The organism is Rosenbergiella nectarea, from assembly GCF_900111105.1.
In the GTDB taxonomy this organism is placed as follows: Bacteria; Pseudomonadota; Gammaproteobacteria; order Enterobacterales; family Enterobacteriaceae; genus Rosenbergiella; species Rosenbergiella nectarea.
The window spans coordinates 473,562-531,232 of record NZ_FOGC01000001.1 but is presented as its reverse complement, the minus strand read 5'-3'; the positions used below and the strand labels follow the sequence as shown (position 1 = coordinate 531,232).

The following is a 57,671-nucleotide window of genomic DNA, read 5'->3' as shown; positions in this document are numbered from 1 at the left end:
TCTCCGACCTTAACCAAGATCTCGGTGACTTCAACTTCGTCTGAACCGATATCCGGAACTTTGATCTCAATTGACATCTACTATTACCTCTTACGCCAGACGTGGATTGACTTTGTCTGCGTCAATATTGAATTTCTTAATCGCATCAACAACCACTTGTTTGTCAACTTCACCCCGTTTTGCTAATTCACCCAGTGCCGCGACGACAACATAGGAGGCATCAACTTCGAAGTGATGACGTAAGTTTTCACGGCTATCCGAGCGACCAAAGCCATCGGTACCCAATACCCGATAATCACTGGCTGGCACGTAAGTGCGAACTTGTTCAGCAAAGAGTTTCATATAATCGGTTGACGCAACCGCTGGTACATCGCTCAGAATTTGAGAGATGTACGGTACACGAGGCTCTTCCGCTGGGTGTAACATGTTCCAACGCTCACAATCTTGACCGTCACGCGCCAACTCAGTGAAGGAGGTCACGCTATACACATCAGAACCGACGCCATAATCTTCAGACAAGATTTTGGCCGCTTCACGTACATGGCGAAGAATTGCCCCTGAACCCAGCAACTGAACTTTACCTTTATTACCTTCTAGCGTATCAAGCTTGTAGATTCCTTTACGGATACCTTCTTCAGCGCCTTCTGGCATGGCTGGCATATGGTAGTTTTCGTTCAGAGTCGTGATGTAGTAGTAAACGTTCTCTTGCGATTTACCGTACATACGCTCTAAGCCATCTTGCATAATGACAGCGACTTCGTAAGCATAAGCGGGATCATAAGAGATACAGTTAGGGATAGTCAGCGATTGGATGTGGCTATGACCATCTTCGTGCTGTAAACCTTCACCGTTCAAGGTCGTACGACCTGATGTCCCACCGATTAAGAAACCACGTGCTTGTTGATCACCTGCAGCCCAGCAAAGATCACCGATACGTTGGAATCCAAACATTGAGTAGTAGATATAGAACGGGATCATCGGCAAGTTGTTAGTGCTATAAGAGGTCGCTGCCGCTAACCACGATGCACCCGCACCCAACTCATTGATACCTTCTTGCAGGATCTGACCTTTCTCGTCTTCTTTGTAGTACGCGACTTGCTCACGGTCTTGCGGAGTATATTGCTGACCATTCGGGCTGTAGATACCGATCTGACGGAAGAGTCCTTCCATACCGAAAGTACGCGCTTCGTCGGCTAAAATCGGGACAAGACGTTCTTTGATCGATTTATTTTTCAACATCACATTTAACGCACGAACGAAGGCGATAGTGGTTGAAATCTCTTTATTCTGCTCTTCCAACAAGGATTGGAATTCGCTTAAGGCTGGCATTTCCAGCTCTTCAGTAAACTCTGCTTGCCGCGTAGGCAGATAACCGCCTAGGTTCTCACGCTGCTTATGCAGATATTTGTACTCTTCAGAGTCTTCGGAGAAGGTCACATAAGGAAGCTTTTCAAGATTCTCATCGGTGACAGGAACATTGAAGCGGTCACGGATGTAACGCACGCCTTCCATGTTCATTTTCTTCACTTGGTGAGCAATGTTTTTACCTTCAGCCGTTTCACCCATCCCATAACCTTTCACGGTATGAGCAAGGATCACGACAGGCTTATCCTTGGTATCTTGCGCTTTTTTAAATGCCGCATAGATTTTCTTCGGATCGTGTCCGCCACGGTTCAGTGACCAGATCGCTTCGTCCGACATATCCTTGACTAATGCAGCGGTTTCTGGATAGCGGCCAAAGAAGTGCTCACGCACATAAGCGCCATCACGAGATTTGAAGGTTTGGTAGTCACCATCAACGGTTTCGTTCATCAGCTGGATCAACTTACCGCTAGTATCTTTACGCAGCAGCTCATCCCAGCGACCGCCCCAGATCACTTTAATGACTTCCCAGCCAGCGCCGCCGAAGATCCCTTCTAACTCATTAATGATCTTACCATTACCTGTAACCGGGCCATCTAGGCGCTGTAAGTTACAGTTAATCACGAACACTAAGTTGTCTAATTTTTCGCGTGTCGCGATGGTGATTGCCCCTTTAGATTCAGGCTCATCCATCTCACCGTCACCTAAGAAAGCATAAACCGTTTGTGCTGACGTCTCTTTTAAGCCGCGATGCTCAAGATATTTTAAGAATTTAGCTTGATAGATAGCGCCCAGCGGTCCCAACCCCATTGATACGGTTGGGAACTGCCAAAAATCAGGCATCAATTTAGGATGCGGGTAAGAGGAAAGACCTTTACCGTCAACTTCTTGACGGAAATTATTCATTTGCTCTTCGGTCAGACGACCCTCGAGGAAGGCGCGAGCATAGACACCTGGAGAGATGTGGCCTTGGAAGTAAACTAAGTCACCGCCATCTTTTTCGGTACGCGCACGGAAGAAGTGGTTAAAGCAGACTTCATAAATGGTAGCGGAAGATTGGAAAGAGGCCATATGTCCACCCAGCTCCAAATCTTTTTTAGACGCGCGTAGTACGGTCATGATCGCATTCCAGCGGATAGCTGAACGGATACGACGTTCTAAACTCGTATTACCTGGATATGTAGGCTCTTCTTCCGTTGGGATAGTATTAATGTAGTCTTTGATCGCTGATCCAGATGCTACGTTCACACCACCATTGCGAGCCGCATGCAATACTTGATCAATTAAATATTGCGCGCGTTCAACACCTTCTTCACGGATGACCGATTCAATCGCCTGTAGCCAGTCGCGAGTTTCAATCGGATCCACGTCATTATGTAGACGGTCTGACATGGGGTATTCCTTATCTGTGTCTGTACATTGAAATTGATAACGTTGCTGAGTAAAGGCCATGACGTATCATCATGCCAATCTCCGCTCTTTAACCCTAGGTGACTCAATCTTTTCGTTGCTGTAAGCGACGTAATGAACGCTCACGGCGGGATTGCTCCCGGTTTCTCTCCAATAAAATTTCTTCAAGAAAAGCCAAGTGCGAGTTAGATTCTTCACGGGCTTTTTCTGGCTGCCGCGCAATAATCGCTTCATAAATTCTTGCACGGTGCCCACTCACTTTCGCCAGCATATCGCGGCGAGAGTAAAGTAATTCAAAATTTGAACGCACATTTTGCTTAAGTATTGGCCCCATTGCTCGGACCAAATGCAGCAATACCACATTGTGCGCCGCTTCAGTGACGGTGATTTGATAATCAATAACCGCATCCGCTTCTACGTCTAAATCACCGCTATCTTGTGCCTCTTGGATTGCCAAGTGATAGTGGTTGATACGTAATAGGTCATCTTCCGTCCCACGCAGTGCTGCATAATACGCTGCAATGCCTTCCAGTGCATGGCGCATTTCGAGTAAATCGAATTGTGATTCGCCGTGTTGCGCCAATAATCCAATTAAAGGGTCGCTTACACTCTGCCATAGGCTGTCTTGTACGTAGGTGCCACCACCATGTCGGCGATGCAATAATCCCTTTGCTTCCAAACGTAAAATAGCCTCCCGTACCGAAGGACGAGAGACATCAAATTGTCGAGCAAGTTCGCGTTCTGGTGGAAGCTTCTCACCAGGTCGAAGTGTCCCTTCCATAATGAGGGACTCTACCTGTTGCTCTATGACATCAGATAGCTTGGGCTGCCTGATTTTACTGTAAGCCATCATACTCGTAGTCATTGTTGCTCTTTTGAATTGGTCATACCAATTTCCCACAAGAGGCGCTAAGCTAACAAAACATTTACCTACTGTCTATATTGCGTTCACTAAAGTAGGCTCTAGATCAAAAAATTTATCTCGCCTTTAGACTATGTCTCATGCGTCACTCTCGGAACGAAAAAAGAGCTTTATGACCCGCAATCACTTCATTATCAAATAGCTTTAGAGCAAGCCTAGCTAAAACAACCCACCGTAATTAGCCGGATCGGCCCGATATTATCCATATTAAATGCTCAAAGAGAAGAATATTATAACCCTGAAAATCGCTCGTTTTTCGAGACTGCACGGCAAATATCTGATAATTCCTCACATTCGACGTAGTAATTCACTGCCATAAACCCGTAAAATAAATGACACAGTCTGTCACATTCTCCTTACAGCCTGAAATGAAGGTCGAGAACACTACGCAAGAGGAATTTATGAGCGAGCAACAAGCAGGTTCGTTGAAACGGGGGCTGAAAAATAGGCATATTCAGTTAATCGCCCTAGGAGGAGCCGTCGGGACTGGACTCTTTTTGGGGTTAGCACAAACCATCAAAATGGCGGGCCCTTCAGTACTGTTGGGATATGCCATCGGCGGTTTTATCGCCTTTATGATCATGCGCCAATTAGGTGAAATGATTGTTGAAGAACCCGTAGCCGGTTCTTTTAGCCATTTCGCTTACAAATATTGGGGCAGCTTCGCCGGCTTCGCATCGGGCTGGAACTATTGGGTACTCTATGTCTTGGTGGCGATGGCCGAGCTTTCTGCAGTGGGCCTCTACATTCAATACTGGTGGCCAGAAATCCCTACTTGGGTTTCTGCAGCGGTATTTTTTGTACTGATCAACGCCATCAATCTCGCCAACGTGAAAATTTACGGTGAACTGGAGTTCTGGTTTTCCATTATTAAAGTTGCTGCAGTAATAGGAATGATTGCCTTTGGCGCATGGTTGCTATTGAGTGGGCATGGTGGACCTCAAGCCTCCGTAACAAATATTTGGGCGCAGGGCGGCTTCTTCCCACATGGCGTTGGTGGGTTGATTACGGCGATGGTCATCATCATGTTTTCATTTGGGGGGCTAGAACTGGTCGGCATTACTGCCGCAGAAGCCGCAGATCCTCAACAAAGCATCCCTAAAGCGACCAATCAGGTCATCTATCGTATTTTGATCTTCTATATGGGTTCTCTTGCGATACTACTATCACTTTACCCTTGGACAAAAGTCATTGAAGGTACCAGCCCTTTCGTCCTTATTTTCCATGAACTGGGTGATAAGTTAGTCGCGAACACGCTGAATGTCGTCATCTTAACGGCCGCGTTATCCGTCTATAACAGCTGCGTGTATTCGAATAGCCGCATGTTATATGGTTTAGCGAAACAAGGTAATGGCCCTAAAGCGTTGCTTAATGTCGATAAGCGTGGCGTCCCCTATGTTGCGTTAGGCTTTTCAGCACTGGCGACTGCCTTGGTCGTTCTGCTCAACTACCTTATGCCAGGAGAGGCCTTTGGGTTATTGATGGCGTTAGTCGTTTCTGCACTGGTCATCAATTGGGCAATGATCAGCATGGCGCATATGCGTTTTCGTAAAGCGAAGATCAAACAAGGGGTAACCCCACGTTTCCCTGCTCTGTTTTATCCCCTTGGAAACTGGGTTTGCCTACTCTTTATGATCGCCATCTTGGGCATTATGCTCACCATTCCGGGCATGGCTATTTCAGTAGGGTTAATCCCTGTTTGGGTCGCTATTTTAGGTGTTGGTTATCTGATCAAAATTAAAACAACACGATAAAAATAAAGGGGGATCAATTTCCCCCTTTTTTTAAAGAATAACTCCTGTCAATGTCAAAACGGCGGTTATCAGTACGATAACTAAGGTAATACGTTTAGCAAGCGCCACTGCAATTCTGGGCATTTCAACCTTGTCTTTACAAGGGTCACGTTCCAATGAGAACTGCGCTAACACAGACAGCACATGATAAGGCTTATGCCGAAAATCTGTTATAAAGCGCCACCATGCCGGCAGTGCTTTCTCTCCATGCCCTAAGAAAGCGTAAGCTAACCCAACAATTCTGACGGGGATCCAATCAATCCAGAACAACAGAACATCGACCCCCGACTGTTCACGACGCTGACGACTTTGCTTAGCCAACCATCCCTGCCACGCTCGCAGAAAGGCATAACCAAGTAAGAAGACCGGACCATAGTTTGCTCCCACCACAAACCAGAACAAAGGTGCTAAGTAGAAACGATAATTAATCCATAGCAGTGCATTTTGTAGTTCGCGTAAATAGAGCTTGTCGCTGATCTGACTCGACATGGGGTGTATCACACTCAGCTCCTCCGCCATTGCTTGGTGGCCGGTCACGTCCTGTTGGTTGGCTGAATGCAAGTAGTCACGGTAATGTTGGCGACTTTGGCCTGCTCCAATGCAGAGCACCCCGACTAAAATCCATACCACCAGCGACACTACACCGAATAACACCCCTTCGATTGCGTGAAGGAGTAACGTAAAGACAAGCATCACCAGCACCATTAATCCTACCGTACGAATTAATGAAAAGTGTTGTTGCTTACGAAACAGTGGAACAAGTCGATGTTCAAGCTGCCAATGCTCTCCCCACTTAAATAACCGCTCGCAAATGAGAACGAGTAATAGCGTAAATAACGTCATGACTTAACTCTACTCCCTAGATGATCAGTGTGATGAATGAGTGAATGAAAATAGTCCCAATCAAAAGAGGGCCCAGGATCCGTTTTACGGCCTGGCGCGATATCACTATGCCCAGTAATATTTTCTTTCTCTAAAGCATAGGTTTCAATAAGAGACTGGGTAACGGCAGTCAAAGCCCGATATTGCTCCTCGGTGTAAGGTAATTCATCGGTACCTTCAAGCTCTATGCCTATAGAAAAATCATTACAGTTTTCGATGCCTTTGTAGATCGACTGGCCAGCATGCCAAGCTCGCTTATCGAAAGGAACATATTGCACTATCTCACCTTCTCGACGGATAAGACAATGCGCTGCAACACGCAAGTCAGCAATTTGTGCAAAATAGGGGTGCTCTTGCGCGCATAATGTTCCGGTAAACAGTTGATCAATATATGGCCCCCCAAATTTACCCAGAGGCAGACTAATATTATGAACCACCAGCAAACGTGGGGCCTCCCCCTCGGGACGTTCATTGTAATGCGTTGAGGGGACTTGGCGCGCAACGGTCAACCAATGATCTTTTATCATTAACATGTCAGTGTTATTTACCACTTATCTAAGCGGCCCTTTTGATTAAACGAGGGTGGCCAACAACAAGCCAGATTTTATTCAAGATTACCATAGGTCTTCCGCGATACCTCACAAGCTTTGTGCAACTGCTTGAGAAAAAATATTCACATTGTGCAGCTAAACCCTAGATTGATTATCCTCCCTTCCTAAACGCTCTCATCCTCTTTAAAAAAGTCATTTTAACCGCTTAGGAACAGCATCATGGAACAAGGATTTACGTTAATCGAATTGATGATCGTTATTGCGATCATTGCCATTTTAAGTTCGCTGGGTATCCCGGCTTACCAAGGTTATCTGCAAAAGGCTGCACTCACCGATTTACTCCAAGTCTTACAGCCCTATAAAACGGCGGTAGAACTGTGCGCCCTGGAAAAAGGACAGCTTAACACTTGCCATAGTGGTCAAGAAGGGATCCCCCTTCCGCGTACAACTCGCTATGTCACCGAATTAACCGTTAATAACGGCGTCATACATGCGCAAGGAGGCAATACCTTAACGGGTCTCAGTGCAGAACTTATTCCTACGCTTCAACCAGAACTTGGTGCATTGAGTTGGCAACGCCGTTGTACAGCCGTCAATCGGACCTTACAAGAAAACTGTGAACGTCAGCTTCGCTATGATGATGGGGAGAATAGGCCATGAGTGCAGAGACCACACCTCTTAAAGTATTCTGCGAAAATCATCCGGCGCGGATCACGTATGAAGATAACGAATCACTCTGTCTGCTAGTCATGTCTCCGCCCTCCTCAGAGGATATAAATCATCTCGCATTTACCTGCCAGAAAAAAATCACCATAAAATCGGTCTCTAAACAAGAATACTTTACCTACCAGCAACCTGCTCCGAATTCGCTCTCTTTACAAGCAGAATATAAAGGCGAAGACAACGCGACGACTATCGACTTTTGCCAAACCATTTTATGTCATGCGGTGCAACAAAAGGCCTCTGATATTCATATTGAACCCCATGCCCTAGGAGCAAAAATCCGCTTCAGAGTCGACGGTGTATTATATGTCTATGGTGAGTTGCCCCCCGTCGAAACCAATGCAATCAGCAGCCGATTTAAACTACTCGCAGGCGTCGATATTGCGGAAAACCGTCGCCCGCAAGATGGCCAACTTAGCTTAACTTACCAAGAGGCAAATTACTCATTCCGTCTGGCGACCCTACCCACTAAATTTGGTGAAAAAGTCGTTTTACGATTACTCGAGGCATTCAGAGGGGATCTACGGTTAGAGAATATTGGTATACCTCCTGCGCAGTTAGCCGTATTTAAGGCTGCATTAGCTGCTCCTCAGGGATTAATTATTGTCACTGGCCCCACCGGCAGTGGTAAAACTGTCACACTCTATAGCGCCCTAAACGCCCTCAATAGTGTGGAACGCAACCTCTGCAGCGTAGAAGATCCTATTGAATTAGTTATCCCGGGCATCAATCAAACACAAATTAATCTAAAGGCGGGACTGGATTTTCCAACGATCTTACGTGCCTTATTACGCCAAGATCCCGATATCTTAATGATTGGTGAAATTAGAGATAATCAAACGGCCGATATCGCGATTAAAGCGGCTCAAACCGGCCATTTAGTCCTCAGCACATTACATACCAACTCTACTGTCGATACATTAAGCCGATTAACACAAATGGGGGTTGTCGAATACCTCACTGCCAGCGCATTAAAACTCATTGTTGCTCAACGCCTCGTGAGACGTTTATGCCAGCGGTGTCGCCTCTCGTCCCCCGACCCCTTACCTGCTCACTTACCGTTGAAATCCTATGAACATTGGCTAGCGATAGGCTGCCAATTTTGTCTCTCCGGTTATAGTGGCCGCCACGCCCTGTTTGAATTGCTCCCTATCGATTCAGCGATAAAGCATGCCATTATTCAGCAGACCTCCCCACAAAAACTCCGTGTGCTCTTGCGTGAAAGAAGGCTAGACAATTTATTTGAGGCCGGACTGCATGCAGTGACGCAGGGGATCACCACTTATCAAGAACTGCTTCGTGTCGTTGGAATGGATAATGAAGCAGCTTAATCTCTATTCTTGGCAGGGAGTGTCACTCAACGGCGAATACTGCTCCGGCTATCAACTCTGCACTCACCGAGAGCAGGGTGAACAACAGTTGCTGGCGGAAGGGATCATTACTTACCATTTCAAACTGAAGCCCCATCGCATGATGAAGGTTTGGCAGCTCAAAACACTCATCGTCTTCTTTCAACAATTGGAATCTATGCTTAATGCAGGACTCACGTTATCAGCCAGCCTCAATTTATTGATGAGTAACCAGCCTTCGCTAGCTTGGCGAATCGTTATCGAGTTATTACTGAAAAAAATTTCCGCAGGGGAAAAGCTCTCGACAGCTCTCAGCCAGTGGCCTCAAATTTTTCCACCCACCCTACCGGCTTTGATCAGTGCCGGAGAGCTCACCGGCCACTTGCCAAATAGCTGCTTACAGGTGGTTAAGCTATTAGAGCAGCAACAGGCTATGAAAGAAGAACTCATTGCTGCATTACGCTATCCTTGTATCACCTTACTCTTTTTAGTCTGTACCACTACTGGACTACTTACCTTTGTGCTGCCAGAGTTTGCATTGATGTACCAATCCCTGAACGCCCCCTTGCCATACCTTACACAATTATTGATAAGCGCCCCCCAGTATCTTAACGTTTTATTGCCCCTACTCTGCATTATCACCGCACTAGTTCTGCCCATTCTCCACTACTGTGAGCATCGTTACCCAACCTGGAAACGGGTACGCCACCAACTGTTACTCTCAATACCGCTTCTGGGTGAAGTCTGGCGGAGCAGGCAGCTCTCACTACTCTTTTCTACCCTCTCCAGTACGCAACAATCGGGGCTCACTCTCCTTCATGGCTTACAACTTGTCGCGGGACTATTTACCTCACCTTTATGGAAAAAAGGGATTGAGGAGGTTTATCAACGGCTTCATCATGGGGAAAAACTCTCACAAGCCATGGCCTATAACGATCACTATCCCCCATTATCCCTACTCCTGATTCGATCAGCTGAAGAAACCGGGCAGCTCGATAACGCATTTTCCCAATTAGCCATTTGGTATTCGAATCAAGCCTCAACCCTTAGCCGGCGTCTCACTCAGCGAGTTGAACCTATTATGCTCGCTGTCAGCGGAGGGTTGGTAGGGGGTGTGGTCATCGCAATGTACTTACCGATATTCTATTTGGGAGAGGCGTTAAGTTAACTATTCATGAATTGGCAAGGTTTACACCCTTGCTTATCCGCTTCATACTTACCCCAATAACTGAGAATAGTGCGCAAAAGCGGTACTAAAAATTGAGGTTGGGTGAATACTATGGCTTATATCGTGGCGCTTACCGGTGGCATTGCGAGTGGTAAATCAACTGTTGCCGATCTCTTTGCTGCAAGGCAGATCGAGATTATCGATGCAGACCTGATCGCTCGGGAAGTCGTTGAACCTGGCCAACCAGCCTTAGCAACGATGAGAGACTATTTTGGTCGTCACATTCTGCTGGACAACGGGCAACTCGACCGAAAGCAATTGCGCGAGATTATTTTCTCCGACCCTAAGCATAAACAATGGCTGAACAACTTGTTACATCCATTGATCCAACAAAGAACCCAGCAAAAAATTACGCAATGCTCTGGTCAGTGGTGTCTCTGGGTAGTGCCACTTTTAGTCGAAAATCAGCTACAGCACCTTGCCCAACGCGTGATTGTGGTGGATAGCGAAGAAGAGAAGCAAATTGAGCGAGTCTATAAACGCGATAGCATCTCTCGTTCGCAAGCTTTAGCTATCATTCACTCTCAAGCCACACGACAACAAAGATTAGCCATCGCCGATGATATTATCGATAATAATTTATCGAAAAGCGCTTTAGCCGAGAAAGTCTCTCAGCTTATTTTGACCTACAACCAATTAGCATCAGAATATAAGGGGCGCAATCTATGACCCAGTCACCCATCATTTTCGAGTATCCCCTTAACGAGAAAATGCGCAGTTGGCTGCGCGTTGAATATTTGCTGCAGCAACTGACGGCCTCAAACAATGCTAGCTCGCCGGAGGCTTGCTTACTCTTTTTACGAACCCTAACAGAGTTACTCGATATTTTTGAACGGAGTGAATTGCGGGCAGACTTACTTAAAGAGTTAGAAAGGCAGCAAAGTAAGCTAAACCAATGGCTATCAGTGCCGGATATCGACGTGCAAGCCGTTAACCAATTGATGAGCGAACTTAGCGCGCATAGCCATAGTATTAATACTGCGCCGAAATTTGGGTCGACATTTAAAGAAGATCGTTTTATTGGCCAATTGCGTCAACGTCTCTCAATTCCCGGCGGCTATTGTAACTTTGATACGCCGACATTACATCTTTGGCTACATCTACCCTTAGAAAAACGTCAAGCTCAGCTTGATCAGTGGTACTCAGGATTAGAAGCATTACACCTCGGTTTACAGGCTATTCTTCATCTAATCAGACAGAGTGGACGGTTTAATGAGGCGCAGACCCACCAAGGTTTTTATCAACACTCGGCGGAAAATAAAGACCTCGTTCGGATCAAATTAACGAGCGAAGATGAGATTTACCCGCAAGTCTCCGGTCATAAAGCGCGTTTTTCAATTCGCTTTTTTCCATTAGAAAACGATGGTAGAGTCCCGGAAAATTTATTATTCCAACTCGCTTGCTGCTAAGAGGCCTTATGCAATCCGAAACCACCACTGTTAACTGCCCACAATGCCAAAAAGAGGTGATTTGGGACGAGTTAAGCGCTTGGCGCCCTTTCTGCTCTAAGCGTTGCCAAATGATCGATCTGGGTGAATGGGCGGCTGAAGAGAAATCTATTCCAGGTCAGCCAACGCATTTTGACCATGAGGCATGGAGCGAGAAAGACCCAGAGTAAATCTTACAGATTGGCGACTACAGTTCGCCTTTCACTAATCGTTCGACCATCACAATATTTGCTGGCGGGAACTCATCAGCCTGTAAGTCAGCTTGGGCTATCCAGCGTTGAGGCTGACCTTCTTTACCCCAAGGTTCGCCCTGCCACTGTTCTACTAAGTAAAAATGGAGGGTAACGCTAACCTCCTGATAAGTATGGCTAGCGGTACCAATAGGATGAGCCTCGGTAACAGTGATCCCCGTTTCTTCCATCAATTCGCGGGTAAGCCCTTCTAACGCCGTCTCACCGGCTTCGATTTTGCCACCTGGAAATTCCCACTTATTCGCCATATGTGAGGTCGATGCTCGTTGAGTAAGAAAGATTTCTTTCTTAGCATTACGAATGATCCCGACTGCAACCTGTAGATTTTTCATTACTTATGCCCCGCTAAACAATAAAAGGCCCATGTTTCCATGGACCTTCTCTGATGACTGCTACTTTACAGAATAAACTATGCTAAACGTCCATGGCACTGTTTGTATTTTTTACCAGAACCGCATGGACATAAGTCGTTACGACCGACTTTACGCTCTGCTGCTTGGTTGGCCATTTCATTTGCTGCGGCAGTTTCGTCGTCTAAGTGGCTAAGCTGTTGTTGCTCGGCTAAACGCTCAGCTTCGTCACGGAACTGCTGCTCCATGGCTTCAACCTCTTCAGGCATACGGACTTGGACTTTACTTAAGGTGCTGACAACTTCATATTTCAGTCCTTCAAGCATACTTGCGAACATCGCAAAAGATTCACGCTTGTACTCTTGCTTAGGATCTTTCTGAGCATAACCGCGTAAATGGATACCTTGACGTAAGTAGTCCATTGCCGCGAGGTGCTCTTTCCAAAGCGTATCCAGCGTCTGCAACATAATCCCTTTTTCAAAACTGCGCATGGTGTCTACACCCACCGCCGCTTCTTTATCGGCATATTGTTGCAGGGAGTGCTGCAGAATACGTTCACGTAAAACTTCTTCGTGTAATTCTGGCTCTTTATCTAACCACTCGGTAAGCGGAAGATGAAGCTCGAAATCTGTACGCAGGCGTTCTTCTAAACCTGACACATCCCACATCTCTTCAAGCGATTGCGGTGGAATGAATTGACTGATCGTTGAGCTCAAGACATCTTCACGAATACTGTTGATCGTTTCACTTACATCCGAAACGTCTAACAGTTCATTACGCTGCGAGTAGATGGCTTTACGTTGGTCGTTTGCCACATCATCGTATTCCAGTAATTGCTTACGAATATCGAAGTTACGGCTTTCAACTTTACGTTGTGCGTTCGCGATAGCTTTGGTGACCCATGGGTGCTCGATCGCTTCACCTGGCTTCATACCCAGTTTACGCATCATACCTGAAACACGGTCCGAGGCGAAAATACGCATCAACGCATCTTCCATTGAAAGATAGAAGCGTGATGAACCTTTGTCCCCTTGACGACCTGCACGGCCACGTAGCTGGTTGTCGATGCGGCGCGATTCATGACGCTCCGTACCGATAATGTGTAATCCGCCCGCGTCAAGTACCGCATCGTGACGCACTTGCCACGCTTCTTTAATTGCCGCGATCTCCGCGTCGGTTGGATCGGTCAACGCTTCAACTTCGGCGTGCCAGCTTCCGCCTAACATAATGTCGGTACCACGTCCGGCCATGTTAGTCGCGATGGTGACTGCCCCTGGCTGTCCAGCTTGTGCAATAATATCCGCTTCACTGGCGTGGAACTTAGCGTTCAATACGCTATGCTTGATTCCGGCGCGCGCTAAAGCCTCTGCAACAACTTCGGATTTTTCGATCGAGATAGTACCGACCAATACCGGCTGGCCGCGAGAAGTACAATCTTTAATATCTTCAATAATCGCGTCAATTTTTTCTTTCTCAGTCATGTAGACCAAGTCAGCATTGTCTTTACGCACCATTGGACGGTTGGTGGGAACCACAATAGTATCCAGCTTATAGATACTGCTAAATTCGAAAGCCTCGGTATCTGCAGTACCGGTCATCCCGGCGAGTTTTTCGTAGATACGGAAGTAGTTCTGGAAAGTAATGGAAGCCAGAGTTTGGTTCTCATTCTGGATGTCAACGCCTTCTTTTGCTTCAACCGCCTGGTGCAGACCCTCGGACCAGCGACGACCTTGCATGGTACGTCCGGTATGCTCATCGACGATGATAACTTCACCATCTTTAACGATGTAATCGACATCGCGCGTAAAGAGCGCATGCGCACGTAACGCTGCCGTGACATGGTGCATCAACATGATGTTAGTTGGCGAGTAGAGGGACTCGCCTTCTTCCATGATGTTCTGTGCCACGAGTAACTGCTCAATTTTCACTAGACCGCGTTCGGTTAAATGCACTTGACGCGCTTTCTCATCCACAGAGAAGTCACCTTCACCTTGGAAAGTATCGGAGTCTTCTTTATCTTGACGAACCAAATGCGGGATAATTTTGTTAACTTGAATATAAAGTTCAGAACTATCTTCTGCAGGGCCAGAAATGATCAACGGTGTACGCGCTTCGTCAATCAAGATGGAGTCAACTTCATCGACCAAAGCATAGTGCAGTTTACGCTGGACACGCTCTTCCGGGCTGAATGCCATGTTATCGCGTAAGTAATCGAAGCCATATTCGTTATTGGTACCGTAGGTAATGTCTGCTGCGTAAGCTTCACGTTTAGCAGGCGCTTGCATACCCGGTAAGTTGATACCAATTGTAAGGCCTAGAAACTCAAATAATGGGCGGTTATTTTCGGCATCACGCTGCGCAAGGTAGTCGTTCACTGTCACGACGTGAACACCTTTGCCACTCAATGCGTTAAGGTATGCCGGGAGTGTTGCCGTTAGGGTCTTACCTTCACCAGTACGCATTTCTGCGATGCAACGCTCGTTCAGGACCATACCGCCTAATAATTGCACATCGAAATGACGCATGTTGAAAACACGCTTACTGGCTTCACGGACGGTAGCAAAAGCTTCTGGAATGAGACTCTCCAAGCTTTCACCTTTTTCCAGACGCTGACGGAACTCACCGGTTTTCGACTTCAATTGCTCGTCGCTGAGGGCGACGAAGTCCGGTTCCATCTTATTAATTATATCAACCGCTTTGCGCATACGGCGTAAAGTACGGTCATTACTGCTACCAAAAATCTTTGTTAATAACTTCATTACCATGATTATAAATTCTCTATATTGACAACAATTTCACGAGTTGTGACTAAATGATTTTTAATTTTTATCGTGAAGTGGCCCGGCACGTATCCCTTGAACTTGGGCAACCCAGTGGCCGGTTGAAAACACAATAGGTATTCGAATCACAGGGCGCTGACGGATAAGACGGCTAACTTTTAATGCCGCTGCAGACGTCAATAAGGTAATTAAGGAATAAAGGGCAACCAGGCTTTTAACGGTAAGCTGTGAATAAGCAGGCTCGCGACTCTGGGTTCTCGGTAATGAAAAAGAGAGGTGGCGAATAACGGTGCGTAACGTTTGCTGATGCCAAAAATTTTGTACGTAGGTAGGACGTAATACGCGTTCATGTAAACGTATAATGTGGTAAATACGTGCTTGCGGAGAAATGGAAAGCTTATTGGATAATGCGGTATCGTTGGTATTGGTTAATAGGCCGCTAGTAAAAGGCAACCCCAGACCTGCCGCGACTATCCCTAATAAGAGATGCGGCCATAGATAGCGTCTGCCCAGTTGTCCCCAGCGCGAAATCAAACCAATCACAATTCATCCATTAATATTGAAAAATAGCGTCTATTATCGTTATAGAGGATAGGTGAAGTCTTTCCTGATTGTTCTGCCTACCGAATAACGTTGATAGTAGCATCAATCGCCCCATGCCACACTAATGATTACGTTGTGTAACTGAAAAAGCCATCAACCGCGTAGATTTTATACAAAAAAAAACGAGCCAGCTGAACGGAGAGTAATCAGCATGGCCCGTCTGATATTACGGCGTTAACCGTAATAATTATATTATGCGAGGACGAAGTTTTTCAGTTTAAACGCCTGCGGGATCTCAGCTTCACTTTCGAAGGTTGCCCACTCATAAGCTTCCTGATTTGCTAAGACCGCTTGCAGTAATTGATTGTTTAAACCATGGCCAGATTTGTATGCAGAGAATGCACCAATCATGTTGTGACCACACATAAACAAATCACCGATCGCATCTAACATTTTGTGACGAACGAACTCGTCATCGAAACGTAGACCTTCTTCGTTCAAGACACGGAAGTCGTCTAATCCGATCGCACAGTCAAGACTTCCGCCCAGGCACAGGCCACGAGACTGTAATTGTTCGATGTCACGCATAAACCCAAAGGTCCGTGCGCGGCTGATCTGACGAATAAACGCTTCTGTAGAGAAATTCAGACGATAGTTCTGAGAACTTGCGTCAATTGCGGGATGCTTAAAGTCGATAGTAAAGTCCAGAGAGAAACCGTTGTGAGGTTTCACTTCGGCCCACTTGTCGCCATCTTCGACACGCACAGCTTGCTTAACGCGTAAAAATTTCTTCGCACTATTTAGCTCTTCGACACCCGCATCTAACAGCAAGTAAACGAAGGGTGCTGCGCTGCCATCCATAATAGGAATCTCAGGCGCATCGACTTCGACAATAATATTATCAATTCCTAACCCAGCAAGGGCTGAGTTAAGATGTTCGACCGTAGAGATACGGATACCCTGGTCATTGATAAGGCAAGTACTAAGCATCGTGTCGCGCACAAATTTAGCATCAGCCGGGAAATCAACCGGTGGATTTAAGTCAGTGCGGCGATAGATGACCCCAGTATTTGCTGGCGCAGGCCGCAGGTTCAACGTCACTTTCTTGCCGGTATGTAAACCGACGCCAGTGGCCTGAACAATACGTTTTAATGTCCTTTGTTTGATCATCGTATCAATCTCGCAAAATTACTGTTTCCAGACGGGAATATACCCCATAAACGGACGTACACTTTAGCACAAAAAGCGATTGTCGCCAATTTTCAGTAATATCTTAATCTGCTTGCTTACGTAAGAACGCAGGAATATCGAGATAATCTGGCTCTTTATTCGGCTGTGAACTTGGCTCGTTAACCACTTTCGCCGCAGGTTTGTTCTCTTGAGGTAACGGAGTCAAACCGTGTTGCTGGTAGCGATGATCGACAACAGGTTGTGAGTTATTTTTGTTGGTAACTAGAGTAATTTCAGGACGCTTATCCATACCAATACCCGTTGCAACAACCGTTACACGTAGTTCGTCGTTCATTTCAGGATCAAGAGAAGTACCAATTACCACTGTTGCGTTATCTGATGCAAACGCACGGATGGTGTTACCGACCGTTTCGAATTCGTCTAGACGCAGATCGAAGCCAGCGGTGATGTTAACCAGTACGCCACGAGCACCAGAAAGGTCGATATCCTCTAACAGTGGGCTTGAAATTGCCATTTCGGCAGCTTCTTCAGCACGATCTTCACCGCAGGCAATGCCGGAGCCCATCATTGCGTAACCCATTTCGGACATCACAGTCCGTACGTCAGCAAAGTCGACGTTCATTAGACCTGGGCGAGTAATCAGCTCAGCGATACCCTGTACAGCGCCTTTAAGCACGTCATTCGCCGCACCGAAAGCGTCAAGTAAAGAAATACCACGACCCAAAACTTTAAGTAGCTTGTCGTTTGGAATAGTAATCAGGGAGTCGACATGTTTAGACAGTTCAGCGATACCTTGTTCAGCAAAAGCCATACGCTTTTTGCCTTCGAAGTTAAACGGCTTGGTGACCACCGCAACGGTTAAGATACCCAGATCTTTTGCTACCTCAGCGACAACAGGTGCTGCGCCGGTACCCGTACCACCGCCCATACCTGCTGCGATGAATACCATATCAGCGCCATCCAAAGCTGCACGTAATGCCTCGCGATCCTCTTCAGCTGAATTACGTCCAACTTCTGGGTTAGCACCCGCCCCTAATCCCTTAGTAATGTTATTACCAATTTGGATTGTTTGGCCGACTGCTGTTTTACGTAATGCTTGTGCATCCGTGTTCACTGCGAAGAACTCAACACCTTCGATACGCTCACGTACCATGTGTTCGACAGCATTACCGCCGCCACCCCCGACGCCGATGACTTTAATCACCGCATCGTTGGTTAATTCCATAGGTTCAAACATGATTACTCTCCGTTATGTGCCTGTTGCCAGAGGATCACTCAGTAAGCTTAGGATGATCCTCTTTAATCAAAATTAAAACTCTTTTTTTAACCAACTATTAAATTTTTTGAACCACGTACTGACAGATGAGTGTTTTGATGACTCCGCCTCGTCTCCCAAATGGGATTCTTTACCGTAATGTAAAAGACCCACGACGGTAGAGTAATAAGCTTCTTGCGCGTAATCCGTTAATCCTGTGATGTTTAACGGTTGGCCAATTCTTACTTGAGTATGGAACACTCGCTGCGCACATGCGGCTAAGCCTTCGATCTGTGCAGCCCCGCCAGTCAGTACGATTCCCGCTGCTAGGTGGTGCTTAACCCCTTGCTGGCGCAATTGTTCTTGTAATTCTAGAATCTCATCATTAACCAGATTCAGTAATTCAGTATAACGTGGTTCGATGACTTCGGCTAAAGTCTGTCGTTGTAAGCTACGAGGCGGTCTTCCCCCCACACTCGGGACTTCCACATTTTCATCTTTACCAACAATAGACCCTAAAGCGCATCCGTGGCGAACTTTAATCGCTTCGGCGTCCGTTGGTGGCGTACCAAACGCATAAGCAATATCGCTGGTCACAACGTTACCTGCATAAGGTATCACTTTAGTGTGACGTAACGCACCGCCAGTATAAACCGCCATGTCCATTGTGCCACCACCAATATCGACGACACAGACGCCTAGTTCGCGTTCATCCTCGGTGAGCACTGCATAACTTGAAGCCAGCCCCGCGAAAATCAGTTGGTCAACTTTCAGTCCACAGCGTTCAACCGCTTTAACAATGTTTTTTGCCATATCATTATGACAAGTAATTAGATGCACTTTAGCATGCATCCTTACCCCAGATAAACCGACAGGGTTCTTAATCCCTTCTTGGTAATCGATGGCATATTCTTGCGGGATAACGTGCAATATGCGGTGTTCATCTCGAACCCGTACGGACTTCGCTGTATGGACGACGTTCTCTACATCATCCTGTGTGACTTCTTCTTCCGAAATTGGAACCATCCCGATTTCGTTCTGGCAGCTAATATGTTTGCCCGATAACGAAAGGTAAACAGATGAGATTTGGCAATCTGCCATCAACTCAGCTTGGTCAATTGCCCGTTGTACGCATTTTACAACTGACTCAAGATCATTAACACCGCCCTTATCCATTCCACGAGAAGGACAGCTACCAACCCCAATAATATTGACCATACCGTCGGGCAGAATTTCCCCTACCAGGGCAGCAACCTTGGCGGTGCCAATCTCTAGTCCTACTACCAGTTTTCTGTCCGTTGCCTTGATCATTGTTGTTTAGCCTGTGCCTGAGTTTGTTGCTGATTACCTGTTTGCGTGTCTACGGGTGCGGGGCCCCATCCAACTGCGGCGCCCGAATCGTAACGAAGATCGACATAGCTGATAGTCTTATTATCCGCTTGTGCCTGTTTAACGAGTTCTGGGTAAAGAGTGATAAAGCGCTGTAACCGTTTATCATCCTCCCCTCTTCCTAACTCAATTCTCATACCATCGCTAGTAATAAGCTGCCAAGAGTGGCGCGCGGTCATCGCGATGGCTTTCAATGTTAAACGTACCGTATGCAATTTTGTTGCCATCTGGTAGAAAGCCGCCATCACCTCTTTCTCACTCCCTTCTGGTCCATAAAGTAGTGGCATATCTTGTTTGGGCGCGCCCTGATGGAAAGGCAGTGTAAATGAAACACCTGATGCATCGACGACATGCTGCTCATTCCACCTTGCTACGGGAACATATTCAACCAGATGAATCTTTAATTCATCTGGCCATTGTTTCCGTACACTCACTTGCTTAATCCAAGGTAACCTTTCAAGTTGTTGCTGAATGATGTCGACATTTTGCGACATAAAGGTTCCTGGCGGCCCTAATGAGAGTATCGCTTGGCGCACATCATCATTCGTGGTATAGCGCTTTTCACCGGTCACAACGAGCTTAGAGAGCGGTAACCGCGAGACATCATCCATCCAATTTACGACCGCTATTCCACCAAACACGATGGTACCCACGACCACCAGAAGAAAAACCACGCCAAAAAGACGAGTGCCATTACTCCGACCAGAGCGTAAACGTTTTTGCGTTTCTTTATTTTTCGTATTCAGTGCAGCCTGAGACATATCAGTCTGTTTACTCCAGAATCTGTTGGACAAGCAGCGTGATCTGATTTTCTGCTTGCTTGGCTGCCATTGGGCGTAAAGTGTACTCAGTCAAAATGCGCACCGTTTTACCGCTATCCAGCTGAAATTGACCTTTGCTATCGCGCTGAGTAGTCATATTTACCTTCCTTGGCAGCCTATTGTTGGTCATGCTGACCCTGCATAATGACGCTAATCGTACACTTCACCAACACTGTACGGTGAAGGAAAAAATATCGTTTCTCATCAGAATGATATTTTGCATTATAACCATAAAATTCATTAATAGTCTGAATCTGTATTGATGGCAATATTTTGTCACTAATTATTGCAACCAACACCTTATTACCGCTTAAAAAACAGTCAATCCCTGATTATTGGTCATTTATCCGCGTCAGAATAATGAATCACGTTAAATAACCCCCATTCCATTATCGCTTCTCTTATTAACGATGTTGTTCATAAAGACCTGAAAGTCGCGTGAATCACTATGCGTTACGCGAGCGGTCACTGCCTAATGGGTATCGATTCCAGCATCATTGATTATCGTTAACTCTCACCATTCATTTTAGGCGTTGTTAAATCCTGGAAACCAATCAACGTCAGACAGGGTCTCCTAGATAGCTCGCGTCCCTCAACCTCCAGCGTGAACCGCTGGCACTCCCCAGTTTTCCGCTAGCTGACGGGCAATACGCCCCACCGTACCCGCACCTTGTAGCAATACCAGATCATTGCCGCTTAGGGTGGGTGCCAAAAATTCCAGTAGCGCTTCTTGATCAGTGACCAATATAGGATCGACTTTACCGCGAAGACGGACTGACCGGCACAGTGCTCTGCTATCTGCCCCGGCAATTGGCGCCTCGCCCGCAGAATAAACATCCAGCATCAACAATACATCAACATTCGAGAGAACGTTGGCAAAATCATCAAATAAGTCGCGGGTTCTGGTGTAGCGATGCGGCTGAAACACCATAACGACTTTTTTATCTGGCCAGCCTGCTCGTGCGGCTTTAATGGTGGCATCTACTTCCGTCGGATGATGGCCGTAATCATCCACTAACATGGCACTGCCGCTAATACCACTCACCGTATCGGTGGCATACTCGCCCAAGACATCAAAGCGACGCCCAGTGCCTTGGAAGCTCTCCAGCGCGGCTAAGATATCGCAGTCCTCAATCCCCTCTTCCGTAGCCACGGCAATGGCTGCAGTGGCGTTTAGGGCATTATGGCGACCCGGAGCGTTCAGCGTCACGGCAATGTCCGGCTTATCCTGTCGATAAACAGTGAAACGTCCTGTAGCGCCCTGCTGTCGATAGTCTGCGATTCGAACGTCCGCATCGTCACTAAAGCCATAGGTGGTAACGTGGCGACCGACCTCTGGCAGCAATTCACGGATCACCTCATCATCAATACATAACACCGCTCGACCATAGAAAGGCAGATTGTGTAAAAAGTTAATGAAGGTCTGTTTTAAATTTTCGAAGTCGCCTTGGTAAGTATCCATATGGTCGGCTTCAATATTCGTTACTATGGCTACCATTGGCTGTAAATGCAGGAAGGAGGCATCACTTTCATCTGCTTCTGCAATCAAATAGCGACTGCTTCCTAGGCGTGCATGAGTTCCCGCCGCCTTCACTAATCCACCGTTAACAAACGTTGGATCGAGCCCGCCTTCGGCGTAAATACTGGAAACCATGGCTGTCGTCGTCGTTTTGCCATGTGTTCCAGCAATCGCGATGCCATGACGAAAACGCATCAATTCTGCAAGCATCTCCGCACGACGAATAACCGGAATACGGGAATCTCTTGCCGCCACTAACTCTGGGTTATCTTCGGCAATCGCGCTGGATACCACGACAACACTTACTCCCTGAATATTTTCCGGGCTGTGATTGAAATAGATTGTCGCACCAAGGCCTGTCAGGTGTTTCGTTACCGAGTTAGGTGCCAAATCAGACCCACTAATTTGATACCCTTCATTGGCCAACACTTCAGCAATACCGCCCATACCAGCGCCACCAATGCCCACAAAATGAATGTGCTTCACACGTCTCATTTCCGGCACGATAGAGCGTAACTTTGCTAATTGTTGAGTATTCATGAATAACTTCTTACCTATAACTAACGAGAGATGAACTCTTCATCCCTAAATTAATGAGCGACAATATCTTTGATGGCTTGTGCAACACGCTGTGTCGAGTCAGGGACAGCGGTCTTCTGTGCATTTTCGGCATAACGTAATAGTGTGTCACGATCCCACTTTTGCAAACACTCTATCACTGCTTGGGCGGTAAACTGCGGCTGCTCCAATATGACTGCCGCACCCGCTTTCTCAAGCGACAACGCATTCCAATATTGTTGACGATCTTTATGTGGGAAAGGGACGAAGATTGCTGCGACCCCTGCTGACGCAATTTCGCTGACCGTTAGCGCACCGGAACGGCACACCACCACATCAGCCCATGCATAAGCTTCAGCCACATCATCAATAAATTCAGTAATTTTATGATGACCTTCCCCGCGCTGACGATAATCTTGCTCTACCCCCGCTTGGTTACCCTTGCCGGTTTGGTGCCAAAGCGTAATTTTCTCCCCTAGCGCTAGTGCGACATCGGGCAGTTGCTGATTGAGGATTCGTGCCCCTTGACTGCCCCCCATCACCAATACTCTGAGCGGCCCTCCCCTCTCTTGGAAGCGAAGAGTCGGTGCAGGCAGTGCCAGAACATCTTTACGCACAGGATTACCCACCACCTCTGCATTGGGGAAAGCCCCAGGGAAGGCTTGCATAACTTTCCGAGCAATTTTAGATAACCATTGGTTAGTGAGGCCGGCTATTCCATTTTGTTCGTGTAAAACGACGGGTACCCCGCAACTCCACGCGGCTAATCCGCCGGGACCCGAAACATAGCCACCCATCCCCAACACAATGTCGGGTTGCCACTGCTTAATAATTTTTCGGGCTTGGCGCCATGCAGAGAAAATACGCCAAGGTGCTTGTAAAAGCGCTTTGACACCTTTACCACGCAATCCATTAATTTTAATAAAATCGATCGCAATGCCATGTTTAGGAACTAAATCGGCTTCCATCCTGTCAGCGGTACCGAGCCAACGGACTTCCCAACCTTCTTCCATTAATTGATGGGCCACTGCTAAGCCTGGGAACACGTGTCCTCCCGTACCGCCCGCCATGACCATCAGTTTTTTACTACTCATCGCTTACCTCGGGTTACCGCATGGGCTTTCGCTAAGCGCGTTTCAAAATCGATACGCAATAGGAGGACTATCGCCGTGGACATAATTATTAAGCTCGATCCACCGTAACTAATAAGCGGTAATGTCAGACCTTTGGTCGGTAACATACCCGCCGCCGCCCCCACGTTAACTAAGGCTTGGAAACTAAACCATACACCTATCGCACAGGCTAAAAAGCCAGAAAAACGCTGATCAAGCTCTAGCGCCCTACGTCCAATCGACATCGCACGAAATGCCACAAAGAATACCATCAATAGCGCGAGAACCACACCAAAATAGCCAAGTTCCTCGCCGATAATCGCGAAGATAAAGTCGGTATGTGCCTCTGGCAGGTATTCAAGTTTCTGTACCGAATTGCCTAGCCCTTGCCCCCAGAACTCACCGCGTCCGAATGCCATTAAGGATTGTGTTAACTGATAACCACTACCAAAAGGATCGGCCCAAGGATTCCAGAAAGACGTTACACGCCTCATCCGGTAAGGCTCAACCATGATCAGTAAGACAACCGAGAATAACCCACAGCCAATGATGGCCAAGAACTGCCACAGCTTAGCGCCGGCTAAAAACAACATCGCCAAGGTCGTCACGAACAGAACGATTACTGTTCCTAAATCGGGCTGTGCCAGGAGTAGTACCGCTAAAATCACCATGACCCCCATGGGTTTTAAAAAGCCCCATAGGTTGCTTCGTACTTCGTCAACCTTACGCACCAGATAACTGGCGAGGTAACAAAAGAGCGAGAGTTTAGAAAATTCTGCAGGCTGAATACGTAACGGCCCTAAGGCAATCCACCGCGAAGCACCATTGACCGAGCTCCCCACGACTAAGACCACCAACAGCATGACGACTGATAGCAACAGCATCACATTGCTGTACTTCTGCCAGAATGACATGGGCAAGCGTAAGGTAATCAGTGAAATGGCGAAACCTAGCCCCAGATAAAAAGCATCACGTTTAGCAAAATAGAAGGGGTCGTCATTCATACGCTGCCCGACCGGCACCGATGCCGAGGTCACCATGACAAAACCGATGATCGCTAATCCAAAGGTCAGCCATAATAACGTTCGGTCATAAAGTACCACCGAGGAAGTATCGTTTTCCCGTGTGCCCATTACCCAATCTTGTATCCGTTCTGAAAGCGCAGCAATACCGCACCCTAAGAGCCTCAGACCCGGGATATGCATTAGCCCAACTCCTTCGCTAGCGCCGCAAATCGTTCGCCACGCTGTTCATAATTTTTAAATTGATCGAGACTGGCACAGGCAGGCGACAGTAATACAACATCCCCTTTCTTCACCTGCTGACTGATCGCGTGCATGGCATCCTCAAGCGTGTCGACGTGGACAGAAATTTCAGGACGTAGCGCGAATAACAATTCCGCATCTCGGCCAAAACAGTAAACCTTTATATTGTTACCTTGTATTAACCGCTCTAAAGGGGAAAAGTCGGCAGACTTGCCATCTCCACCAAGGAGTAACCACAACGTCCCTTGGCACTGGAGGCCCTTGAGCGCCGCCTCTGTACTGCCTACATTGGTCGCTTTCGAATCGTTGATCCACTCAACGCCCGCATTTCGATGGACTAACTGGTAGCGATGCGGCAGCCCCGTGAAAGTCGTTAATGCTTTTAAACAACTGGCACGAGGCACGCCAACGGCTTCCGCTAGCGCCAACGCGGCCAAGGCGTTAGTCAGGTTATGTAGGCCAGTAAGGTGCATTTCATCGCTATTCAGAACTTTTTCACCCTTGGCGCGCAACCACGTCTGACCTTGTTGCTGATTAAGGTGGTAGTCGCCAAAGGTCACGCCGAAACTAATGCAACGGCGATCAACACCCCGGACTGGCATGGTCATCGCGTCGTCGACGTTGACGATACAGTGCTTAGCCTGTTCGTAAATACGTAGCTTCGCCGCACGGTATTGTTGAAAACCAAGTGGATAACGATCCATATGGTCTTCTGTCACATTTAAAATGGTTGCTGCGCTCGCGTGAAGGCTATGGGTAGTTTCCAATTGAAAACTGGATAACTCAAGGACATAGAGCTGAACCTGGGGGTTCAATAATGACAATGCTGGCAGCCCAATGTTTCCGCCGACCGCGGTTTGCCGCCCTGCCGCACGGGACATCTCACCCACTAAACTAGTCACTGTACTTTTACCGTTTGAACCGGTGATCGCCACGATGGGAGCCTGCGCTTCGCGACAGAATAATTCGATATCTCCCACAATCTCGATCCCTTCTGCCGCAGCCTCGCTAATCGCGGGATGTGACAGCGCGATACCGGGACTGAGAACGATGAGGTCAGCCGCTAATAACCACTGTTTATTTATGTCGCCTACCCAGCGCTCAACCTTTTCAGGCAGTTTATCGATACCAGGAGGATTGTTACGCGAGTCGTTCACCTTGGGCACAACGCCTCGCGCCAAGAAAAACTCAACACAAGACAGGCCAGTGATGCCTAAGCCCACGATAACAATCTTTCTACCTTGGTAATCTGCCATAATTAACGTACCTTCAGGGTGGCGAGACCGATCAACACTAACATTAATGAAATGATCCAGAAACGCACAATGACGCGCGGCTCGGGCCAGCCTTTTAACTCGTAGTGGTGGTGGATAGGCGCCATACGGAAGATGCGCTGCCCACGTAATTTGAACGAGCCTACTTGTAAAATCACCGACAGCGTCTCGACCACAAACACGCCGCCCATAATGACCAGTAAGAACTCTTGGCGGAGTAGTACCGCAATAGTGCCTAATGCGCCGCCGAGTGCTAACGAACCGACATCACCCATAAACACTTGTGCTGGGTAAGTATTGAACCATAAGAAGCCGAGTCCCGCGCCAACAATCGCCGTACAGACAATGACTAACTCGCCCGCATGACGCAGATAAGGAATATGCAGATAGTCCGCAAAGTTCACATTACCCGTTGCCCAAGCGACTAGCCCAAATCCGGCTGCGACAAATACGGTTGGCATAATCGCTAAACCGTCCAGCCCATCGGTCAGATTGACGGCATTACTGGTACCGACAATGACAAAGTAGGTCAGGAACAGATAGAACAGACCTAACTGCGGCATAATATCTTTAAAGAAAGGGACGACTAATTGTGTCGCGGGCGTATCTTTGCCAATTGCATACAGGGCGAAAGCCACCCCTAGAGCAATCACCGATTGCCAGAAATACTTCCAACGCGCGATTAGGCCTTTCGTGTCTTTACGGACAACTTTACGGTAATCATCGACAAACCCCACGATGCCGTAGCCGATCAGTACCACCAACACACACCATACATAAGGGTTGGAAGGGTAAGCCCACAACAGCACCGAGATAGTAATGGAGGTCAGTATCATAATCCCCCCCATGGTCGGTGTACCACGCTTACTGAAGTGTGACTCGGGGCCGTCGTTACGAACCACTTGTCCAATCTGTAATTTCTGCAGCCATGCAATTAACCGAGGCCCCATCCATAATGAGATAAATAAAGCCGTTAATAAGCTGACAATGGCGCGAAACGTCAAATACGAGAAGACGTTAAATCCTGAATAAAATTTAGCCAGATGCTCGGCTAGCCAAACTAACATGCGTCTTTCTCCTGTAATGTCATTACTATTTCTTCCATTGCAGCACTGCGTGATCCTTTCACTAATAGCGTCACAACCTGATGTTCTTGAATTAATTCACGCGCCCGCTCTGCCAAGGCCGATTTGCTGGCAAAAATTTCTCCGACCTGACTCTCTTGCGCGATCCACTGGCTATATTGACCAACGGTTAATACTTTATCGACGCCAGCTTGATGCAGCGCTTTACCCACTTTACGGTGACAAGATTCGGTATCATTCCCTAGCTCCCCCATATCTCCCGCAATCATAATCCGGTAGCCCGGCATCGAGGCCAATACTTGCGCTGCAGCGGTCATCGATCCCACATTCGCGTTATAGGAGTCATCGAGTAACAGTACCGATTCAGATAATTTAATCGGGAAGAGTCTGCCAGGCACGGCAGTTAATGTCGCGAGACCTTGTTTGATAGCTTCAAGCGGTGCGCCAACGGATTGTGATAGTGCAGCAGCAGCGAGTGCGTTAGCAATATTGTGCTGCCCGGGGAGTGGAAGAATGACCTCACATGCGCCGTGGGGCGTGTGTAAACGAAAGGCGGTTCCCTCTCCCATGACCTTGATGTCTGTGGCGTAGTAGTCATCTCTCCCCTGCTCTGCAGCGGAAAAGGTTACGACTCGCTTATCGGCCAATACGGGTTGCCACTTATCGCGGTCATTACTTTGCGCATTGAGAATCGCAATACCTTGCGGCGGCAGGCCTTGAAAAATTTCACCTTTCGCTTTCGCTACACCTTCTATTGACCCGAAACCTTCTAAGTGTGCGGCGGCTAGATTATTGACCAGCGCCACTTCTGGCTTCACTAAATGCGTGGTGTAGGCAATCTCTCCTTGATGATTTGCCCCCATCTCGATCACAGCAAAGCGGTGCTCAGGGGTGAGACGTAAAAGGGTCATTGGTACGCCGAAATCGTTATTAAGATTTCCCGCGGTGTAAAGGGTTTCTCCACACTGTTTTAAGATTGCCGCCGTCATCTCTTTCACCGAGGTCTTCCCCGATGAACCGGTCAGACCGACCACTTTAGCGGGCACTTGTTCACGCACCCACGCCCCGATTTTACCAAAGGCGATACGTGTATCTTCTACCACGATTTGCGTGACGGAAACCTCTAAACGATGGCTCACCAGTAGTGCACGGGCGCCCGCGTTGATAGCTTGCGCTGCGAATTGGTGTGCATCGAATCGTTCACCGATCAATGCGACGAATAAGCTACCCTCGACCACCTCACGCGTATCGGTGGTGATATGATTCAGCGTAACGTCTTTCCCAACCTGCTCACCTGCAGTGATCAGCGCAAGTTGTTCGCTCGTTATTGGGATCATGCCATCGTTCCTAATAAAGTTGCGACCGTCGCACGGTCTGAGTAATCGAACCGCTGATGGCCAATAATCTGATAATCTTCATGGCCTTTTCCAGCGATCAATACTATGTCTTGTGCTGTAGCCTGTTGAAAGACTTTAGCGATGGCCTGCGCGCGGCCAGCGATGACTTGCGCGTGGCTGGCATCTATCAGTCCAGACAAAATATCTTGAGTAATCGAGGCGGGATCTTCACTACGAGGATTATCATCGGTGATGACGACACGATCGGCAAATTCCTCGGCGATCGCCCCCATCAGCGGGCGTTTTCCTCTATCACGATCGCCACCACAACCGAAAATGCACCAAAGTTGCCCCTGACAGTGACGCCGCGCCGCTTCTAAGGCCTTTTGGAGGGCATCTGGCGTATGGGCATAATCCACCACTGCCACTGCATGTCCCGGCTGTTTAAAGACTTCCATCCGTCCGCAGACAGGTGAAAGTCGAGACGCTGTGGTAAGTAATTGCTCCAAGGGGTAGCCCAACGCCAACAGCGTTGCTAAGGCTAATAATACATTACTGACATTGAACTCTCCGATTAACGCACTGACGCATTCACCCGCCCCCCAAGCGGAGTCGAATTGTATCCCCACACTGTCTTCGCGGTAGGTGATTGCCGTGGCGGTAAGCCACAGGCCATGTCGTTGCGAAAGGCTCAGTCCACGCGCGCTAACGGCAACTGCGTCCGTCAGCTGAGTCAGCCATTGCTGGCCAACCTCATCATCAGCATTGATAATGCTCACACCAACCTGATGTTCAGTAAATAGCGCTAATTTTGCGGCAGCGTAGCTTTCCATATCACCATGGTAATCAAGGTGATCACGGCTTAAATTAGTAAAGATTGCCGCAGAGAAAGAGAGAGCCGCTACACGGTGCTGCACTAAACCATGCGAAGAAATTTCCATCGCCACTAAACTGGCATGCTGCGCGGAAAATTCTGCCAGCGTTCTCTGTATATCGATAGCTGAGCCGGTGGTATTTTCGCTCTCGACGAGCTGCCCATACAGGCCGTTACCTACTGTGCCCATGACGGCGCTGGATTCACCGAGTAAGGTCACCCACTGTGCCAGCAGCTGCGTGATAGTGGTTTTACCATTCGTTCCCGTCACACCGACAATTCGCATATCGTCGACCGGGCGGCCATAGAAACGCCCGGCTAGCGCGGATAAGCGCTCGGACAATTGGGCAAGATAGATGACCGGCACACCCTCGACTTCACGGATTTCGCCATCTTTCGCGACATCTTGCGCATCGGCAACAACCGCCGCAGTCCCTTGAGCAATAGCTTGTGAAATATAGTTTCGGCCATCCACGCTGTGACCGACGACGGCAACGAAGAGATCGCCAGCCTGAACATTACGGCTATCAAGTGTCATCTCCTTGAGCGCTAGTGCAGGAGCGTTAGGTACCCAAGGTGCTAATACCTCTTGTAGGTTACGATCGGTCACTTGATCCCTCGCTGGTCAGTTCTTTATTTTCTGTTGCCAGTGCATCTGGCTCGACATTCATTGTGCGTAGAACCCCGCCCATAATGGCGCCGAAAACCGGTGCCGAGACAGCGCCCCCATAGTACTTTCCACCCTGTGGATCGTTAATCACCACCACTAAGGCGAATCGAGGGCGGCTGGCCGGTGCAACCCCGGCGGTATAAGCAATATACTTATTAACATAGCGGCCATCAGGGCCGACTTTTTTGGCTGTCCCGGTTTTAATCGCAATCCGATACCCTTTAATCGCCGCTTTTACGCCACCGCCGCCAGGGAGTGCCACACTTTCCATCATATGAACAACTGTCTTAACGGTCGCCTCATCGAAAGCGCGTGTTCCGGCAACGGGCGGGGAAACCTTGGTAATCGATAGAGGACGAGCAATACCGTAACTGCCTATAGTGGCGTAGACGCGAGCCAGTTGTAGCGGCGTGACCATCAATCCATAGCCGAAAGAGAACGTCGCACGTTCAATATCAGACCAACGCTGTTTGTGCGGATAAATGCCTTTGCTTTCGCCGACTAAGCCAAGATTCGTCGGCTGGCCTAGTCCAAAATGGGAATAGGTTTCGACCAGCGCAGAAGACGGCATAGCCAACGCCAAACGGGATACCCCCACGTTACTCGATTTCTGTAATACGCCCGTCAAGGTTAATTCATTATAACGAGCGACATCTTTGATTTCATGGCCATGAATCCGATAGGGTACGGTATTTAATACACTGCTAGGATGCACCACTCCCCGCTTGAGTGCCGTCATGACGACCATCGGTTTAACGGTTGAACCCGGCTCAAAAATATCGGTAATCGCGCGGTTACGAATGGTTTCACGTGGCGTGTTACTGAGATTATTCGGGTTATAAGCCGGGCTGTTCGCCATCGCGAGCACTTCACCCGTATTCACGTCGACCAGGACGGCCGTCCCCGACTCCGCTTTGTTAAACGCCACGGCATTGTTCAGTTCACGATAGACTTGCGCTTGTAATCGCTCATCAATGCTCAGGGTAAGATTGTGAGCCACGCGGCTGTCGGTCGAGGAGATATCTTCAATCACGCGACCTTGGCGATCTTTACGCACAATGCGAGCGCCTGGCGTACCAGTCAACCATTTATCAAAGCTTTTTTCGACGCCTTCAATCCCTTGACCATCAATATTGGTAAAGCCAATCAGGTGCGCAGCAACTTGCCCCGCAGGGTAGTAGCGACGAGATTCCTCACGCAAATTAATTCCCGGTAGCTTCAATTTCTGAATATAACTGCTGACCGCCGGATTAACTTGGCGAGCGAGATAAACAAAGCGGCCTTTCGGGTTAGCATTAATCCGCGAAGAGAGTTGATCGAGCGACAGCGACAGTGTATCAGCTAAGGCTTTCCAGCGGTTGTCGTAACCAATCCCCCCCTGTGCATTCACTTCTTTCGGATCGGCCCATATTGCACTGACTGGCACACTGACGGCGAGCGGTCGGCCATTACGATCACTGATCATCCCCCGTGAACTAGGAACAGATTGCACGCGGAGTGAGCGCATATCGCCCTCTTTCACCAGGCGTTCCGGTTTAACCACTTGTAGCCATGCTACACGAGAAAGTAGGCCCACCAACGCCAGCAGAATACCGCCGCATAACAATGCAAAACGCCAACGAATAAAGTTGGCTTTGATTTCTTGCTTTTTTGTTTTCAGCGTTTTTTTTGCGCCGGCCATCAGTTTTCTATTCCTATGGTTGAACCACTATATGTTCCTGAGAAGGGTCAACATGCTGCATATGCAGTTTTTCCACCGCTAAACGCTCCACACGGCTGTGATCACCTAAGGCATTTTCTTCGAGGATCAGATTTCGCCATTCGATATCTAATGAGTCTTTCTCTAACACCATCTGTTCACGCTGTGCAGTGATCAGACGTGTCTTTTGGGTGGTAATGACCACCATAATCGAGGTCACTAACACTGCAATAAGGAGGATGATGGGAAGTTTTCCATGTCGTAACAGATCTCCACCGATAACGGCGGGTAAGCTATGACGCTCATTGTTGATCACGCTTCACTCCTTTCTGCGATGCGTAAAACCGAGCTGCGCGCACGAGGATTTTCGGCGACTTCTGCCGGGCCTGGTACCGATTTACCTAAGGAGCGAAGTTCTCTTCCCCCCAGCGCCCGTATTTGTGCCTCAGTCATAGGCACTCCCGCAGGAACTTGTACACCGCGACTATGGGTGCGCATAAAACGCTTCACCAGACGGTCTTCGAGAGAGTGGAAACTAATAATCGATAGTCGTCCTTGTGGCGCTAACGCCTTGATAGAAGACGCTAAGGCGCGTTCGATCTCTTCTAACTCGCTATTAATCCAGATACGAATCGCTTGGAAACTGCGGGTCGCGGGATGCTTATGCTTGTCTTTTACCGGCATGGCCGCAGCAATTACCTCGGCTAACTCTTTGGTTCGCGTCATCGGCGCTAAGCGGTTACGCTCCACGATGGCACGTGCAATACGTTTACCGAATTTCTCTTCACCATAAGTTTTGATCACAAAGGCAATATCTTCCTCTGCAGCACGCATTAACCATTGCGCCGCAGACTCTCCCTGTGAAGGGTCCATCCGCATATCCAGAGGTCCATCTCGCATAAAGGAAAATCCACGTTCAGCGTCGTCGAGTTGCGGAGAAGAGACGCCGAGATCAAGCAAAATCCCGTCAATTTTACCCACTAAACCTAAAGACTCTACGTAGTCACCTAGCTGTGAGAAAGGGCCGTGAATAATTGAAAAACGCGGGTCATCGATTTGTTCCGCTGCAGCGATGGCTTGTGGATCACGATCAATCGCGATCAAGCGACCCTTTTCGCCCAACTGAGAGAGGATTAATCGGGAGTGTCCTCCCCGACCAAAGGTACCATCAATATAGATACCTTCTGGCTGAATATTTAGCCCGTCGACGGCGTCATCGAGCAGTACGGTTGTATGTTTAAAATTGTCAGACATCATTATAACGATAAGTCCTGCAAACGCTCAGATAATACACCCTGAGCATGTTGCTCAGCCTTAATGTCTTGCTTGACTTGGTCATACCAAGTCTGTTCGTCCCAAAGCTCAAATTTATTGTATTGGCCGACCAACATAATGTGTTTAGTTAAAGTGGCGTGGGTACGTAAAGGGGCCGTTAAAAGCAGTCGTCCCGCAGTATCAAGCTGCCCTTCCGTCGCATGTCCCAGCAGTAACCGCTGTATACGACGTTCGGCTGGATTCATCGATGATAAATTCGCTAATTTACGCTCAATCCGCTCCCATTCCGGCAATGGATAGAGCAGTAAACAAGGTTGGTGAATATCAATCGTGCAAACCATATTCCCTTCAGACAGTGCATAAAGTTGCTCACGATAGCGCACTGGCATCGCAAACCTTCCTTTACTGTCTAAATTTACAGGGTTGGCCCCACGGAACATGATATGCCCTTATCTTTGGAAAAAAACACCACTTTGCCCCACATTTTCCCACAAAGCGAGTTTACGGAGCGGAGGAAAAGCTTGTCAAGCGGCTTTAACTATTGCCGCGGAATATTTCCTGTTATTTCTAGCTTTTTTTATAGTGAAAAATCGTATTAGTAGGAGGGGATTTAGCTAACTCAATGATTTTTACAGGAAGACGCGCCACTGATACGGAATAATCCATATTTGAATAGATACTTTGTAAATCACTAGGATCTAAAACACTTCGGGGATGATTATACAATAATTCTAACCATTAAGCGGCGATTCACTGCGAATGCGTTTTACGGACTAATGCTCCGCGAGCATGTAGATGCCGGCGAATAATGGTAATCCCCAATTCCGGAAGATCGCTTTGCTCGAGGGTTTTCAATACTAACGCCAACACACACTCAGCAATATCTTGGTGACGCTGGCCTGCCGAAAGCACGGGGCAAGCAAGAAAGTCTAATAGTTCATGATCTCCGAAGGTCGCGATCGATAAGGTCGAGGGCAGCTCGCCTAAGGTAGACAAACAAGCATCCATTACCCCCTGAAGTAAGGCAAATGACGTGGTGAATATCGCGCCAGGCAAGCTATTCTGCTGCAGGTAGGTCGTAAATTGTCGCGCCGCATGCTGACGGTCAAAGCTGTCACTGTATAAAAATTGCGGTTGTCGCTCGTCATCAAGCCAAGCCTCACGAAAACCTTGCTCACGCAGAAAACTCACCGAAAGCTCAGGAAGCGCGCCAAAGAAAAGAATGTTATCGATCGACTGCTGACGTTGTGCCTCAGCCAGCGCAAACGCATCTTCACGGTCCGCCCCCACTACGCTGCTAAACAACCGCTGGTCCAAAGGTCGGTCCAGAGCGATAACGGGTAGCTGACGTTCTGCGCAATGTTGATAAAAGGGATGCTGGGCGGGGAGTGAGGTTGACACGATAAGGGCGTCGATCTTACGTTGTAACAAATGTTCGATACAGCGCATTTCGTTATCAGGTTGATCTTCCGAACACGCAATGAGCAATTGGTAGCCTTGTTGGCGAGCTTGACGTTCAAGATGTTTCGCAATACGGGTATAACTGGTATTTTCAAGATCAGGAATAACCAGACCGATGGAGCGCGTTTTGCCTGCTCGTAGACCCGCTGCCACCGCGTTAGGGTGATAGTTATGCTGCCGCACAACTGCCATGACTTTTTCAACGGTCTTCTCGCTGACTCGGTACTGCTTAGCCTTACCGTTAATAACGTAGCTAGCGGTGGTTCTGGAAACCCCGGCCAGTCGTGCAATTTCGTCTAGTTTCACCCTACCCTCGCTCTTCACTACCCACTTAGGCGTCTCGTATTGAGGCCCTAAGACTATATACCTTATCCAGTCAGTAACAGGCAACAGGTGTGAAAGGGAAAGACGTCATAAGTCTTTCCCTTAGCGAGGATTAATTAAGGGTTTTATCTCCGCGAGAAATTCCGATAACGCCTGATCGCACCACTTCTGCAATCTCGGTCACGGCACGCACCGCGGTTAAGAAAGCGTCCAGTTTTTCTGCACTCCCCACTAACTGCACGGTATAGAAACGAGGACTGACATCGACAATTTGGCCACGGAAAATATCTGCACAACGTTTGATCTCTTCGCGTGCAGTGCCTTCAGCGATAATCTTGACGAGCATCACTTCACGTTCGACGAAAGCCGACTGCCCTAGCTCATTGACTCGCAATACATCGACTAATTTATGGAGCTGCTTCTCGATCTGCTCCAACACTTTCTCATCACCGATGGTTTGGATCGTAATACGCGATAGCGTAGGATCTTCGGTAGGCGCCACGGCTAGGCTTTCGATGTTATAGCCACGCTGAGAGAAGAGGCCGACCACTCTCGATAACGCCCCAGACTCATTTTCCAGTAATACTGATAATATCCGGCGCATTATTCACTCCTTTCCGTCTTGCTTAACCACATCTCATTCATCCCAGCTCCGCGTACCAACATCGGGTAAACGTGCTCACTGCCATCAACCATCACATCGACAAAGACCAAACGGCCTTCTGCCACCAAGTCCAGCGCCTGTTGAAGTTTAGCTTCCAATTCATCCGGTGAGGTAATCGCGATCCCTACATGGCCGTAAGCTTCTGCTATTTTGACGAAGTTCGGTAGAGATTCCATGTAAGAATGTGAGTGACGCCCCGAGTAGATCATGTCTTGCCACTGCTTTACCATACCCAAATAACGGTTATTAAGGTTCAGTACTAAAACAGGTAATCCGTACTGTAACGCGGTCGATAATTCCTGAATATTCATTTGAATACTCCCATCACCCGTTACACAGACGACCGTCTCTCCAGGTAAGCACAACTTCACACCCAACGCCGCAGGTAAGCCAAACCCCATCGTGCCGAGGCCACCGGAGTTGATCCAACGCCGTGATTGGTCGAAAGGATAATGTAACGCCGTGAACATTTGGTGTTGTCCCACGTCGGACGCGACATAAGCCTGCCCTTTGGTCAGCTTCCACAATGTGCGGATAGCCGCTTGCGGTTTAATTTTTTCACCTTCAGTGGAGTAAGCCAGACAATCACGCGCACGCCACTGGTCGATCTTCGCCCACCATTCGGCACTTAATGTCGCAGAAGGAGGCGGTGTTTTATCGAGTAATTCGACCATCTGTTCTAACACCTGACGCGCATCGCCCACGACAGGAACATCCGCATTGACGGTTTTCGAAATAGACGCCGGATCAATATCGATATGGATTACCGTGGCATCTGGGCAGTACTTTGCAATGTTATTGGTCGTCCGATCATCGAAACGTACCCCTACCGCGAAAATGACGTCTGCATTGTGCATGGTCATATTGGCTTCGTAGGTACCGTGCATTCCCAACATGCCAACGCTTTGCGGGTGCGTCCCAGGGAAACAGCCTAACCCCATTAATGTTGTGGTAACCGGTAATTGCAGTGTTTCCGCCACAGTTTTCAAAGCGGATTCGGCGTTGGCCGTAATCACGCCGCCACCAGCATAGATCACGGCCTGCTTCGCCGCCAGCAGCGTGCTCAGCGCACGTTTGATCTGCCCCTTATGCCCTTGTACCGTTGGATTATAAGAGCGTAAACTCACGCTTTCTGGCCAGTGATACGGTAATTTCACCGCAGGATTAAGAATGTCTTTAGGCAGATCAATGACCACTGGCCCCGGACGACCGGTTGAGGCAAGCCAGAACGCTTTCTTGATCATCTCAGGAATATCTTCGGTGCGTTTGACAAGAAAACTGTGTTTAACGATGGGTCTTGAGATACCAATCATATCGCACTCTTGAAACGCATCGCTGCCGATTAAGGAAGAAGCAACCTGTCCGGAGAGGACAACCATTGGGATGGAATCCATGTATGCCGTCGCAATTCCCGTGATAGCATTGGTTGCGCCAGGTCCAGATGTGACTAATACTACCCCAGGTTCGCCTGTTGCACGTGCCACGGCATCAGCCATATGCACCGCTGCTTGTTCATGACGCACTAATATATGGTCGACGCCACCCACCGTTTGAATCGCATCATAAATATCCAGTACCGCTCCACCGGGATAACCGAACACCTGTTTTACGCCTTGATCAATCAGTGACTGAATGACCATTTCTGCTCCTGACAACATCTGCATTACTGCCTCCGGCTTCACACTCATACAACTGATTACTTTCTCAGTGATAAGAAAATCTACGCTTGTCACTCCCGCTCCCCTAAAGGGTCGATCATTTTATGTTTTACTGAGCGGGAAGTTTCTTACGTTAACATACCGCTTAACTTCCCGGCAGGGAAAATAAGTGAAAAAAATTCTCCGATGAAATGAATAGAGAATTATTCTGACATTTGAATCATCAACCTAATAAAAAAACTAAACACCTACTCAGATATAGTTTGATACACGTCACTCGCCGGAAAATAAAGAAAATACCTCAGTAGAGATATCTGGAATTATTTCAAGTCAGCAATATCGCATAAGATTATTACGGCAAACTAAATCCCCACGCATGAACATCAACGCAGAATAATCATCTATCAGAAAATCATTTATATGGAATTAATATATAAAAATCATTAACTTAAAATTACTGACAAAAATCTGACCTTCCGATCGCTTAACGGGGGCTCGCCTATTCACGACGTGATTAATTTTTCGTTGACATGCCCCGCCAATTCACGTACCAATATAAGGACACACAGATTCTATAGGCTTCAATAATGATCCGTTTCACTGCACTCACAGAACTCCTCCTCCTCGCTAAATATCAGCGCGGTTGTTCTGTGGGCGAAAACGAATAAAGATTAAAGCCTGAAAGAACTGAAAAACCCGCGCCGAACAGCGCGGGTTTTTTTATGCGCTAAGGCCATCAAATATAAGCATTTAAGGAAGCAAATTATGAGCCAGCAAGTCATTATCTTCGACACAACATTACGCGATGGTGAGCAAGCATTACAGGCGAGTTTAAGCGTGAAAGATAAATTACAGATCGCGCTGGCCTTAGAGCGGATGAAAATCGACGTGATGGAAGTCGGTTTCCCAGTTTCCTCTCCGGGGGATTTCGAATCCGTGCAAACCATTGCTCGTACCATCAAAAATAGCCGTGTTTGCGCCTTAGCGCGTTGTGTAGAAAAAGATATCGACGCGGCCTACGAATCCTTAAAGGTGGCTGATGCTTTTCGAATTCATACCTTTTTAGCCACCTCTCCGATGCATATCGAGACCAAATTACGCTCGACACTGCCCGAGGTCATTGAGCGAGCGGAATATATGATTCGCCGTGCACGGAACTATACTGATGATGTCGAGTTCTCGTGTGAGGACGGTGGTCGTACCCCGATCGACGACTTATGTCGTGTCGTCGAAGCAGCGATCAATGCGGGTGCGCGTACTATCAATATTCCTGATACCGTCGGTTACACCCTGCCACACGAATATGCCAACATCATCTCTTCATTAATCCAACGTGTGCCGAACATCGATAAAGCCATTTTATCCGTGCACACCCACGACGACTTAGGTATGGCGGTCGGCAACGCAATGGCCGCCGTAACTGCCGGGGCGCGTCAGGTTGAAGGGACATTAAATGGCTTAGGCGAACGCGCGGGCAACTGTGCTTTAGAAGAAGTGATTATGGCGATCAAAACTCGCCATGCCATCATGAATGTGCATACCGGCATCAATCACCAAGAAATTTACCGTACAAGCCAAATTGTTAGCCAAATTTGTAATATGCCTATCCCCGCGAACAAAGCAGTGGTCGGTAGCAATGCCTTTGCCCACTCCTCGGGAATTCACCAAGATGGCGTGTTGAAAAACCGTGAAAACTACGAAATCTTAACGCCAGAATCTATCGGCTTACACCAAGTTCAATTAAACCTGACCTCACGTTCTGGGCGCGCTGCGGTAAAACACCGTATGGCGGAAATGGGTTATCAAGAACAAGACTACAATTTAGATACCTTATACGAGGCATTCTTAAAATTAGCTGATAAGAAAGGCCAAGTATTTGATTACGATTTAGAGGCGTTAGCTTTCATTAATAACCAAGCCGATGAGAGCGATCACTTCGTACTGCATGACTTCACGGTACAGTCAGGGGCAAGTATCACGGCGACCGCGTCAGTAAAATTAGCGATTGGCGCGGAGATCAAAGAAGAAGCCGCCACCGGCAACGGCCCTGTTGATGCCGTATATCAAGCAATCAATCGCATCTCTGGATTAGAGATCGAGTTAGTCAATTATAAATTAACCGCTAAAGGCCAAGGGGAAAATGCACTGGGCCAAGTGGATATCGTCGTAAAATATAACGACCGTAAATTCCACGGCGTTGGCTTAGCCACCGACATCGTTGAGTCTTCCGCGAAAGCGATGGTGAATGCATTAAACACGATTTGGCGCGCACGTCAGGTCGAGCAAGAATTAAAGCGTAAGTCTCAGACTGAAATTAAGGAAACAGTGTAATTATGTCGACTCACTATAATGTTGCCGTTTTACCCGGTGATGGAATCGGTCCAGAAGTGATGGCCCAGGCCGAAAAGGTCTTGGCTGCGGTCAGCCAGCGTTTTGGCTTTCAGATCAACACTCAGCATTTTGATGTCGGCGGCATTGCCATCGATAACCACGGTTCCCCTCTTCCTGCAGCAACGGTAGCAGGCTGTGAGCAAGCGGATGCCATCCTGTTTGGTTCCGTCGGGGGGCCTAAATGGGAACACTTACCGCCGAGCGACCAACCTGAGCGTGGCGCCCTGCTTCCTCTGCGTAAGCACTTTAAACTGTTCAGCAACTTACGTCCGGCGGCTCTGTATAAAGGTTTAGAAGCTTATTGCCCACTGCGTAGCGATATTGCAGCACGCGGATTCGATATTTTATGTGTGCGTGAATTAACGGGCGGCATCTACTTCGGTCAACCGAAAGGCCGCGAAGGTAGCGGCGATCAGCTGCGCGCTTTCGATACGGAAATTTATCACCGCTATGAGATCGAGCGTATCGCCCGCTTAGCGTTCGAGTCAGCGCGTAAACGTCGCCATAAAGTGACCTCCGTCGACAAAGCGAATGTATTACAGTCATCGATTTTATGGCGTGAGACAGTCACTGAAATAGCGAAAGAGTATCCAGACGTCGAGTTATCGCATATCTACATCGATAATGCCACGATGCAGCTGATCAAAGACCCTTCTCAATTCGACGTACTGTTATGCTCCAACTTATTCGGCGATATCCTGTCTGATGAGTGTGCGATGATTACCGGGTCTATGGGGATGCTTCCTTCTGCAAGTCTAAATGAAGAAGGATTCGGATTGTACGAACCTGCTGGCGGCTCGGCCCCCGATATCGCGGGCAAGAATATCGCCAACCCAATTGCACAAATTTTATCACTCGCATTATTACTGCGTTATAGCTTACAACAAGGTGACGCGGCAGAAGCGATTGAAAACGCGATCAGCAAGGCGCTGGCTGCAGGGCACCGCACTCATGATTTAGCCGGTGACGGTCAAGCAGTCAGTACTGACGAGATGGGTAATATCATTGCCCGGTATATTGCCGAGGAAAAATAATAAAATGAGCAAAACCTTATACCAGAAGTTATTTGATGCACATGTCGTTCACGAGGCGCCACAAGAGACGCCTATCCTGTACATTGACCGTCACTTAGTTCATGAGGTGACCTCACCACAAGCCTTTGATGGTCTTCGTGCGCATGGCCGTCAATTACGTCAGCCATCGAAAACCTTTGCTACGATGGACCATAATGTCTCGACAGAGACTCGGGATATCAACGCGTCCGGTGAGATGGCGCGTATCCAGATGCAAGAACTGATCAAAAACTGTGCCGAGTTTGGAGTAAGTCTGTATGACTTAAACCACCCATTTCAGGGGATTGTTCATGTTATCGGGCCAGAACAAGGCATTACTTTGCCAGGTATGACCATTGTCTGTGGTGACTCTCATACCGCCACCCACGGGGCCTTTGGTGCCTTGGCATTCGGTATTGGGACTTCAGAAGTTGAACACGTGATGGCGACCCAAACCTTGAAACAAGGCCGGGCAAAAACCATGAAAATCGAGGTGACCGGCTCTGCCATTGGCGGTATCTCAGCAAAAGACATTGTCTTGGCGATCATCGGTAAAACCGGCAGCGCCGGAGGCACCGGATATGTCGTGGAATTCTGTGGTGCGGCGATCGAAGTGTTAAGTATGGAAGGCCGCATGACCCTGTGTAATATGGCTATTGAGTTAGGCGCCAAGGCCGGCTTAGTCGCACCAGATGACACCACCTTTGAATACTTAAAAGGCCGTCAATTTTCGCCGAAAGGCGAACAGTGGGATAACGCCGTTGCTTACTGGAAAACCTTAAAGTCTGACGATAATGCAGAGTTCGACTGTGTCGTCACATTGGATGCCGCAGAGATCGCCCCACAAGTCACCTGGGGCACCAATCCAGGACAGGTAATTGCTGTTGACCAGCCTATCCCGCGTCCAGAAGAGTTTAGTGACCCTGTCGAACGCGCTTCGGCGGAGAAAGCGCTGGCCTATATGGGACTAGAAGGTGGCATCCGTTTAACTGATGTTGCGATCGATAAGGTCTTTATCGGTTCTTGTACTAACTCGCGAATTGAAGATTTACGTGCCGCGGCAGCGATTGCCAAAGGGCGTAAAGTGGCGCCGGGTATCGTGGCCATGGTGGTGCCGGGATCTGGTCCTGTTAAAGCTCAAGCCGAAGAAGAAGGCTTAGATAAAATCTTCTTAGAAGCGGGTTTCGAATGGCGGTTACCTGGTTGCTCGATGTGTTTAGCCATGAACAACGACCGCCTCAATGCAGGGGAGCGTTGTGCATCGACCAGTAACCGTAACTTTGAAGGGCGTCAAGGACGTGGTGGACGGACTCACTTAGTCAGTCCCGCCATGGCTGCTGCTGCTGCCGTTACCGGTCGCTTCACTGATATCCGTACCTTGAACTGAGGATCTGCATCATGGCAATTAAATTTACCCAACACACTGGTCTGGTTGCGCCATTAGACGCGGCCAATGTCGATACTGATGCGATCATCCCAAAACAGTTTCTACAGAAAGTCACTCGTACGGGGTTTGGTCAGCATCTTTTTAACGATTGGCGCTTTATCGATGATGCGGGTAAAATCCCTAATCCGGATTTCGTCCTGAATAAACCGCTATATCAGGGTACCAGTATTCTACTGACCCGTGAAAACTTCGGTTGTGGCTCGTCGCGCGAGCATGCACCGTGGGCCTTAACCGACTTTGGTTTTCGTGTCGTCATAGCGCCCTCTTTCGCCGATATTTTCTACAGTAATAGCTTTAATAACCAACTGCTGTTAGTCAAATTAAGTGAAGCGCAGATCGACGAGCTGTTCCAACGGGTTGAGCAACATCCAGGGATCAATTTCACCGTTGATTTAGAAGCGATGACCATTCAGGCAGGCGAGAAAACCTATACTTTCGAACTGGATAGCTTCCGTCGCCACTGTATGTTAAATGGCCTAGATAGCATTGGCCTTACGCTGCAGCATGAAGCATCGATCGGGGCTTATGAAGCGAAGCAGCCCGCTTTTCTCCAGTAATTCTCTCAGCGTTTAGCATAAAAAAAGGGACATTTTCATGTCCCTTTTTAATACCCGTTATTTCTACTGGATACGTGGCTGGTCAGCCCCTTCTTTCTCGACTTTCTGCACTAACATATGTTCGCGCTTCATCCCGAGTTTTAACGCCAGCGCTGAGGCGACGTAAATTGAAGAGACTGTACCGATGGTGACACCGATTAACATCGTCAGTGAGAAGCCACGTAACAGCTCACCACCAAAGATAAACAGCATTAACACCACTACCAAGGTCGTCGCTGATGTCATCAATGTCCGACTCAATGTCTGAGTAAGAGAGATATTGACGATATCGTAAGGTGACCCACGACGGATCTTACGGAAGTTTTCACGGATCCGGTCAGAAACCACGATGCTGTCGTTTAACGAGTAACCAATCACCGACATCAGTGACGCAATGATGGTTAAATCAATCTCAATGTGGAACAGTGAGAGCACACCCATTGTAATGATGACGTCGTGCGCCAGAGCTAACACCGCCCCCAGTGCCAGGCGCCACTCAAAACGAAAGCCCACATAAATCAAGATACAGATCAATGCCGCCAGCAACGCTAACGCGCCTGCCTGTGCCAGATCACTGCCGACGCTTGGTCCAACGAACTCAATACGTTTTACCACTGCGGTTTGCTGCGTTGCTTGGTTGATTTCACTAATAACTTTAGTGCCAAGCTCTTGCCCCGCGTTTCCATCATGAGGAGACAAACGCACCATGACTTCACGACTGCTACCGAAGTTCTGGACTTGAGGGTCGCTAAAGCCGGCATGTTGTAATGCTGTACGCATCACATCCAGTTCACCGGGTTTCTCTAGCGTAATCTCAATCACCGTTCCGCCAGTAAAATCGAGCCCCCAGTTAAAGCCACGCACCCCCATAATGATGGCGGAAGCAATCAACAATAGCGCTGACAGGGTAAAGGCTAACTTGTCCCAGCGCATGAAATCATGCACCTTACGACCGTAGTTAAGTTGTTCTATACTATATTCTTGTGCCACAACAGGCTCCTTAAATCGACAGCTTGTTGATACGTTTACCGCCGTACAGCAGGTTCACAATCGCTCGTGTTCCTACAATGGCTGTAAACATGGAGGTTGCCACCCCAATCGCTGTCGTAATCGCAAACCCTTTAATAGAGCCAGTACCCACAGCATAGAGAATGATAGCCGTAATAAGTGTTGTCACGTTGGCATCGACAATACTGGAGAACGCACCACGATAACCTTCGTGAATCGCCTGTTGTACCGTCCGCCCGTTACGCAGTTCTTCCTTAATCCTTTCATTAATCAATACGTTGGCATCAACCGCTACCGCTAGGGTCAAGACAATCCCGGCAATACCTGGCATCGTCAAGGTCGCACCCGGCAACAGAGACATGATCCCGATAATTAAGATTAAGTTGGCAATCAGCGCTGTGGTCGCAATCACACCGAATTTCTTATAAAACACCAGCATAAACAGAATCGATACCGCGACACCCCACAAGCATGCATGTAAGCCTTGTTGGATATTCTGTTGACCCATGGTTGGACCAATGGTGCGTTCTTCTACAATCTGAATCGGCGCGATTAATGCGCCAGCGCGTAACAGCAAGGAGAGCTGATGCGCTTCATTTGGATTGTTAATACCCGTAATGCGGAAGCTATTAGCAAGACGAGATTGAATATTCGCCACGTTAATGACTTCTTCTTGTTTCGCTAGAATCGCACGACCGTTTGGATCTTTTTTACCGCTGTCTTTATATTCAACAAACAATGTTGCCATCGGTTTGCCGATATTATTCCGAGTGAAATCAGACATTGTGTTACCACCTGCGCTATCTAGCGAGATGTTAACTTGTGGCTGGTTGTACTCATCCATAGTAGACGTCGAGTCGGTAATATGATCACCGGTTAAGACAACACGCTTATAAAGGACAACGGGTTGTCCATCACGCATGGTCTTCACTTCGGAATCCCCCGGGACACGTCCTGCTGCGATAGCGGCGGGATCGACCGTGGTATTCACTAAGCGGAACTCAAGTGTCGCAGTTGCACCAAGGATCTCTTTAGCACGCGCGGTATCTTGGATCCCTGGTAACTCAACCACAATACGATCCGAACCTTGACGCTGTACCAATGGCTCAGAAACGCCTAATTGGTTAACACGGTTACGGAGAATGGTGATGTTTTGCTGTACCGCATACTCACGGGCTTCACTTAAGCGGGCATCGGTCATTGCAGCGGTAAGTTGGTTGCTGCCACGACTCCTGATGACCAGATCACGATGACGTGGGCTTAAGTAGCTCACGGCGGCATCACGAGCTTGCGAATTAGGGAACTGGATTTGTATACCGTAATTATCGATTTTACCGACTGTGGTATAACCGAGTTTCGCGGTACGCAGGTCGCCCCGTAGCATTTCAGCGTTTTGCTCTTGCAGCTTGCCTAACGCAGTGTCCATATCCACTTCCATTAAGAAGTGCACACCACCACGCAGATCTAAACCAAGCTTCATCGGTTCAGCCGAGAGTGCGGCTAACCAACGAGGGGTCGCAGGAGCAAGGTTTAACGCAACGACGTAATTATTGCCTAACGCGTTGGCCAGTGCTTCACGCGCACGTAATTGAATATCGGTATTAGCAAAACGCGCCATGATTGCGCCATTCTCTAATGCGATAGAACGGGTGTCGATATGTTGTTGTTTGAGTACTGTCTGGATCTGATCCAATGTCTGCTCACTGGCAGCGGCACCCCGCTCACCAGTGATTTGAACAGCCGGATCCTCACCATAGAGGTTTGGAAGTGCATACAACAGGCCGACCAGTAACACAACGATCAGCATGATGTACTTCCATAAAGGATAACGATTTAGCACGGCAGTTCCCTAAGGAAGAGTTCAATTATAATGCTTTCATTGTGCCTTTAGGCAGAACGGCAGCGACAAAATCACGCTTAACAACGACTTCATTGGTTTCGTTCAGCGCAATAGCAACATAACCGGTTTCAGAGATTTTAGTGACACGGCCCACGAATCCTGAGGTGGTCATCACTTCATCCCCTTTGGCAATCGACTCCATCAATTTCTTATGCTCTTTCGCACGTTTTTGCTGTGGACGCAAAATCATAAAGAAAAAGATCAGGCCGAATACGACCAACATGATGACCATCGAAAAACTACTGTTTTGTGCTGGTGCGCCAGCCGCTGCCGCGGCATCAGAAATGAAAAAGCTCATAAACTATCCCTCATTAATTAAAATCAAAATGGTAAAGCTGGCACTTCTTTGCCAATCTTCGTATAAAAGTCAGCAACGAATTCTTCTAACCGATCGTCTTCAATCGCTTGACGCAATCCCGCCATTAAACGCTGGTAATAGCGTAAGTTATGGATGGTATTGAGTCGTGCACCTAAGATCTCATTACAACGGTCTAAATGGTACAGGTAAGCGCGAGTGTAGTGCTTACAGGTATAACAATCACATTCTGCATCGAGCGGTGAGGTATCACTTTTATGCTTAGCATTACGGATTTTTACTACCCCGTCGGTCACAAAGAGATGTCCGTTGCGTGCATTGCGTGTTGGCATCACGCAGTCGAACATATCGATACCGCGACGTACCCCTTCCACTAAATCTTCGGGTTTCCCCACTCCCATTAAATAACGGGGTTTCTCTTCAGGTAACTGTGGGCAGACATGCTCAAGAATACGATGCATATCGGCTTTAGGTTCCCCAACTGCCAGGCCGCCGACAGCGTACCCATCAAAACCAATATCCACCAGTCCTTTAACTGAGATATCACGTAAATCTTCGTAAACACCGCCCTGTATGATACCAAATAGCGCATTCTTATTACCCAGCTCATCAAAGCGGTCACGACTACGCTGCGCCCAACGTAAGGACATTTCCATCGAACGTTTAGCATAATCCCAATCCGCTGGGTAAGGCGTACATTCGTCAAAGATCATCACGATGTCCGACCCTAAATCATGCTGGATCTCCATCGATTTTTCAGGATCGAGGAAAATGGGGTCACCGTTGATGGGATTCCGGAAGTGAACGCCTTTTTCGGTAATTTTACGGATATCACCCAAGCTAAACACTTGGAATCCGCCAGAGTCGGTTAAAATTGGACCTTGCCATTGCATGAAGTCATGTAAATCGCCATGCAATTTCATGATTTCTTGACCCGGGCGTAACCAGAGGTGGAAAGTATTACCGAGCAGAATTTGTGCGCCGGTCTCTTTCACTTCCTCGGGTGTCATCCCCTTTACGGTGCCATAAGTGCCGACTGGCATAAAGGCGGGGGTTTCGACTACTCCGCGATCAAACACTAAGCGACCGCGGCGCGCGCGACCATCGCGCTTAATATATTCAAATTTCACAAAACTTCTCCATCAGAGAAACAGTCTGATTAGATGCAACGAGTGACACACCAGAAATCGACGGGACGTTAGTCCATTCGTCCGGGTTAATCTTTGCAATATTGTGCCGGTTTAGCGCTTGTTCAAGACTAAATTTCGACACAGTTAATTTCCGCGCTAGGATGCTACCATAAAGTTGATGATTTCCCTATCCCGCCGCCTACCGCCAATACGCCGTCATCGACCAAGTCAGCGACCGCTATTTTGCCCGGCTCATAAGGCCTGAAATCAACAGTGGGAGAAAATTTGCGCTGTAGATCGATTTCTTTCGCGCTCTCCCCACCTCTGCCACCGGAGTAAAGATTAATAAAACATCATCAAATCAGTCATTAAGTCCCATTATTATCAGCGTAAATTAAGATAATCTTGCCCTAAATCCCGAATAAATAATGGGTTATTCCGACCTATTGTGACTTTACAAATTAGAGAAAATAACTATTTCATACATTAAAACTAATGATTATGATTAGCCTTCTCATTTACACGCGCTGCCATTAATTGTTGTCTCCTCTGTCAACACATAACAATAAAGGCATTGAGCATCTAAATCTTTTGGATTTATAGGGATAACTATGTCTGCTACTTGCAGAAGACCAGCCCGTTTCGTTGTACACACACCGCATAGTCATAAGCTATTCACGCTCTCACTACTGGCGGTCAGCCTCCATTCGCTTTTTGAGCTGCCCTCCGCACATGCTGCTGACTCGAACAGTTCAGCGACTCGCGAGGCGCAACAAGATGTCGTGGTCTACGGAGCCTCTGCCAACAATAGTGTCGACCAGTCCAATCAGGACTATCAGGTCAAGACCACTCGAGCAGGCACCAAGTTACTCCTGACACCTCGCGATGTCCCTCAATCGCTGAGCGTGATCACCCAACAGCGAATGCAGGATCAGCAACTACAAACCATCAACGATGTACTAAACAATACAACGGGGATTACCAGTGAACGGGATGATAGCGAAAGAGCCTATTACTATTCACGGGGATTCAAGATTAACAACTTCACCTTTGACGATATTCCTACCTCAATGGGGGATTCTTGGAACTACGGCGACACTGCGTCAGATACCGCGATTTATGAGCGGATTGAAGTGGTTCGAGGCGCGACGGGTTTGATGACGGGTGCGGGTAGCCCCGCAGCCTCGGTGAATATGGTGCGAAAGCATGCTGACAGTAAGACCGCTACCGGCAGTTTAGAGGCCAGTTATGGCAGTTGGAATAAGCAGCGGTATATCGCCGATCTTTCCACCCCCCTTAATCAGTCAGGATCGCTCCGCGGTCGGGTGATAGCAGGTTACCAGAATCAAGATAGCTGGCTGGATCGTTACACCAAAAATACCAAATTCCTCTATACCGCAATTGATGCAGACTTAAGTGCGCGCACTACCCTCTCTCTGGCCTTTGATTACCAAGATGCCGACACCAGCAATCCGACTTGGGGCGGAAACCCGGTCTTCTATAGTAATGGAACGCTTACGCACTATCGACGAAGCCTCAATTCAGCCGCTGATTGGACCTATTATCACACCACCGTGCGTAAACTTTATGCTGACTTAGTCCATCATTTCGATAACGGTTGGTCTACCCATTTGAACGGTACCCATGCTGAAAATACGTTCAGCGATAAGTTACTCTATGTCGGCTATCTCAGCATGCCTGATAGAGATTCTGGTGAGGGGGCTAACGGCTTCGGTAGTAAGGACCGCGGTAAACGTGAACTCACTTCTATGGATGGTTATGCAAGTGGCCCCTTTGCCTTGTTTGGCCGCCAGCATCAACTTATGCTGGGTGTGAACTACAGTCGCCAACATAATGCTACCAATAGCAGTAACGGTACGACCAGCGAAGACGGAAGCGAAATTACGAGCAGTGATCTCGGTATCTTTAATAACCATTGGAACGGAAATATCGCGCAACCGACTTGGGGGGATTGGTATCAGAATGCTGATGATATCATTCGTCAAAAGTCTGCCTATACTGCTGCACGTTTCTCCCTTGCCGAACCCTTGGCCCTGATTGTAGGAGCGCGATATACCCAATATCGTAGCGATGGTTCGAGCGGCGATATGGAAAAAAATAATCTAACGCCCTATGCCGGTGTCATTTATGACCTCAATGATACATGGTCAGCCTACGCCAGCTATACCTCTATCTTCCAGCCGCAAACCTATCGCGATAGCACCGGCCATTATTTGTCACCCATTACCGGTAAAAGCTATGAAACGGGCCTGAAATCAGCGTGGGACGATGGACGACTCACCGCGACTTTCGCTATTTTCCGCATAGAACAAAACAATGTGGGTCAGGAACAAGATGGCGTCTATGTGAATAAAAGTAGCGAGCAAGCCTATGTTGCAACTAAAGGCGCACGCAGTAAGGGTGCGGAGTTTGAGTTAAACGGTGCCATCACGGATAACCTACAAACGACCTTCGGCGCAACGCGCTATGTCGCGACGGATTCTGCCGGGCGCTTCAACAGTAATCAGCCGCAAACCGCCTTTAAACTCTTTAGCCGCTATCAGCTTCCTACCCTGCCAGAGTTGACCGTTGGCGGCGGGATAACTTGGCAAAACCGAGTATTCTGGGACGTTGCCGCTCCTGATGGCAGCACTCAGCGGATTTATCAAAGCAGCTATCCTTTAGCAAGCCTGTTTACGCGTTATCAGATCAACAAGCAGGTTGCGGTACAAGCTAATATCAATAATCTGTTCGATCGCACCTATTACACTTATAGGAACGGGGATGTCTATGGTGAGCCCCGTAACGTCTCAGTTAATTTATCCTACCAGTTCTAATCACTCACCCTAACGTCCTGCTAAGCCAGGACGTTTATTTTTCCCTATTGGTAGCCAATGAAGGAGTTTTTTATGAGAGGAAGTTTCCCCTCTATCAAAGCATTATATTCGGCGCTCTTAATGACCGCACTGACGGCTCCTACGGTTTTCGCCCAACCGCCAGCACCAGCAGCTTCCTCCGCAGCCTCCTCACTCGTTGAGCGGCAACTGGGTGATGGCTTGTATGAATTAGCCCTTATTCCCGGACAAAATAAGCTCTATGTTGCGAGCGCACAAAGTTTTAAAGACGTGAATGGTGGCGTGATCTATCGTCTGGATCCCACAACACTGGCCCTCACGGGTGAAACGCATACCGATCTTAAAAACTTCGGCATGGCCATTGATGACAAGGGCCAATTCTTCTACACCACCAACTCGCTTGATGGAGGAGTCTCTAAAGTCGATACCCAGACGGGAAAGGTTGTCGAACGCCTATTTTTTAAAGGTAAAGATAAAGATGGAGACCCTATTGGTGCTCGGGAAATCCTCTTCCACAACAATCAACTCTATATTGGCCGTGTCACCGACCCCGGTTATATTTCGATTGTCGATGCCCAGACCATGACCTTAAAAGGGAAAATAGACAATGTCGGCAAGTGGGTGACAGGTATCATCTATTCCCCGATAACTAAACGAATTTATGCGGCGAGTGGCAGTGGCGAAATAGCGGTTATCAATCCTGCAGATAATAAAATTGAACAACGCTGGAAGCCTGATGATGGACACAAATACCTGTTCCTCAATATGGCGGAAGATCCCACAACTGGGCGTTTATTCGTGACCGATAACTCCGAAGGTAAGACGACTTTAGTCTTTGACGAGCGATCAGGGAAAGTGATTAAACGACTACCGGGTGATGCGTTAGGGATAAAGTTTACTGCTAAACGCCACGAGATTTATATTAGCCAGCGTGAATCGAAAAAAGTCATTCAACTGGATGCGACCCACTTAACGCAAAAGCGCTCATGGTCATTTGAAGGCCATCCCAATAGCCTACTCGTTTCACCTGATGGTAACTCGCTCTATGTAACCATAAAACAGGACTTTAACGAGGATAACACCACCAAAGGACCCGACAGTGTGGCGCGAATTTCGCTGAAGTAGTTGTCGTTTGGAACTGCCTATTCTCGACGACTTTCGGCGAGACTAAGGCAAGCTAGGTTACCGTGGAGTGTAAGCAGCACCAGCAATAGCGCCTTACAAGGTGACTTCATCCACCCTTAGCATCATAACGGATAAAAGAGGGGCTAACGTTAGCCCCTATTCAATGACTTGGGCGTGCTCCATTACGCGCTCATAACCTCATTCACCGCTTCGGGGTTTTGGGTAATAAACATGGCATCACCGTAACTAAAGAAACGATATTGCTGCACCACCGCTTGTTGATAAGCGTGCATGGTATTTTTATAGCCCGCAAAGGCAGAGACCAGCATAATTAGCGTCGATTCAGGAAGGTGGAAATTAGTGATTAACGCATCGATCACTTGATACTGATACCCAGGGTAGATAAAAATCTGCGTATCATCGAAGAAAGGCGCGATTAACGCATTGTCTGCCGCCTTGGCCGCACTTTCCAAAGAGCGTACAGAGGTCGTACCGACCGCGACCACTTTATTGCCCCGTGCTTTACAGGCCAATACGGCATCCACCACCTCTTGCGGGACTTCAGCATATTCAGCATGCATGATATGATCTTCAATGCTCTCAACCCGAACCGGTTGGAACGTTCCCGCCCCCACATGTAAAGTGACAAAAGCGGTTTCGATCCCTTTTTGACGTAATGCGTCCAAAAGCGGCTGGTCGAAGTGCAAACCCGCGGTCGGGGCAGCGACAGCACCCGGTTTCGCGCTATAAACGGTTTGGTAAAGCTCGCGATCAGCCTCTTCGTCGGGTCGGTCGATATACGGCGGTAATGGCATATGGCCGATATGGTTGAGGATATCTAACACCTCGCGGCTATCATGGAACTCAATCTCAAACAGGGTATCGTGGCGAGCAACCATGGTAGCTCGCACCTCTAAGGTGTCACCCAATAACAGTTCCGTACCCGGTTTCGGTGCTTTGGAGGCACGAACGTGGGCCAATACTCGTTTGTCGTCCAGCATCCGCTCCACTAGCATTTCAAGCTTACCGCCGCTGGCTTTTTGACCGTACACTCGGGCAGGGATCACCCGAGTATTGTTAAACACCAGTAAATCACCGGGTTGTAACTTATCCAACACATCAGTGAAGACGCCATGCTGTAACTCTCCCGAGGGCCCGTCTAACGATAGCAGTCGGCAAGCGCTCCGCTCAGGTTGTGGATAATGGGCAATTAACGACTCGGGTAAAGCAAAGTTAAAATCAGCAACGCGCATGGTGACTTATTCCGATAAAAATTTAGGCGCACAGTGTAACGGAAAAGGGGGCATTACAGAACCTTTGGCTTTTAGGATAACTCAGGTAATAATGGCGCTATGAATTTTCTTGCTCATCTCCACCTCGCCCAGCTCGCCAACAGCTCTTTAACCGGTAACTTACTGGCGGACTTTGTGCGTGGCGATCCTGACGGCCGTTGGTCAGACGCCATTGTAGCCGGGATCCAGATGCACCGTCGGCTCGATAGCCTTTCCGATCATCTGCCAGAAGTCCGTGAGGCGAAACAGCGGTTCACGCCGGAAACCCGTCGTGTAGCGCCCATCGCACTGGATGTGATTTGGGACCATTTTTTAGCCCGCGACTGGTCAAACTTCCATCCCCGGCAGACGTTGGCTGAATTCTGTGCCATGGCTGAACAGACTATTGCTCGCGATTTGGCACAGACCCCAGATAACTTCCAACATCTGAATAGACTTATCTGGCAACAACGTTGGTTAGAGCGTTATGCCGAGGCGGAGAGCCTAGATAACGTATTACGGCAGATGGCGCAGCGTCGGCCACGTCTCATTATGCTGGCTGACTGCTATCAAGATTTCGTCACGAACTATCGTGAATTAGAAACCTTGTTTTACCATTTTTATCCCCGATTAATGGCGTGGGCCACAGAAAAACAGCTTTAAAGTCCCCCGTCGGTTATTCGGTTCTGGTACACTGCCTTAGCGCAATAGACGCAGGATCCGCTCATCCTGAGCGGTTGTCCTAAAACGATTTTTATTCATTAACACTTGGAGTATGTATGGTACTTGTGACTCGTTCAGCCCCTGATTTTACCGCTGCAGCAGTTTTAGGTAACGGTGAGATTGTTGAGAATTTTAACTTCCATAAGCACATTGCCGGCAAACCTGCCGTACTCTTTTTCTGGCCAATGGACTTCACCTTCGTTTGTCCTTCAGAGCTGATTGCATTCGATAAGCGTTACGCTGAATTCAAGCAACGTGGTGTGGAAGTTGTAGGGGTTTCTTTTGACTCAGAGTTCGTTCACAACGCATGGCGTAACACACCAATCGATAACGGCGGTATCGGTAAAGTTCAATACGCGATGGTTGCTGACATCAAGCGTGAAATCCAACAAGCTTACGGTATCGAACACCCAGAAGCCGGTGTTGCCCTACGTGGTTCATTCTTAATCGACAAAGACGGCGTTGTTCGTCATCAAGTCGTGAACGATCTGCCACTTGGCCGTAACGTTGATGAAATGCTGCGTATGGTTGACGCGCTGCAATTCCACGAAGAGCACGGCGAAGTCTGTCCTGCACAGTGGGAAAAAGGAAAAGAAGGCATGGGCGCATCACCAGAAGGCGTTGCGAAGTACCTGTCTCAAAACGCGGCGAAGTTATAATCGCCTTGCCCCCTAAGACGTTAGGGGGCACTCACCTCGCGTAAGGGATCACCGCGCCGTAGACAAGCTCTTTCATCGTTATTATTAAGATGATTATGCGACTTCCACTACACCAGTAAAATAGATGTCTAAGAACGCCTCAAAACCAAATTAAGACAACAGATTAACCACAAACCATCATCTGCGAGCGTCTGAAGATATCCGTGAAAATACTGTCATAATTGGTATACGTTAAGATATACCGAGAAAACGTAAACCAATAATTAAGCAACTGCTTTGTCTCGAACTACGCACCCACTCCCCCATACCGACGTTTCACGTAGTAAAGCAATTTCACTCTCCATGACGGCGATGGCTCATTTCTAATGGTTAAAATCACTGGAAAAAAACGTTGGCGTTTTCGTACTTTACGCCCCGCCACAAAAAAACTCACAATAATAACTCTGGGATCATAGCCGTCACTATTCTTAGCAGAAGCGAGAGGATTGCGCTCAGAGTATCTCAGCTTACTAGCCAAAGGCAACGCCCCTCAGACTGAAGCTAAACAGGAAGTCGAGTAAAAACTCATCGCAGCAAACCGTATATTTCTATCAGTTACTCACTACTGGTTCGAACTTGAACATAATAGTATTACTCCTAATACTAATTTTTGATAGATAGCGTCTTCCACTTAACAGAGCCCGGTTTAAATCAGGAGATTTACGGATTACATGAATATCTGTCTGAGATCCTTCAGGACTTTTTTACATGGCTGAAGATTACGCCTAGAAAAAAAATCAAGAAGACTCTTTATTTTTTAAAAAAACTTTTAAATTCCCGCTTTAAGATCAAGGTACTGCCAAAAAAAGATCGTAACATGTTTGACTCTGGATAGATAAAGGATGATAAAAAATGCTAGAGCCAAAAAAAGGAACGCTGACATTTAGGGCCGAAGGGAATAATGTAAAATCAAGTAGAGATTATTCCAAAAAAATACACTGGCCTGGGAACTCTTCATCTTGCCAGAAAGATAATTCAGGAGTGACAATTGGTAGAGGGTTTGACCTCGGTGATAGAAATGAAACTAGCGCACTCATTGCTTTAAAACAAGCGGGTATAGAAAATAGAAAGGCTGAAGCAATTTCAAAGGGCGCAAAAAAGAAAGGATGTTTAGCCTATAACTTCGTACTTGAAAACAGGGATTCTATCGAGGAAATAACAGATATTCAGCAGTTAAAGTTATTTGAGATAACTTATAATGAATTAGAAAAAGATGTTGAAAGAATAAGTAAGTTACCTAAAAACATTCACGACTACCATCCCAATCCGAACACCCCACCAGATTTAGCTTGGGAAAACATTCCTGACAAAATAAAAAATATACTTATCGATCTTAGATACCGAGGTGACTACACACCAAAAGCCAGAGAACATATACAAAGAATGGCTTACGCTGGAGATATAGAGGGTTCCGGGAAAGCCATATCAAATAGAAGTAATTGGATAAAAGTACCTAATGATAGGTTCAATCGGAGAGTTGAGTACTATGAAAAAAATTAAATTTGCTTCCTTAATTGTGATTTTTTCATTTAATGTTAATGCTGCATTTACAGAGCCAGAAATGAGTCAACTAAATGAAATAAATGAAAAATATATTAAGAAAGAGATTGAATCTAGGGAAAAATTAAACGCAGCAATAAAAGAATCAATAGCTAACCTTCCAAAAGAAAAATCAAATATACTAAAATTACATGAGCTGTGGAGTCAGGCTACCAAAATAAAGTGTAGACTTGCTATACTTGAGTCACTCAATACTGATGCGGAAACAGCAAGTAAATACGAATGCCTTGCTAATGAATACACTTCAGAAGCTGATTTTTTCAATAGTACATATTAAATTTATATGAAAGGATGTGTAGAAAAGCCCAGTTTATTTTGGTTTGTGAGAGTGAACGTAAGAATGGATGCTCATTAGATTAGGTTTGAAAGTGTCGGTCAGGCAACTTGAATGTTTTGATTATCTCGCTGCGCATTCCATTGGCTGATCGCTTGCTGCTTGTTCACTAAATAGGGGCTGAGTAGATGAGCTTGTCCAAGCTGATCAATTTCCTCCGCCGATAAGAAGTGAATGCTGGTGGTATCAATATTGACACTACGCTTTATGCGTCTGCCCCCTGATTCTGACATCCCTCGCCAGTTTCTAAAGGAGTCGGAAATTAAGGCGTAAGCGGGAATAGTAACGATAGTTTTATCCCAATTGTGTACTTTGACCGTGGTTAAATTGATGTCGATTACCGCACCATCAGCGCCATATTTTGGCATATCGAGCCAATCTCCAATTTTTAGCTATCTACGCATAACGGAGCGACTGTATCCAAGTATAACTGCACACAAGAATCCTGTTTCTCATCGCTTTCGTCGCTAAGTGCTACGTCTGCATAATTGTAGCTTTACCTACTATTTCATTATACCTAAGTCGTTAGCAATCACTTTGTCATTCAACGTTACTACATAGTCCCACAAACCGTTCCCTTTTAGGCTAGGGTAAAATGCATAATTATATTTACCATTTTTAAATTGATACCCTTGAAAATTACAGATATCTGGGCAGTTAGTATTTATCGTCTCGCCGTCGAGACTGATCGTAGAATTATTAATGATATTTATAGAGTTCAGGTGGACATTATTACATGTAAGATTACCCTCATTACAATCGTATTCAATCGTTGCCTTAAATTTTTTTCCTTCAAAGTGAGAAACCGATTTAGCGTGGGTTAAACTAGACATCAACGTGAAGAAAAAGAATAGTAATAATTTATATATTTTCATAATCTTGTATAATCAGCCTTATAATAAATTTTCAATTCAGTCTCTCGACGTTTCATCAAACCGGAACTAACACTACCCTGACTTTTATTCCACGCCTTCCAAGCTGAATCAAGATTCCCTGTGCTTTCTCCATTAATGATCTTGACAACGGTTGAGCCACCAAACCCTCTTGAGTCATTCCCTATACCGATGTTATAGCATAAAATCGTCAACGCATCGAATTGACTTTGAGTGAGGTTAACTTTCACGAATTTTTTAACCGCATTTTCGTACATCACTAAAACTTTCCTAAACAACGAATCTGCCTGAGTGACACTAATTCCATTTTTATATTCTTCAAACTCTGATGCATTTCTTATTAAATAACCATAACCTATTGTCGCCCCTTTAACGTAGTAACTTACTTCTTTTCCGGTTTGGTCATCATAAATCTTTAATCTCAGACTTTCATAATTTTTTAATAGGTTAATACCCGATTGGCTTAATCTCAACGTAGTCACATCGAACTTGCTACCTATGCCTGCAGGATGGAAATTCGAATTTTTGAGTATAGTAATTTTGTTACTATCCAAAAACTTCAACGTTTTCCGATTGATGTCAACGTAGGCATCGGGGAAAATCTTTAGTCCCTTTTGAAACCCTCTAATAGCATTTATTGTTTTATTCCCACATAGGCCATCAATTTTTAATGCAAAGCCATGTTTGACTAATAATTTTTGAATGGTTATAACATCACTGCGTGTATTAGTCGCTTTAAGACCCACAGAATATTTTATAGACATATAAACCAAACCCTTTTCTATATATAAGGTGGTGTGTAAAATTAGTTTAATGCATAGCCGTCAATTACCAATTTAGCCTCGGATTAGTTACTGTAACTTTACCGAATTATCTTAAAAATATTGGGAATTCTTATATTGCTGCCGTTCTGAAAAATAATAGAACCATATATAAATGGTTTGCTTGTTGAACTATATCAATATTGGTGAGTTCCTCGCCGATTGGGTTGTATTTTTCAGAATTTTATGATCGCATTTTATCAGCGGGAATAATAGGGTAAGGTTTTTCTAATTGATTGGTTATTGTTAATTTCAATTCATTTTTTTAAATTTACCCCTAAGTTTGTACCAATTGATGCTATTAGGATTCGAAGATTTTCGAGTATTTATTTTGTGGGTATAACCAGAGGCTAGAAAGGGCTACGCAAGCAAGAGGGCTGCAAAAAGGTTGTTTACGGCGCGATGATTCCTTACATGAGCCGTAACGGCCTAATGATTGGCCTTTACGCATCAGCGTTTTCGTTTCCTCGACTATTTGCTCCTCGCAAAGCCTTCTGGCTAGCGGATACCCCTCTCAATACTTTCTCG

At 47.3% G+C, this 57,671-nt stretch carries 51 protein-coding genes and 2 pseudogenes (2 of these 53 cut by a window edge); 18 read left to right on the top strand and 35 right to left on the bottom strand.

Annotation, left to right across the window (positions count from 1 at the left end; translation table 11 throughout):
- The 3 genes from aceF to pdhR form a co-directional block, all read right to left on the bottom strand.
- Positions 1 to 77, bottom strand: the 5' portion of a protein-coding gene (aceF, locus tag BMX14_RS02470) for a pyruvate dehydrogenase complex dihydrolipoyllysine-residue acetyltransferase (protein ID WP_092672222.1). Its footprint begins 1,810 nt before the window's first position; only the first 77 of its 1,887 coding nucleotides appear in the window; the start codon lies at positions 75 to 77; its stop codon lies off the left edge, out of view.
- 13 nt (positions 78 to 90) lie between these two features.
- On the bottom strand, positions 91 to 2,754 hold the full coding sequence (gene aceE / locus BMX14_RS02465; protein ID WP_092672219.1) for a pyruvate dehydrogenase (acetyl-transferring), homodimeric type: 2,664 nt from the start codon (positions 2,752 to 2,754) through the stop codon (positions 91 to 93).
- 103 nt (positions 2,755 to 2,857) lie between these two features.
- Positions 2,858 to 3,622: a pyruvate dehydrogenase complex transcriptional repressor PdhR gene (pdhR, locus tag BMX14_RS02460; RefSeq protein ID WP_092672464.1), complete on the bottom strand. Its 765-nt coding sequence runs from the start codon at positions 3,620 to 3,622 to the stop codon at positions 2,858 to 2,860.
- Positions 3,623 to 4,095: 473 nt separating this feature from the next.
- Between pdhR and BMX14_RS02455 the strand changes: the two genes are divergently transcribed.
- Positions 4,096 to 5,448: an amino acid permease gene (locus tag BMX14_RS02455; protein ID WP_092672216.1), complete on the top strand. Its 1,353-nt coding sequence runs from the start codon at positions 4,096 to 4,098 to the stop codon at positions 5,446 to 5,448.
- Between the two features lie 30 nt (positions 5,449 to 5,478).
- Here the strand turns inward: BMX14_RS02455 and ampE are convergent, their stop codons facing one another.
- Both ampE and ampD read right to left on the bottom strand, forming a co-directional pair.
- Positions 5,479 to 6,330: a beta-lactamase regulator AmpE gene (ampE, locus tag BMX14_RS02450; RefSeq protein ID WP_092672213.1), complete on the bottom strand. Its 852-nt coding sequence runs from the start codon at positions 6,328 to 6,330 to the stop codon at positions 5,479 to 5,481.
- Positions 6,327 to 6,902 carry a 1,6-anhydro-N-acetylmuramyl-L-alanine amidase AmpD gene (gene ampD / locus BMX14_RS02445; RefSeq protein WP_092672210.1) on the bottom strand — a complete coding sequence of 192 codons (576 nt, stop codon included), beginning with the start codon at positions 6,900 to 6,902 and terminating at the stop codon, positions 6,327 to 6,329. Before ampD ends, ampE begins: the two co-directional genes overlap by 4 nt.
- A gap of 237 nt (positions 6,903 to 7,139) precedes the next feature.
- Here ampD and ppdD point away from each other — a divergent pair, with 237 nt between their 5' ends.
- From ppdD to yacG, 6 genes are all read left to right on the top strand, one after another.
- The gene (gene ppdD, locus BMX14_RS02440) at positions 7,140 to 7,580 is read left to right on the top strand and encodes a prepilin peptidase-dependent pilin (protein WP_092672207.1); all 441 of its coding nucleotides are present in this window, start codon (positions 7,140 to 7,142) and stop codon (positions 7,578 to 7,580) included.
- The gene (locus BMX14_RS02435; RefSeq protein ID WP_092672204.1) at positions 7,577 to 8,974 is read left to right on the top strand and encodes an ATPase, T2SS/T4P/T4SS family; all 1,398 of its coding nucleotides are present in this window, start codon (positions 7,577 to 7,579) and stop codon (positions 8,972 to 8,974) included. Before ppdD ends, BMX14_RS02435 begins: the two co-directional genes overlap by 4 nt.
- Positions 8,961 to 10,160: a type II secretion system F family protein gene (locus BMX14_RS02430; RefSeq protein ID WP_092672201.1), complete on the top strand. Its 1,200-nt coding sequence runs from the start codon at positions 8,961 to 8,963 to the stop codon at positions 10,158 to 10,160. Before BMX14_RS02435 ends, BMX14_RS02430 begins: the two co-directional genes overlap by 14 nt.
- 111 nt (positions 10,161 to 10,271) lie before the next feature.
- On the top strand, positions 10,272 to 10,889 hold the full coding sequence (coaE, locus tag BMX14_RS02425; protein ID WP_092672198.1) for a dephospho-CoA kinase: 618 nt from the start codon (positions 10,272 to 10,274) through the stop codon (positions 10,887 to 10,889).
- On the top strand, positions 10,886 to 11,629 hold the full coding sequence (gene zapD / locus BMX14_RS02420; protein WP_092672196.1) for a cell division protein ZapD: 744 nt from the start codon (positions 10,886 to 10,888) through the stop codon (positions 11,627 to 11,629). Before coaE ends, zapD begins: the two co-directional genes overlap by 4 nt.
- A gap of 8 nt (positions 11,630 to 11,637) precedes the next feature.
- Positions 11,638 to 11,838: a DNA gyrase inhibitor YacG gene (gene yacG / locus BMX14_RS02415; protein WP_092672193.1), complete on the top strand. Its 201-nt coding sequence runs from the start codon at positions 11,638 to 11,640 to the stop codon at positions 11,836 to 11,838.
- A gap of 17 nt (positions 11,839 to 11,855) precedes the next feature.
- Here yacG and mutT read toward each other — a convergent pair whose 3' ends face one another.
- From mutT to ilvI, 22 genes are all read right to left on the bottom strand, one after another.
- Positions 11,856 to 12,251: an 8-oxo-dGTP diphosphatase MutT gene (mutT, locus tag BMX14_RS02410; RefSeq protein ID WP_092672190.1), complete on the bottom strand. Its 396-nt coding sequence runs from the start codon at positions 12,249 to 12,251 to the stop codon at positions 11,856 to 11,858.
- A 77-nt stretch (positions 12,252 to 12,328) separates the two neighbouring features.
- A complete protein-coding gene (gene secA / locus BMX14_RS02405; protein ID WP_092672187.1) occupies positions 12,329 to 15,034 on the bottom strand; it encodes a preprotein translocase subunit SecA in 2,706 nt (901 codons plus the stop codon).
- A 54-nt stretch (positions 15,035 to 15,088) separates the two neighbouring features.
- Entirely contained in the window at positions 15,089 to 15,592 is a 504-nt protein-coding gene (gene secM / locus BMX14_RS02400) for a secA translation cis-regulator SecM (protein WP_092672184.1), read from the bottom strand.
- A 252-nt stretch (positions 15,593 to 15,844) separates the two neighbouring features.
- Positions 15,845 to 16,762, bottom strand: a complete 918-nt coding sequence (lpxC, locus tag BMX14_RS02395; protein ID WP_092672181.1) for a UDP-3-O-acyl-N-acetylglucosamine deacetylase — start codon at positions 16,760 to 16,762, stop codon at positions 15,845 to 15,847.
- 103 nt (positions 16,763 to 16,865) lie between these two features.
- Positions 16,866 to 18,020 carry a cell division protein FtsZ gene (gene ftsZ, locus BMX14_RS02390; protein ID WP_092672178.1) on the bottom strand — a complete coding sequence of 385 codons (1,155 nt, stop codon included), beginning with the start codon at positions 18,018 to 18,020 and terminating at the stop codon, positions 16,866 to 16,868.
- 72 nt (positions 18,021 to 18,092) lie between these two features.
- Entirely contained in the window at positions 18,093 to 19,349 is a 1,257-nt protein-coding gene (gene ftsA / locus BMX14_RS02385; RefSeq protein ID WP_092672175.1) for a cell division protein FtsA, read from the bottom strand.
- Positions 19,346 to 20,188 carry a cell division protein FtsQ gene (gene ftsQ, locus BMX14_RS02380; protein WP_092672172.1) on the bottom strand — a complete coding sequence of 281 codons (843 nt, stop codon included), beginning with the start codon at positions 20,186 to 20,188 and terminating at the stop codon, positions 19,346 to 19,348. Before ftsQ ends, ftsA begins: the two co-directional genes overlap by 4 nt.
- Positions 20,189 to 20,198: 10 nt before the next feature.
- The gene (locus BMX14_RS16520) at positions 20,199 to 20,345 is read right to left on the bottom strand and encodes a hypothetical protein (protein ID WP_177173067.1); all 147 of its coding nucleotides are present in this window, start codon (positions 20,343 to 20,345) and stop codon (positions 20,199 to 20,201) included.
- 495 nt (positions 20,346 to 20,840) lie between these two features.
- The gene (gene murC / locus BMX14_RS02375; protein ID WP_092672170.1) at positions 20,841 to 22,307 is read right to left on the bottom strand and encodes a UDP-N-acetylmuramate--L-alanine ligase; all 1,467 of its coding nucleotides are present in this window, start codon (positions 22,305 to 22,307) and stop codon (positions 20,841 to 20,843) included.
- Positions 22,308 to 22,357: 50 nt separating this feature from the next.
- A complete protein-coding gene (gene murG / locus BMX14_RS02370; protein ID WP_092672167.1) occupies positions 22,358 to 23,419 on the bottom strand; it encodes an undecaprenyldiphospho-muramoylpentapeptide beta-N-acetylglucosaminyltransferase in 1,062 nt (353 codons plus the stop codon).
- Positions 23,416 to 24,642 carry a cell division protein FtsW gene (ftsW, locus tag BMX14_RS02365; RefSeq protein ID WP_092672164.1) on the bottom strand — a complete coding sequence of 409 codons (1,227 nt, stop codon included), beginning with the start codon at positions 24,640 to 24,642 and terminating at the stop codon, positions 23,416 to 23,418. Before ftsW ends, murG begins: the two co-directional genes overlap by 4 nt.
- The gene (gene murD / locus BMX14_RS02360; protein ID WP_092672161.1) at positions 24,642 to 25,958 is read right to left on the bottom strand and encodes a UDP-N-acetylmuramoyl-L-alanine--D-glutamate ligase; all 1,317 of its coding nucleotides are present in this window, start codon (positions 25,956 to 25,958) and stop codon (positions 24,642 to 24,644) included. Before murD ends, ftsW begins: the two co-directional genes overlap by 1 nt.
- A 2-nt stretch (positions 25,959 to 25,960) precedes the next feature.
- A complete protein-coding gene (mraY, locus tag BMX14_RS02355) occupies positions 25,961 to 27,043 on the bottom strand; it encodes a phospho-N-acetylmuramoyl-pentapeptide-transferase (protein ID WP_092672158.1) in 1,083 nt (360 codons plus the stop codon).
- Positions 27,037 to 28,398 (bottom strand): UDP-N-acetylmuramoyl-tripeptide--D-alanyl-D-alanine ligase, encoded by a 1,362-nt coding sequence (gene murF / locus BMX14_RS02350; protein WP_092672155.1) that lies wholly within the window; start codon positions 28,396 to 28,398, stop codon positions 27,037 to 27,039. Before murF ends, mraY begins: the two co-directional genes overlap by 7 nt.
- Positions 28,395 to 29,882 carry a UDP-N-acetylmuramoyl-L-alanyl-D-glutamate--2,6-diaminopimelate ligase gene (gene murE / locus BMX14_RS02345; RefSeq protein WP_092672152.1) on the bottom strand — a complete coding sequence of 496 codons (1,488 nt, stop codon included), beginning with the start codon at positions 29,880 to 29,882 and terminating at the stop codon, positions 28,395 to 28,397. Before murE ends, murF begins: the two co-directional genes overlap by 4 nt.
- Complete coding sequence (ftsI, locus tag BMX14_RS02340) at positions 29,869 to 31,623, bottom strand: peptidoglycan glycosyltransferase FtsI (RefSeq protein ID WP_092672149.1); 1,755 nt, start codon at positions 31,621 to 31,623, stop codon at positions 29,869 to 29,871. Before ftsI ends, murE begins: the two co-directional genes overlap by 14 nt.
- 13 nt (positions 31,624 to 31,636) lie before the next feature.
- Positions 31,637 to 31,957, bottom strand: coding sequence for a cell division protein FtsL (ftsL, locus tag BMX14_RS02335; RefSeq protein WP_092672146.1), 321 nt, complete (start codon positions 31,955 to 31,957; stop codon positions 31,637 to 31,639).
- Positions 31,954 to 32,895, bottom strand: coding sequence for a 16S rRNA (cytosine(1402)-N(4))-methyltransferase RsmH (rsmH, locus tag BMX14_RS02330; RefSeq protein WP_092672461.1), 942 nt, complete (start codon positions 32,893 to 32,895; stop codon positions 31,954 to 31,956). The genes ftsL and rsmH overlap by 4 nt, the downstream gene beginning before the upstream one ends.
- Before the next feature lie 2 nt (positions 32,896 to 32,897).
- A complete protein-coding gene (gene mraZ, locus BMX14_RS02325; protein ID WP_092672143.1) occupies positions 32,898 to 33,356 on the bottom strand; it encodes a division/cell wall cluster transcriptional repressor MraZ in 459 nt (152 codons plus the stop codon).
- A 310-nt stretch (positions 33,357 to 33,666) separates the two neighbouring features.
- On the bottom strand, positions 33,667 to 34,683 hold the full coding sequence (gene cra / locus BMX14_RS02320; protein ID WP_092672140.1) for a catabolite repressor/activator: 1,017 nt from the start codon (positions 34,681 to 34,683) through the stop codon (positions 33,667 to 33,669).
- Between the two features lie 130 nt (positions 34,684 to 34,813).
- A complete protein-coding gene (ilvN, locus tag BMX14_RS02315) occupies positions 34,814 to 35,305 on the bottom strand; it encodes an acetolactate synthase small subunit (protein WP_092672137.1) in 492 nt (163 codons plus the stop codon).
- A complete protein-coding gene (ilvI, locus tag BMX14_RS02310; RefSeq protein WP_092672134.1) occupies positions 35,305 to 37,029 on the bottom strand; it encodes an acetolactate synthase 3 large subunit in 1,725 nt (574 codons plus the stop codon). The genes ilvN and ilvI overlap by 1 nt, the downstream gene beginning before the upstream one ends.
- Before the next feature lie 759 nt (positions 37,030 to 37,788).
- On the opposite strand from ilvI, the gene leuA reads away from it, so the two are divergent.
- Genes leuA through leuD form a run of 4 tightly spaced genes read left to right on the top strand, consistent with a single transcriptional unit; the run spans position 37,789 to position 42,470 of the window.
- Positions 37,789 to 39,354 carry a 2-isopropylmalate synthase gene (gene leuA, locus BMX14_RS02305; RefSeq protein ID WP_092672131.1) on the top strand — a complete coding sequence of 522 codons (1,566 nt, stop codon included), beginning with the start codon at positions 37,789 to 37,791 and terminating at the stop codon, positions 39,352 to 39,354.
- Positions 39,355 to 39,356: 2 nt separating this feature from the next.
- A complete protein-coding gene (gene leuB, locus BMX14_RS02300; protein WP_092672129.1) occupies positions 39,357 to 40,448 on the top strand; it encodes a 3-isopropylmalate dehydrogenase in 1,092 nt (363 codons plus the stop codon).
- Between the two features lie 4 nt (positions 40,449 to 40,452).
- Positions 40,453 to 41,853, top strand: coding sequence for a 3-isopropylmalate dehydratase large subunit (leuC, locus tag BMX14_RS02295; protein ID WP_092672126.1), 1,401 nt, complete (start codon positions 40,453 to 40,455; stop codon positions 41,851 to 41,853).
- An 11-nt stretch (positions 41,854 to 41,864) separates the two neighbouring features.
- On the top strand, positions 41,865 to 42,470 hold the full coding sequence (leuD, locus tag BMX14_RS02290; protein WP_092672123.1) for a 3-isopropylmalate dehydratase small subunit: 606 nt from the start codon (positions 41,865 to 41,867) through the stop codon (positions 42,468 to 42,470).
- Between the two features lie 63 nt (positions 42,471 to 42,533).
- Here leuD and secF read toward each other — a convergent pair whose 3' ends face one another.
- The 4 genes from secF to tgt are packed head-to-tail and all read right to left on the bottom strand — an operon-like array spanning position 42,534 to position 46,863.
- Positions 42,534 to 43,499 (bottom strand): protein translocase subunit SecF, encoded by a 966-nt coding sequence (secF, locus tag BMX14_RS02285; protein ID WP_092672120.1) that lies wholly within the window; start codon positions 43,497 to 43,499, stop codon positions 42,534 to 42,536.
- A gap of 10 nt (positions 43,500 to 43,509) precedes the next feature.
- Positions 43,510 to 45,357 (bottom strand): protein translocase subunit SecD, encoded by a 1,848-nt coding sequence (gene secD, locus BMX14_RS02280; RefSeq protein WP_092672117.1) that lies wholly within the window; start codon positions 45,355 to 45,357, stop codon positions 43,510 to 43,512.
- A 25-nt stretch (positions 45,358 to 45,382) separates the two neighbouring features.
- A complete protein-coding gene (gene yajC, locus BMX14_RS02275; RefSeq protein WP_062811989.1) occupies positions 45,383 to 45,715 on the bottom strand; it encodes a preprotein translocase subunit YajC in 333 nt (110 codons plus the stop codon).
- A gap of 23 nt (positions 45,716 to 45,738) precedes the next feature.
- Entirely contained in the window at positions 45,739 to 46,863 is a 1,125-nt protein-coding gene (gene tgt / locus BMX14_RS02270; RefSeq protein ID WP_092672114.1) for a tRNA guanosine(34) transglycosylase Tgt, read from the bottom strand.
- Positions 46,864 to 47,474: 611 nt separating this feature from the next.
- On the opposite strand from tgt, the gene fhuE reads away from it, so the two are divergent.
- Positions 47,475 to 49,700, top strand: a complete 2,226-nt coding sequence (gene fhuE / locus BMX14_RS02265; RefSeq protein ID WP_092672111.1) for a ferric-rhodotorulic acid/ferric-coprogen receptor FhuE — start codon at positions 47,475 to 47,477, stop codon at positions 49,698 to 49,700.
- A gap of 72 nt (positions 49,701 to 49,772) precedes the next feature.
- A complete protein-coding gene (locus BMX14_RS02260) occupies positions 49,773 to 50,843 on the top strand; it encodes a YncE family protein (protein ID WP_177173066.1) in 1,071 nt (356 codons plus the stop codon).
- 182 nt (positions 50,844 to 51,025) lie between these two features.
- Here BMX14_RS02260 and queA read toward each other — a convergent pair whose 3' ends face one another.
- Positions 51,026 to 52,096, bottom strand: coding sequence for a tRNA preQ1(34) S-adenosylmethionine ribosyltransferase-isomerase QueA (queA, locus tag BMX14_RS02255; RefSeq protein WP_092672105.1), 1,071 nt, complete (start codon positions 52,094 to 52,096; stop codon positions 51,026 to 51,028).
- Between the two features lie 99 nt (positions 52,097 to 52,195).
- Here queA and BMX14_RS02250 point away from each other — a divergent pair, with 99 nt between their 5' ends.
- The 5 genes and pseudogenes from BMX14_RS02250 (at position 52,196) to BMX14_RS02235 (ending at position 55,372) form a co-directional block, all read left to right on the top strand.
- Complete coding sequence (locus BMX14_RS02250; protein WP_092672102.1) at positions 52,196 to 52,777, top strand: acyl carrier protein phosphodiesterase; 582 nt, start codon at positions 52,196 to 52,198, stop codon at positions 52,775 to 52,777.
- A 116-nt stretch (positions 52,778 to 52,893) separates the two neighbouring features.
- Complete coding sequence (locus BMX14_RS02245; protein ID WP_092672099.1) at positions 52,894 to 53,496, top strand: peroxiredoxin C; 603 nt, start codon at positions 52,894 to 52,896, stop codon at positions 53,494 to 53,496.
- A 646-nt stretch (positions 53,497 to 54,142) separates the two neighbouring features.
- Positions 54,143 to 54,226: pseudogene (locus BMX14_RS17140) on the top strand (phage portal protein); the annotation flags it as partial.
- Positions 54,227 to 54,387: 161 nt separating this feature from the next.
- On the top strand, positions 54,388 to 55,035 hold the full coding sequence (locus BMX14_RS02240; protein ID WP_092672096.1) for a pesticin C-terminus-like muramidase: 648 nt from the start codon (positions 54,388 to 54,390) through the stop codon (positions 55,033 to 55,035).
- Positions 55,022 to 55,372 carry a hypothetical protein gene (locus BMX14_RS02235; RefSeq protein ID WP_092672093.1) on the top strand — a complete coding sequence of 117 codons (351 nt, stop codon included), beginning with the start codon at positions 55,022 to 55,024 and terminating at the stop codon, positions 55,370 to 55,372. Before BMX14_RS02240 ends, BMX14_RS02235 begins: the two co-directional genes overlap by 14 nt.
- A 128-nt stretch (positions 55,373 to 55,500) precedes the next feature.
- On the opposite strand, the pseudogene BMX14_RS02230 reads toward BMX14_RS02235, so the two are convergent.
- From BMX14_RS02230 to BMX14_RS17100, 3 genes and pseudogenes are all read right to left on the bottom strand, one after another.
- Positions 55,501 to 55,821 (bottom strand): annotated as a pseudogene (locus BMX14_RS02230) (mechanosensitive ion channel domain-containing protein); the annotation flags it as partial.
- A 479-nt stretch (positions 55,822 to 56,300) separates the two neighbouring features.
- Positions 56,301 to 57,086, bottom strand: a complete 786-nt coding sequence (locus BMX14_RS02220; protein WP_092672087.1) for a glycoside hydrolase family protein — start codon at positions 57,084 to 57,086, stop codon at positions 56,301 to 56,303.
- A gap of 555 nt (positions 57,087 to 57,641) precedes the next feature.
- A protein-coding gene (locus BMX14_RS17100) for a hypothetical protein (RefSeq protein ID WP_329957785.1) crosses the window boundary here: on the bottom strand, positions 57,642 to 57,671 show its 3' end. Its footprint extends 57 nt past the window's final position; 30 of the gene's 87 nt are visible here — the last part of the coding sequence; its start codon lies beyond the right edge, outside the window — the gene reads right to left on this strand; it ends in the stop codon at positions 57,642 to 57,644.

What these genes read in the sequence shown, in the direction of transcription:
- ampE (WP_092672213.1), bottom strand. Translation starts at nt 6,330, where the DNA reads ATGACGTTATTTACGCTATTACTCGTTCTCATTTGCGAGCGGTTATTT.
- ampD (WP_092672210.1), bottom strand. Translation starts at nt 6,902, where the DNA reads ATGTTAATGATAAAAGATCATTGGTTGACCGTTGCGCGCCAAGTCCCC.
- fhuE (WP_092672111.1), top strand. Translation starts at nt 47,475, where the DNA reads ATGTCTGCTACTTGCAGAAGACCAGCCCGTTTCGTTGTACACACACCG.
- pdhR (WP_092672464.1), bottom strand. Translation starts at nt 3,622, where the DNA reads ATGGCTTACAGTAAAATCAGGCAGCCCAAGCTATCTGATGTCATAGAG.
- murC (WP_092672170.1), bottom strand. Translation starts at nt 22,307, where the DNA reads ATGAATACTCAACAATTAGCAAAGTTACGCTCTATCGTGCCGGAAATG.
- BMX14_RS02260 (WP_177173066.1), top strand. Translation starts at nt 49,773, where the DNA reads ATGAGAGGAAGTTTCCCCTCTATCAAAGCATTATATTCGGCGCTCTTA.
- leuA (WP_092672131.1), top strand. Translation starts at nt 37,789, where the DNA reads ATGAGCCAGCAAGTCATTATCTTCGACACAACATTACGCGATGGTGAG.
- ftsW (WP_092672164.1), bottom strand. Translation starts at nt 24,642, where the DNA reads ATGCATATCCCGGGTCTGAGGCTCTTAGGGTGCGGTATTGCTGCGCTT.
- murG (WP_092672167.1), bottom strand. Translation starts at nt 23,419, where the DNA reads ATGAGTAGTAAAAAACTGATGGTCATGGCGGGCGGTACGGGAGGACAC.
- BMX14_RS16520 (WP_177173067.1), bottom strand. Translation starts at nt 20,345, where the DNA reads ATGACTACTCAGCGCGATAGCAAAGGTCAATTTCAGCTGGATAGCGGT.
- BMX14_RS02240 (WP_092672096.1), top strand. Translation starts at nt 54,388, where the DNA reads ATGCTAGAGCCAAAAAAAGGAACGCTGACATTTAGGGCCGAAGGGAAT.
- BMX14_RS02235 (WP_092672093.1), top strand. Translation starts at nt 55,022, where the DNA reads ATGAAAAAAATTAAATTTGCTTCCTTAATTGTGATTTTTTCATTTAAT.
- leuB (WP_092672129.1), top strand. Translation starts at nt 39,357, where the DNA reads ATGTCGACTCACTATAATGTTGCCGTTTTACCCGGTGATGGAATCGGT.
- BMX14_RS02435 (WP_092672204.1), top strand. Translation starts at nt 7,577, where the DNA reads ATGAGTGCAGAGACCACACCTCTTAAAGTATTCTGCGAAAATCATCCG.
- queA (WP_092672105.1), bottom strand. Translation starts at nt 52,096, where the DNA reads ATGCGCGTTGCTGATTTTAACTTTGCTTTACCCGAGTCGTTAATTGCC.
- ilvN (WP_092672137.1), bottom strand. Translation starts at nt 35,305, where the DNA reads ATGCGCCGGATATTATCAGTATTACTGGAAAATGAGTCTGGGGCGTTA.
- murF (WP_092672155.1), bottom strand. Translation starts at nt 28,398, where the DNA reads ATGATCCCAATAACGAGCGAACAACTTGCGCTGATCACTGCAGGTGAG.
- mutT (WP_092672190.1), bottom strand. Translation starts at nt 12,251, where the DNA reads ATGAAAAATCTACAGGTTGCAGTCGGGATCATTCGTAATGCTAAGAAA.
- ilvI (WP_092672134.1), bottom strand. Translation starts at nt 37,029, where the DNA reads ATGCAGATGTTGTCAGGAGCAGAAATGGTCATTCAGTCACTGATTGAT.
- ftsQ (WP_092672172.1), bottom strand. Translation starts at nt 20,188, where the DNA reads ATGTCTCAGGCTGCACTGAATACGAAAAATAAAGAAACGCAAAAACGT.
- leuC (WP_092672126.1), top strand. Translation starts at nt 40,453, where the DNA reads ATGAGCAAAACCTTATACCAGAAGTTATTTGATGCACATGTCGTTCAC.
- ftsA (WP_092672175.1), bottom strand. Translation starts at nt 19,349, where the DNA reads ATGATCAAGGCAACGGACAGAAAACTGGTAGTAGGACTAGAGATTGGC.
- secA (WP_092672187.1), bottom strand. Translation starts at nt 15,034, where the DNA reads ATGGTAATGAAGTTATTAACAAAGATTTTTGGTAGCAGTAATGACCGT.
- mraY (WP_092672158.1), bottom strand. Translation starts at nt 27,043, where the DNA reads ATGTTAGTTTGGCTAGCCGAGCATCTGGCTAAATTTTATTCAGGATTT.
- murD (WP_092672161.1), bottom strand. Translation starts at nt 25,958, where the DNA reads ATGGCAGATTACCAAGGTAGAAAGATTGTTATCGTGGGCTTAGGCATC.
- lpxC (WP_092672181.1), bottom strand. Translation starts at nt 16,762, where the DNA reads ATGATCAAACAAAGGACATTAAAACGTATTGTTCAGGCCACTGGCGTC.
- BMX14_RS02250 (WP_092672102.1), top strand. Translation starts at nt 52,196, where the DNA reads ATGAATTTTCTTGCTCATCTCCACCTCGCCCAGCTCGCCAACAGCTCT.
- yajC (WP_062811989.1), bottom strand. Translation starts at nt 45,715, where the DNA reads ATGAGCTTTTTCATTTCTGATGCCGCGGCAGCGGCTGGCGCACCAGCA.
- ppdD (WP_092672207.1), top strand. Translation starts at nt 7,140, where the DNA reads ATGGAACAAGGATTTACGTTAATCGAATTGATGATCGTTATTGCGATC.
- BMX14_RS02245 (WP_092672099.1), top strand. Translation starts at nt 52,894, where the DNA reads ATGGTACTTGTGACTCGTTCAGCCCCTGATTTTACCGCTGCAGCAGTT.
- zapD (WP_092672196.1), top strand. Translation starts at nt 10,886, where the DNA reads ATGACCCAGTCACCCATCATTTTCGAGTATCCCCTTAACGAGAAAATG.
- leuD (WP_092672123.1), top strand. Translation starts at nt 41,865, where the DNA reads ATGGCAATTAAATTTACCCAACACACTGGTCTGGTTGCGCCATTAGAC.
- rsmH (WP_092672461.1), bottom strand. Translation starts at nt 32,895, where the DNA reads ATGTCTGACAATTTTAAACATACAACCGTACTGCTCGATGACGCCGTC.
- mraZ (WP_092672143.1), bottom strand. Translation starts at nt 33,356, where the DNA reads ATGTTCCGTGGGGCCAACCCTGTAAATTTAGACAGTAAAGGAAGGTTT.
- BMX14_RS02430 (WP_092672201.1), top strand. Translation starts at nt 8,961, where the DNA reads ATGAAGCAGCTTAATCTCTATTCTTGGCAGGGAGTGTCACTCAACGGC.
- BMX14_RS02220 (WP_092672087.1), bottom strand. Translation starts at nt 57,086, where the DNA reads ATGTCTATAAAATATTCTGTGGGTCTTAAAGCGACTAATACACGCAGT.
- BMX14_RS02455 (WP_092672216.1), top strand. Translation starts at nt 4,096, where the DNA reads ATGAGCGAGCAACAAGCAGGTTCGTTGAAACGGGGGCTGAAAAATAGG.
- ftsI (WP_092672149.1), bottom strand. Translation starts at nt 31,623, where the DNA reads ATGGCCGGCGCAAAAAAAACGCTGAAAACAAAAAAGCAAGAAATCAAA.
- ftsZ (WP_092672178.1), bottom strand. Translation starts at nt 18,020, where the DNA reads ATGTTTGAACCTATGGAATTAACCAACGATGCGGTGATTAAAGTCATC.
- yacG (WP_092672193.1), top strand. Translation starts at nt 11,638, where the DNA reads ATGCAATCCGAAACCACCACTGTTAACTGCCCACAATGCCAAAAAGAG.
- coaE (WP_092672198.1), top strand. Translation starts at nt 10,272, where the DNA reads ATGGCTTATATCGTGGCGCTTACCGGTGGCATTGCGAGTGGTAAATCA.
- aceE (WP_092672219.1), bottom strand. Translation starts at nt 2,754, where the DNA reads ATGTCAGACCGTCTACATAATGACGTGGATCCGATTGAAACTCGCGAC.